This is a genomic window from Yinghuangia aomiensis (assembly GCF_039542225.1).
Lineage (GTDB): Bacteria > Actinomycetota > Actinomycetes > Streptomycetales > Streptomycetaceae > Yinghuangia > Yinghuangia aomiensis.
Map to the genome: position 1 here is coordinate 57,392 of NZ_BAABHS010000004.1, position 54,902 is coordinate 112,293.

At 72.0% G+C, this 54,902-nt stretch carries 56 protein-coding genes (1 of these 56 cut by a window edge); 23 read left to right on the forward strand and 33 right to left on the reverse strand.

Annotation, left to right across the window (positions count from 1 at the left end):
- The first annotated feature begins 77 nt into the window (after positions 1 to 77).
- The gene (locus ABEA93_RS06565) at positions 78 to 1,361 is read left to right on the forward strand and encodes an MFS transporter (protein WP_345674612.1); all 1,284 of its coding nucleotides are present in this window, start codon (positions 78 to 80) and stop codon (positions 1,359 to 1,361) included.
- Positions 1,362 to 1,407: 46 nt separating this feature from the next.
- Entirely contained in the window at positions 1,408 to 1,809 is a 402-nt protein-coding gene (locus ABEA93_RS06570) for a nuclear transport factor 2 family protein (RefSeq protein ID WP_345674344.1), read from the forward strand.
- A 47-nt stretch (positions 1,810 to 1,856) separates the two neighbouring features.
- Here the strand turns inward: ABEA93_RS06570 and ABEA93_RS06575 are convergent, their stop codons facing one another.
- Positions 1,857 to 2,126 (reverse strand): DUF1876 domain-containing protein, encoded by a 270-nt coding sequence (locus ABEA93_RS06575; RefSeq protein ID WP_345674345.1) that lies wholly within the window; start codon positions 2,124 to 2,126, stop codon positions 1,857 to 1,859.
- A gap of 73 nt (positions 2,127 to 2,199) precedes the next feature.
- On the reverse strand, positions 2,200 to 2,967 hold the full coding sequence (locus tag ABEA93_RS06580; RefSeq protein WP_345674346.1) for a GntR family transcriptional regulator: 768 nt from the start codon (positions 2,965 to 2,967) through the stop codon (positions 2,200 to 2,202).
- Positions 2,968 to 3,092: 125 nt separating this feature from the next.
- On the opposite strand from ABEA93_RS06580, the gene ABEA93_RS06585 reads away from it, so the two are divergent.
- The 4 genes from ABEA93_RS06585 (at position 3,093) to ABEA93_RS06600 (ending at position 6,458) form a co-directional block, all read left to right on the forward strand.
- Complete coding sequence (locus ABEA93_RS06585; RefSeq protein WP_345674347.1) at positions 3,093 to 3,476, forward strand: ATP-binding protein; 384 nt, start codon at positions 3,093 to 3,095, stop codon at positions 3,474 to 3,476.
- Between the two features lie 87 nt (positions 3,477 to 3,563).
- Positions 3,564 to 4,541, forward strand: coding sequence for an LLM class flavin-dependent oxidoreductase (locus ABEA93_RS06590; protein ID WP_345674348.1), 978 nt, complete (start codon positions 3,564 to 3,566; stop codon positions 4,539 to 4,541).
- Complete coding sequence (locus ABEA93_RS06595) at positions 4,538 to 5,359, forward strand: SDR family NAD(P)-dependent oxidoreductase (protein WP_345674349.1); 822 nt, start codon at positions 4,538 to 4,540, stop codon at positions 5,357 to 5,359. Before ABEA93_RS06590 ends, ABEA93_RS06595 begins: the two co-directional genes overlap by 4 nt.
- Positions 5,360 to 5,732: 373 nt before the next feature.
- A complete protein-coding gene (locus ABEA93_RS06600; protein ID WP_345674350.1) occupies positions 5,733 to 6,458 on the forward strand; it encodes a hypothetical protein in 726 nt (241 codons plus the stop codon).
- On the opposite strand, the gene ABEA93_RS06605 is transcribed toward ABEA93_RS06600, so the two are convergent.
- From ABEA93_RS06605 to ABEA93_RS06620, 4 genes are all read right to left on the reverse strand, one after another.
- Positions 6,374 to 7,651 carry an amidohydrolase family protein gene (locus ABEA93_RS06605; RefSeq protein ID WP_345674351.1) on the reverse strand — a complete coding sequence of 426 codons (1,278 nt, stop codon included), beginning with the start codon at positions 7,649 to 7,651 and terminating at the stop codon, positions 6,374 to 6,376. The two genes, ABEA93_RS06600 and ABEA93_RS06605, sit on opposite strands and share 85 nt — an antisense overlap.
- A gap of 40 nt (positions 7,652 to 7,691) precedes the next feature.
- Positions 7,692 to 9,008, reverse strand: coding sequence for an amidohydrolase family protein (locus ABEA93_RS06610; protein WP_345674352.1), 1,317 nt, complete (start codon positions 9,006 to 9,008; stop codon positions 7,692 to 7,694).
- An 8-nt stretch (positions 9,009 to 9,016) separates the two neighbouring features.
- Entirely contained in the window at positions 9,017 to 9,907 is an 891-nt protein-coding gene (locus ABEA93_RS06615; protein ID WP_345674353.1) for an SDR family NAD(P)-dependent oxidoreductase, read from the reverse strand.
- A 65-nt stretch (positions 9,908 to 9,972) separates the two neighbouring features.
- Positions 9,973 to 10,776, reverse strand: a complete 804-nt coding sequence (locus tag ABEA93_RS06620) for an acetoacetate decarboxylase family protein (protein WP_345674354.1) — start codon at positions 10,774 to 10,776, stop codon at positions 9,973 to 9,975.
- 292 nt (positions 10,777 to 11,068) lie between these two features.
- Here ABEA93_RS06620 and ABEA93_RS06625 point away from each other — a divergent pair, with 292 nt between their 5' ends.
- Positions 11,069 to 11,728 (forward strand): TetR/AcrR family transcriptional regulator, encoded by a 660-nt coding sequence (locus ABEA93_RS06625; protein WP_345674355.1) that lies wholly within the window; start codon positions 11,069 to 11,071, stop codon positions 11,726 to 11,728.
- 6 nt (positions 11,729 to 11,734) lie between these two features.
- Here the strand turns inward: ABEA93_RS06625 and ABEA93_RS06630 are convergent, their stop codons facing one another.
- Both ABEA93_RS06630 and ABEA93_RS06635 read right to left on the reverse strand, forming a co-directional pair.
- On the reverse strand, positions 11,735 to 12,694 hold the full coding sequence (locus tag ABEA93_RS06630; RefSeq protein ID WP_345674356.1) for a hypothetical protein: 960 nt from the start codon (positions 12,692 to 12,694) through the stop codon (positions 11,735 to 11,737).
- On the reverse strand, positions 12,694 to 13,215 hold the full coding sequence (locus ABEA93_RS06635; protein WP_345674357.1) for an RNA polymerase sigma factor: 522 nt from the start codon (positions 13,213 to 13,215) through the stop codon (positions 12,694 to 12,696). The genes ABEA93_RS06630 and ABEA93_RS06635 overlap by 1 nt, the downstream gene beginning before the upstream one ends.
- A 232-nt stretch (positions 13,216 to 13,447) precedes the next feature.
- On the opposite strand from ABEA93_RS06635, the gene ABEA93_RS06640 reads away from it, so the two are divergent.
- The 3 genes from ABEA93_RS06640 to ABEA93_RS06650 all read left to right on the forward strand — a co-directional run bounded on the left by ABEA93_RS06640 (position 13,448) and on the right by ABEA93_RS06650 (position 15,764).
- Entirely contained in the window at positions 13,448 to 13,699 is a 252-nt protein-coding gene (locus ABEA93_RS06640; protein WP_345674358.1) for a hypothetical protein, read from the forward strand.
- 165 nt (positions 13,700 to 13,864) lie between these two features.
- Positions 13,865 to 14,836, forward strand: a complete 972-nt coding sequence (locus ABEA93_RS06645) for a metallophosphoesterase family protein (protein ID WP_345674359.1) — start codon at positions 13,865 to 13,867, stop codon at positions 14,834 to 14,836.
- Between the two features lie 91 nt (positions 14,837 to 14,927).
- Positions 14,928 to 15,764, forward strand: coding sequence for an SURF1 family cytochrome oxidase biogenesis protein (locus tag ABEA93_RS06650; RefSeq protein WP_345674360.1), 837 nt, complete (start codon positions 14,928 to 14,930; stop codon positions 15,762 to 15,764).
- A 63-nt stretch (positions 15,765 to 15,827) separates the two neighbouring features.
- On the opposite strand, the gene ABEA93_RS06655 is transcribed toward ABEA93_RS06650, so the two are convergent.
- A complete protein-coding gene (locus ABEA93_RS06655) occupies positions 15,828 to 16,589 on the reverse strand; it encodes an SIR2 family NAD-dependent protein deacylase (protein ID WP_345674361.1) in 762 nt (253 codons plus the stop codon).
- 92 nt (positions 16,590 to 16,681) lie between these two features.
- Here ABEA93_RS06655 and ABEA93_RS06660 point away from each other — a divergent pair, with 92 nt between their 5' ends.
- Both ABEA93_RS06660 and ABEA93_RS06665 read left to right on the forward strand, forming a co-directional pair.
- Positions 16,682 to 17,764 carry a Zn-dependent alcohol dehydrogenase gene (locus ABEA93_RS06660; protein ID WP_345674362.1) on the forward strand — a complete coding sequence of 361 codons (1,083 nt, stop codon included), beginning with the start codon at positions 16,682 to 16,684 and terminating at the stop codon, positions 17,762 to 17,764.
- Positions 17,765 to 17,884: 120 nt separating this feature from the next.
- Complete coding sequence (locus ABEA93_RS06665) at positions 17,885 to 18,664, forward strand: SDR family oxidoreductase (protein ID WP_345674363.1); 780 nt, start codon at positions 17,885 to 17,887, stop codon at positions 18,662 to 18,664.
- A gap of 85 nt (positions 18,665 to 18,749) precedes the next feature.
- On the opposite strand, the gene ABEA93_RS06670 is transcribed toward ABEA93_RS06665, so the two are convergent.
- The 6 genes from ABEA93_RS06670 to ABEA93_RS06695 form a co-directional block, all read right to left on the reverse strand.
- A complete protein-coding gene (locus ABEA93_RS06670) occupies positions 18,750 to 19,394 on the reverse strand; it encodes an Asp23/Gls24 family envelope stress response protein (RefSeq protein ID WP_345674364.1) in 645 nt (214 codons plus the stop codon).
- Positions 19,395 to 19,403: 9 nt separating this feature from the next.
- Positions 19,404 to 20,012, reverse strand: a complete 609-nt coding sequence (locus tag ABEA93_RS06675; protein ID WP_345674365.1) for a DUF6286 domain-containing protein — start codon at positions 20,010 to 20,012, stop codon at positions 19,404 to 19,406.
- Positions 20,013 to 20,061: 49 nt separating this feature from the next.
- Positions 20,062 to 20,436, reverse strand: coding sequence for an Asp23/Gls24 family envelope stress response protein (locus tag ABEA93_RS06680; protein WP_345674366.1), 375 nt, complete (start codon positions 20,434 to 20,436; stop codon positions 20,062 to 20,064).
- Positions 20,436 to 20,618 carry a DUF2273 domain-containing protein gene (locus tag ABEA93_RS06685; protein WP_281467965.1) on the reverse strand — a complete coding sequence of 61 codons (183 nt, stop codon included), beginning with the start codon at positions 20,616 to 20,618 and terminating at the stop codon, positions 20,436 to 20,438. Before ABEA93_RS06685 ends, ABEA93_RS06680 begins: the two co-directional genes overlap by 1 nt.
- Before the next feature lie 94 nt (positions 20,619 to 20,712).
- Entirely contained in the window at positions 20,713 to 21,024 is a 312-nt protein-coding gene (locus ABEA93_RS06690; protein WP_345674367.1) for a hypothetical protein, read from the reverse strand.
- 27 nt (positions 21,025 to 21,051) lie between these two features.
- Positions 21,052 to 21,534: an Asp23/Gls24 family envelope stress response protein gene (locus ABEA93_RS06695; RefSeq protein WP_425584849.1), complete on the reverse strand. Its 483-nt coding sequence runs from the start codon at positions 21,532 to 21,534 to the stop codon at positions 21,052 to 21,054.
- 158 nt (positions 21,535 to 21,692) lie between these two features.
- On the opposite strand from ABEA93_RS06695, the gene ABEA93_RS06700 reads away from it, so the two are divergent.
- Positions 21,693 to 22,262: an Asp23/Gls24 family envelope stress response protein gene (locus ABEA93_RS06700; protein ID WP_345674368.1), complete on the forward strand. Its 570-nt coding sequence runs from the start codon at positions 21,693 to 21,695 to the stop codon at positions 22,260 to 22,262.
- 99 nt (positions 22,263 to 22,361) lie between these two features.
- Here ABEA93_RS06700 and ABEA93_RS06705 read toward each other — a convergent pair whose 3' ends face one another.
- The 4 genes from ABEA93_RS06705 to abc-f form a co-directional block, all read right to left on the reverse strand.
- Positions 22,362 to 24,311, reverse strand: coding sequence for an ABC transporter ATP-binding protein (locus ABEA93_RS06705; protein WP_345674369.1), 1,950 nt, complete (start codon positions 24,309 to 24,311; stop codon positions 22,362 to 22,364).
- A gap of 404 nt (positions 24,312 to 24,715) precedes the next feature.
- A complete protein-coding gene (locus tag ABEA93_RS06710) occupies positions 24,716 to 25,486 on the reverse strand; it encodes an enoyl-CoA hydratase/isomerase family protein (RefSeq protein ID WP_345674370.1) in 771 nt (256 codons plus the stop codon).
- Between the two features lie 382 nt (positions 25,487 to 25,868).
- On the reverse strand, positions 25,869 to 26,093 hold the full coding sequence (locus tag ABEA93_RS06715; protein ID WP_345674371.1) for a helix-turn-helix domain-containing protein: 225 nt from the start codon (positions 26,091 to 26,093) through the stop codon (positions 25,869 to 25,871).
- Positions 26,094 to 26,412: 319 nt separating this feature from the next.
- Entirely contained in the window at positions 26,413 to 28,011 is a 1,599-nt protein-coding gene (gene abc-f / locus ABEA93_RS06720; protein WP_345674372.1) for a ribosomal protection-like ABC-F family protein, read from the reverse strand.
- Between the two features lie 271 nt (positions 28,012 to 28,282).
- Here abc-f and ypfJ point away from each other — a divergent pair, with 271 nt between their 5' ends.
- The gene (gene ypfJ, locus ABEA93_RS06725; protein WP_345674373.1) at positions 28,283 to 29,212 is read left to right on the forward strand and encodes a KPN_02809 family neutral zinc metallopeptidase; all 930 of its coding nucleotides are present in this window, start codon (positions 28,283 to 28,285) and stop codon (positions 29,210 to 29,212) included.
- Between the two features lie 56 nt (positions 29,213 to 29,268).
- On the opposite strand, the gene ABEA93_RS06730 is transcribed toward ypfJ, so the two are convergent.
- A complete protein-coding gene (locus ABEA93_RS06730) occupies positions 29,269 to 29,943 on the reverse strand; it encodes an ATP-binding protein (RefSeq protein ID WP_345674374.1) in 675 nt (224 codons plus the stop codon).
- 332 nt (positions 29,944 to 30,275) lie between these two features.
- Between ABEA93_RS06730 and ABEA93_RS06735 the strand changes: the two genes are divergently transcribed.
- From ABEA93_RS06735 to ABEA93_RS06745, 3 genes are all read left to right on the forward strand, one after another.
- Positions 30,276 to 30,551 carry a DUF6191 domain-containing protein gene (locus tag ABEA93_RS06735; RefSeq protein WP_345674375.1) on the forward strand — a complete coding sequence of 92 codons (276 nt, stop codon included), beginning with the start codon at positions 30,276 to 30,278 and terminating at the stop codon, positions 30,549 to 30,551.
- 207 nt (positions 30,552 to 30,758) lie between these two features.
- On the forward strand, positions 30,759 to 33,983 hold the full coding sequence (locus ABEA93_RS06740; protein WP_345674376.1) for a hypothetical protein: 3,225 nt from the start codon (positions 30,759 to 30,761) through the stop codon (positions 33,981 to 33,983).
- A 163-nt stretch (positions 33,984 to 34,146) separates the two neighbouring features.
- Entirely contained in the window at positions 34,147 to 34,746 is a 600-nt protein-coding gene (locus ABEA93_RS06745; protein ID WP_345674377.1) for a DUF2889 domain-containing protein, read from the forward strand.
- A gap of 119 nt (positions 34,747 to 34,865) precedes the next feature.
- Here the strand turns inward: ABEA93_RS06745 and ABEA93_RS06750 are convergent, their stop codons facing one another.
- The 7 genes from ABEA93_RS06750 to tkt all read right to left on the reverse strand — a co-directional run bounded on the left by ABEA93_RS06750 (position 34,866) and on the right by tkt (position 45,299).
- The gene (locus ABEA93_RS06750) at positions 34,866 to 36,314 is read right to left on the reverse strand and encodes an amidase (protein WP_345674378.1); all 1,449 of its coding nucleotides are present in this window, start codon (positions 36,312 to 36,314) and stop codon (positions 34,866 to 34,868) included.
- Positions 36,315 to 36,558: 244 nt separating this feature from the next.
- Positions 36,559 to 37,359, reverse strand: a complete 801-nt coding sequence (gene pgl, locus ABEA93_RS06755) for a 6-phosphogluconolactonase (RefSeq protein WP_345674379.1) — start codon at positions 37,357 to 37,359, stop codon at positions 36,559 to 36,561.
- Positions 37,356 to 38,627 (reverse strand): glucose-6-phosphate dehydrogenase assembly protein OpcA, encoded by a 1,272-nt coding sequence (opcA, locus tag ABEA93_RS06760; protein ID WP_345674380.1) that lies wholly within the window; start codon positions 38,625 to 38,627, stop codon positions 37,356 to 37,358. Before opcA ends, pgl begins: the two co-directional genes overlap by 4 nt.
- The gene (zwf, locus tag ABEA93_RS06765; protein ID WP_345674381.1) at positions 38,624 to 40,189 is read right to left on the reverse strand and encodes a glucose-6-phosphate dehydrogenase; all 1,566 of its coding nucleotides are present in this window, start codon (positions 40,187 to 40,189) and stop codon (positions 38,624 to 38,626) included. Before zwf ends, opcA begins: the two co-directional genes overlap by 4 nt.
- Positions 40,186 to 41,865: a glucose-6-phosphate isomerase gene (locus ABEA93_RS06770; protein ID WP_345674382.1), complete on the reverse strand. Its 1,680-nt coding sequence runs from the start codon at positions 41,863 to 41,865 to the stop codon at positions 40,186 to 40,188. The genes zwf and ABEA93_RS06770 overlap by 4 nt, the downstream gene beginning before the upstream one ends.
- Positions 41,866 to 42,060: 195 nt before the next feature.
- On the reverse strand, positions 42,061 to 43,170 hold the full coding sequence (gene tal / locus ABEA93_RS06775) for a transaldolase (RefSeq protein WP_345674383.1): 1,110 nt from the start codon (positions 43,168 to 43,170) through the stop codon (positions 42,061 to 42,063).
- Between the two features lie 38 nt (positions 43,171 to 43,208).
- Positions 43,209 to 45,299 (reverse strand): transketolase, encoded by a 2,091-nt coding sequence (tkt, locus tag ABEA93_RS06780; protein WP_345674384.1) that lies wholly within the window; start codon positions 45,297 to 45,299, stop codon positions 43,209 to 43,211.
- Between the two features lie 263 nt (positions 45,300 to 45,562).
- On the opposite strand from tkt, the gene ABEA93_RS06785 reads away from it, so the two are divergent.
- The gene (locus ABEA93_RS06785; RefSeq protein WP_345674385.1) at positions 45,563 to 46,507 is read left to right on the forward strand and encodes a heme o synthase; all 945 of its coding nucleotides are present in this window, start codon (positions 45,563 to 45,565) and stop codon (positions 46,505 to 46,507) included.
- Between the two features lie 253 nt (positions 46,508 to 46,760).
- Positions 46,761 to 47,126, forward strand: coding sequence for a hypothetical protein (locus ABEA93_RS06790; RefSeq protein ID WP_345674386.1), 366 nt, complete (start codon positions 46,761 to 46,763; stop codon positions 47,124 to 47,126).
- 65 nt (positions 47,127 to 47,191) lie between these two features.
- Here ABEA93_RS06790 and ABEA93_RS06795 read toward each other — a convergent pair whose 3' ends face one another.
- The 4 genes from ABEA93_RS06795 to ABEA93_RS06810 form a co-directional block, all read right to left on the reverse strand.
- Positions 47,192 to 47,812 carry a helix-turn-helix domain-containing protein gene (locus ABEA93_RS06795; RefSeq protein ID WP_345674387.1) on the reverse strand — a complete coding sequence of 207 codons (621 nt, stop codon included), beginning with the start codon at positions 47,810 to 47,812 and terminating at the stop codon, positions 47,192 to 47,194.
- A 100-nt stretch (positions 47,813 to 47,912) separates the two neighbouring features.
- Positions 47,913 to 48,869: a COX15/CtaA family protein gene (locus ABEA93_RS06800; RefSeq protein ID WP_345674388.1), complete on the reverse strand. Its 957-nt coding sequence runs from the start codon at positions 48,867 to 48,869 to the stop codon at positions 47,913 to 47,915.
- 79 nt (positions 48,870 to 48,948) lie between these two features.
- A complete protein-coding gene (locus tag ABEA93_RS06805) occupies positions 48,949 to 49,677 on the reverse strand; it encodes an ABC transporter permease (RefSeq protein WP_345674614.1) in 729 nt (242 codons plus the stop codon).
- Between the two features lie 98 nt (positions 49,678 to 49,775).
- The gene (locus ABEA93_RS06810; RefSeq protein WP_345674389.1) at positions 49,776 to 50,708 is read right to left on the reverse strand and encodes an ABC transporter ATP-binding protein; all 933 of its coding nucleotides are present in this window, start codon (positions 50,706 to 50,708) and stop codon (positions 49,776 to 49,778) included.
- Positions 50,709 to 51,466: 758 nt separating this feature from the next.
- Here ABEA93_RS06810 and ABEA93_RS06815 point away from each other — a divergent pair.
- Complete coding sequence (locus tag ABEA93_RS06815; RefSeq protein ID WP_345674390.1) at positions 51,467 to 52,210, forward strand: SH3 domain-containing protein; 744 nt, start codon at positions 51,467 to 51,469, stop codon at positions 52,208 to 52,210.
- Here ABEA93_RS06815 and ABEA93_RS06820 read toward each other — a convergent pair.
- Together ABEA93_RS06820 and ABEA93_RS06825 are read right to left on the reverse strand one after the other, a co-directional pair.
- Positions 52,185 to 52,694 carry a hypothetical protein gene (locus ABEA93_RS06820; RefSeq protein WP_345674391.1) on the reverse strand — a complete coding sequence of 170 codons (510 nt, stop codon included), beginning with the start codon at positions 52,692 to 52,694 and terminating at the stop codon, positions 52,185 to 52,187. The two genes, ABEA93_RS06815 and ABEA93_RS06820, sit on opposite strands and share 26 nt — an antisense overlap.
- A gap of 31 nt (positions 52,695 to 52,725) precedes the next feature.
- A complete protein-coding gene (locus ABEA93_RS06825) occupies positions 52,726 to 53,193 on the reverse strand; it encodes a hypothetical protein (RefSeq protein ID WP_345674392.1) in 468 nt (155 codons plus the stop codon).
- A 149-nt stretch (positions 53,194 to 53,342) separates the two neighbouring features.
- Here ABEA93_RS06825 and ABEA93_RS06830 point away from each other — a divergent pair, with 149 nt between their 5' ends.
- From ABEA93_RS06830 to sufB, 3 genes are all read left to right on the forward strand, one after another.
- Positions 53,343 to 53,654, forward strand: a complete 312-nt coding sequence (locus ABEA93_RS06830) for a hypothetical protein (protein ID WP_345674393.1) — start codon at positions 53,343 to 53,345, stop codon at positions 53,652 to 53,654.
- A gap of 70 nt (positions 53,655 to 53,724) precedes the next feature.
- Positions 53,725 to 54,444, forward strand: a complete 720-nt coding sequence (locus tag ABEA93_RS06835) for a helix-turn-helix transcriptional regulator (protein ID WP_345674394.1) — start codon at positions 53,725 to 53,727, stop codon at positions 54,442 to 54,444.
- Positions 54,441 to 54,902, forward strand: partial view of a Fe-S cluster assembly protein SufB gene (gene sufB / locus ABEA93_RS06840; RefSeq protein ID WP_345674395.1) — the 5' end (the start) only. It continues 951 nt past the right edge of the window; 462 of the gene's 1,413 nt are visible here — the first part of the coding sequence; the start codon lies at positions 54,441 to 54,443; its stop codon lies beyond the right edge, outside the window. The genes ABEA93_RS06835 and sufB overlap by 4 nt, the downstream gene beginning before the upstream one ends.

The following is a 54,902-nucleotide window of genomic DNA, read 5'->3' on the forward strand; positions in this document are numbered from 1 at the left end:
TTCAAGCCATCCGACTCGTTGTTCCATGAGTGACCGAATCGACAAATACGCACGATGACGGTGAGCACCCCGTCTCGATGCTGCGGATCGCCGCGGCATCCTTCTCCGGCACCGCCATCGAGTTCTACGACTTCTTCGTCTACGGCACCGCCGCGGCACTCGTGCTCGGGCCGCTGTTCTTCCCGTCCTTCTCCCCCGTGGCCGGCACCCTGGCCGCGTTCGCGACCTACGCGGTCGGGTTCGTGGCGCGCCCGCTGGGCTCGGTGCTTTTCGGCCACGTAGGCGACCGGTTCGGCAGGCGCCCGGTACTCATGCTGTCGTTGCTCATGACCGGCCTGGCGACGGTGCTGGTCGGGGCCCTGCCGACGTACCGGCAGATCGGCGTGGCCGCGCCGATCCTCCTGGTGACGCTGCGGTTCTTCCAAGGCCTGGGCGTCGGCGGCGAATGGGGCGGCGCCGTCCTCCTGGCCGCAGAACACGCCCCCGCCAAACGCCGCGGCCTGTGGGCCAGCTTCCCGCAGACCGGACCGGCCGTCGGATTCCTCCTCGCCAACGGCGTCATGCTCGCCCTGTCGGCAACCCTGACGGACGACCAATTCGCCTCCTGGGGCTGGCGAATCCCCTTCTGGGCATCCGCGCTCCTGGTCGCGGCAGGGCTGATCCTGCGCACGTCCGTGCACGAGACCCCGGCCTTCCGGGAGTTGACGGAGACCCGCGAAACCGCCCGAGTCCCCCTCGCCGAAGTCTTCCGCGACCACTGGCGCACCGTCCTCCTCACCGCAGGAGCACTGGCCGTCGGTTACGCGGTCTTCTACACCATCACGACCTGGGCCCTCCACCACGGCACCCACGAACTGGGCGTCGGACGCACGACCATGCTGCTCTGCATCATGATCGCCGTCGCCATCAAGGGCGTCTCGACCCCGGTCATCGCCATCCTCGGCGACCGCTACGGCCGCAAGCCCCTATGCGTCGCGGGCAGCACCGCCATGCTCCTGTGGGCCTTCCCCCTGGTCGCCCTCCTGCAGACCGGCAAGCCCGCCTACATGACGCTCGCCTTCACCATGGCCCTGCTCGCCTTCATCACCATGTTCGCCGTGCTCGGCGCCTACCTGCCGGAACTGTACGAACCCCGGATCCGCTGCACCGGCGCATCCACCGCCTACAACCTCGGCGGCGTCCTGGGCGGCGCCCTGACCCCCATCGTGGCCACCGAACTCACCCGCGGCGACCGCACCCCCTGGGGCGTAGCCGGCTACCTGGCGATTCTCGGCTGCATCAGCACCGCCTGCTTCCTCGCCCTCCCGGAAACCAGGCCGGTCACCGTCACGGCAGACCATCCCGCCAAGGCCCTGGCCTGAACCCGTTCCCCTTGCACTCTCCGGCGCGGGTCTCCACCATCCCGCCATGAGCAACGACAAGGAATCCCGCAACATCGCCACGCTGCGCGCCGCCCTTGCCGCAGTCGGTGACGTGGACGCACAGATGGCGCACTACGCCGACGACGCCGTCTTCGAGTTCCCCTACGCAAGCCCGCCCGGCCGCATCGCGGGCAAGCAGGTCATCGCCGAGTACCTCTCCGGCGCCCTGGCGATCTTCCGCATGAAACTCACGGTCACCGAGGTCTACCCGACCACCGACCCCGACACCGTCATCGCCGAGTTCCGCAGCGAAGGCACCGTCACCACCACGGGCAAGTCCTACGAGAACACCTACATCACCGTGATGCGCTTCCGCGACGGCCTGATCGTCTCCCAAAAGGAGTTCTACAACCCCAACGCCGCCGTCGAGGCCCTCAAGGCCGACTGACACAGGCCACCCGCCGGCCCCACGACCGGCGGGTGGCAGATGCACCGTCACACAGACCTGAGCCACCGGATGCTCGACCCCGGCCCAAGCTCCGCCTCGGCCTTGGTCACCAGCTGCATCGCGATGTCGTTCAGCGCCCGCGCACCCGCGACTTCCTCACCCACCCGAAGCTGCGGCGCGTCCGAGTGATGACGACGGCACTGACCGTGCCCGCGCACCTCGGTTCCGTCCGGAAGCCGGACGAGCGCCGCAGCCATCGTCCGGTCCCCGTCCTCCCGGAATTCCATTTCGACGTGCCAACCGACCAGCGTCTGCATGGGGTCCCACCTCCTGCCGGATCGCCGTCCCCATCCCTCCAGCCTGCGCCCACCCCACGAATGCGGCCACTGCTCAGCGAGAGCCGACGGGGAACTCGTAGACGACCTGGTAGCGCTCGGCCGGGATGACGATGTCGGCCGTCTCGACCGGACGCTCGGCGGTCCAGTACGTACGCTCGATCGCAATGACAGGGAGTCCCACCGCGATCCCGAGGCGTGTCGCCTCGACGGTGAGCGCGGGCCGCGACCCGACGGCTTCCACGACGCGGACAATCTCGTGTCCGATCGACCGCATCCGGTCCACCACACCACTCCCGGCCAGCGGACCGTCTTCCGGTGCGAGCACGGGAGTGCCTCCGGTGACCGCCATCGGCTCCCACGACGTGGACAGCATCACCGGCTTCCCATCGGCCGTGAACGTGTAGTCAGTCCGCACACAGGGCTCCCCCACAGCGATCTCCAGCCTGAGCGCGACACTCTCCGGCACCGGCACCCGAAACTCCGAAGCCGACTGCCAGCCGGGCTCCTTGCCCTGCGCCCGAGTCTCGGCGGCGAACGGCGATCCACCCCGCGCATCGCGGTACCACGCCCGAACCAGCCGCTGCATAACGGCGGTGTCGCGGACGTAGGTGCCGGACCCGGGCCGCCCCTCGATGAGGCCTTCCGCGGTCAGCACACGCATCGCCTGCAGGCTGATGTTCGTCGAAACGCCGTACTCGGCGGCCAGTTGTGCTCGCGACGGCACCTTGGACCCCGGTGGCAGCTCCCCGCCGAGGATCCGGCGCCGCAGGTCGTCGGCGACGCGGACGTACGCGGGCGGCTCACCGAACACGGGTGCCATGAAACCCCCTTCGGGTCGACTCCGACGCAAGCAGCTTGACGAGCTGTCTAGTCAGCTTGCAAGCTGTGTACATAGCATCACCCTACGCATTCGATCGATCATCACCAGCAACATCGGGGGCAAGCATGGACGAAGCCGCCACCCTGCCGGGCACACCGCCGATGGTCGCAGCAGCCCGCGCCTACGTGGCCGCCCTCCTGGCGGACACACCGCGCGCGGACGACGCGACGCTGATCACCTCCGAACTCGCCACCAACGCCGTCGCGCACACCCCCAGCGGCACCGAAGGCGAGTTCACCGTGCGCGTGGAAAGCAAATTCGCAGACGGCTGGTGCCGCATCAGCGTCGAGGATCAGGGCACGATCGGCTGGTCGCGCGCCGCGGTCGGCGACGAAGACGCGGAAAGCGGCCGGGGTTTGGCAATCGTGGCGGCATTGGCCGACCGATCCGGCCACCGCCGCAGCCCGCAGGGGACAGTCGCGTGGGCAGAACTGATCTGGACGTCCTAGCACATTTTCCGGGCCTGTTCATCGATCAATGACCGCAGTACGCTCCGCGAAATCGGTTCATGATCACGGGGGTGAGGGGACGCTGCCTTGACCTCGACGCTCTCCGTTCCGTTCGCCGACGGATCCGTCTCCATGCGGTTGTATCCGCACAACGAGCTGGACGCCCAGGGCATCGCCCACCAACTCTGCGCACAAGCCGCGCTTGCCGCCGACTCCGGTTTCGACGGAGTCATGGTCAGCGAGCACCACGGCGGCTTCGCGGGCTACCTGCCCAATCCCCTGCAGACCGCAGGCTGGATGCTCGAGCACATGGCCACCGGCTGGGCCGCGGCGTGCCCCCTCCTCCTCCCCCTCCGCCCCGTGGCGATGCTGGCCGAGGAAGTCGCCTGGCTCGCCACCCGGCACCCCGGACGCGTAGGCCTCGGCGTCGCCCCCGGCGCCCTGGAACTCGACTTCCGTGTCATGGGCCTCACCAAAGACGACGCCATGCCGCGCTTCCGCGAAGGCCTCCCCGTCCTGGCCGCCATGCTCCGCGGCGAAGACCTGGGCGACCTGGCCGGCGACCGCGCCTTGGCCGCCCGCAAGACCGACCCCATCCCCCTGGTCAGCACCGCGATGAGCCCCCCGGCAGTCCGCCGAGCCGCCAAGTCCGGCGTAGGCATCCTCTACGACGGCGCGTCCAACCCCGACCGCCTCCGCCGGCTCACCGACGAGTACCTCGACGCCGGCGGCACCGGCCCCCGCATCATGATCCGCCGCGTCTGGCTCGGCGAACCCCCGCGCGCCGCCTTCGAGCAGCAGCGCGACGTCTACGCCTCCTACACCCCCGCCGCCGCACAACGGCACTGGCGCGACACCGGTTTCGTCGTCCACGACGACCCGCAGTCCCTCGCCGAGGAACTCGCCGAAACCATGACGACCACCGGCGCGTCCTGCCTCAACCTGCGGATCCACGTCCCCGGCGTGGACCCCGACGCGGCACAGGACCAAATCCGCAACCTGGGCACGGACGTGCTCCCGCGCCTCCGCACCCTCCTCACCACCCCAAACGGAGCCACCACGTGATCACCGACCGACTGCGACTCGACGGCCGCACCGTGATCGTCTCCGGCGCAGGCGGCGGCGGTATCGGCACATCCTGCGCCGCCGCCCTCGCCGAGGCCGGCGCCACCATCGTCGCCGTCGACCGGGACGCCCAGCGCCTCGCCGACCTCCCCGACACGTACGTCAAGGTCGAAGCCGACATCTTCACCGCGGAAGGCGTCCAGTCCGTCGTGGACGCCGCCCCCGCCCCGCTCCACGGCCTGGTCAACGTCGTCGGCGGCTCACTCCCCCCGCACTGGGCCCCCGCCCTCGACTACGCCCGCGACCAGTGGGATTCCTCCCTCGACCTCAACCTGCACCACGTGATGTTCCTGTCCCAGGCGGTGGCCAGGAAGCTCGTGGAACAGAACACCGGCGGCTCCATCACCACGATCGCCTCCACCGGCGGCGTCGTCGCCGCCCCCTTCCACGTCGCCTACGGCACCGCCAAGGCCGCGGTCCTGGGACTCACCCGCACCCTCGCCCTCGAATGGGGCCAGTACGGCATCCGCGTCAACGCCGTGGCCGCCGGCTCCATCACCACCCCCCGGGCCACCAAGACCGTGCAGGATCCCGCCCTGAGCAAGCGAGGCGTCCCCCTGGGCCGCCGCGGCACACCCGACGACATCGCCGCCGCCGTCCTCTTCCTCATCTCGGACCTGTCCGCCTACACCACAGGCGCCGTCCTCCCCGTGGAAGGCGGCGCGCTCCAACGCATCGCCCTCTTCGACGACGACAACGTCCCGGTCCACGTCACGAACCCCGACATCCTCGGACGGATCAAGGGAAGCAACGCCTAATAACTTTCCACAAAGCGATTCTCAAAACCGCGACGCCTTGCCGCACCCCACCGCAACGCAGCCGGGCAGAAACGAACGGTCACTGGGCATCCACTCCCCCACGGCCCGCCCACAGCTGCGAACCGGCGCCGAAGGACCGTTGTCAAATCCCCCCACCGCACCGCCCCGTATGCGGGCAACTCACCAAAACGAGCGGGGATTTGACAACGGTCCTTCGGCGCCCACAATGACCAAAAGGGTGGGCCGCGGGCATTCGCCCCTCAGGCCCCCAACCCCCTCGCTTTCGACCCCACGGGCCCCCACACGCCAACCGCGGCGCGCGTGGTGGTGTGATGACCCCGGACGAACAGACACACGACGAGGGCGAGATGCGATGCAAGAACATCGGCAACGCATCGGCCTCTGGATAGCCGCCGGAATAGGCCTCCTCACCCTGGCCGCAGCCGCCGCCCTCGCCGCCTCGATGCTCGCCCCGAGCCGCCCCAAGGGTCCCTGCACAGCGGCCTACGCCCGCGACGGAGGCCTGGCCGCCAAGGTCCGCGACGCACTTGCCCGCACCGGCCTGGCCCCCATGCCCCTGCGCGACATCACACCCTTCGCCTGGGACACCGTCTACGTCGTCCCCTGGCGCCGGATAGCCGACACGGAATCGGCCCCCGCCAACGCTCCCGAAGCACTCACCAAAGCCCTCGGCTGCCGCCCCGAACTCCCCGACCGAACCGACGCCGACCTGGGCTCCGTCCTCTTCTTCACCCGCAACGGCCAGGTCATCCACACCCTTGAGGTCTGGTACAACCTCACCGCCCCCGACCAGAACCCGAACCAAAACCCGGACCAGAACCAGGGCCAGCGCCAAGACCAGCGCCAAGAAACGCCGAAGGCCTGGTCGTCGTCCACAACGACAACCAGGCCCCTCGACGACCCCTCATGCGTCCGCTGCCTGGTCCTCACCGACCCACGACCACGCAAACGCTACGACAGCGGAATCAGCCAGGACATCCGACGCCGTCAGACCTACGGCTTCACTCCCGCAATCCCCACAAACGCCGGACACTTGTCCGCCCCCGCCGGAATGTCCTCCACCGCCAACGGCTTGTAGACATCCGCCACCCGCGGCCCCACCCGAGCCGCGATCGGCGCCAGGAACTCCAGGTCGAACCCGTACAACGCCGCCGCGTTGCCCCCCACCATCGCCGCGACCTCGACGGGATCGATCCCGTTGTAGGTCAGCTGCAGAGCCTCCCGGCTGAACGGCGAACTGGCCTCCTTGTGCGGGTAGTCGCTCCCCCACATGACCCGGTCCACCCCGACCTGGTACCGCAACGCCGCCTCCGCGGGGCGCTGGAAACTCGCCCCCACATGGCACTGCCGCGCCCAGTACTCGCTCGGCTTCAGGTCCATCGACGAGACGAGGTCGTGGCCCCACTCGTACTCCTGCGACCCGACCGCCTTGCTCATCCGGCCCCAGTAGTAGTCGAGCCGCCGGCACTCCTCCGGAATCCACGCCGTGCCCTGCTCCGTGAACACGAACTGCAGGTCCGGATGCCGGTCCATGGTCCCCGACACGATCAGGTGGGTGAACGCCCGATGCGCCCACCACGACACCTCCGTCAGGAACACCACCTTGTCCAGAGCGGTGTCCCCGACCGGCGGAGCCGCCGACCCGGTGTGGTGGTTCACCGGTACGCCGAGCTCCTCGCATACCCGCCACAGCGGCTCGTAGTGCGCGTACTGCCACAACGGCACCAGCCCCGACCCGGGCGGCGTCCCCGGCAGCAGCACACCCCCCGTCAGGCCCGCGGAGTGAGCCCACCGGATCTCCTCGACCGCCGCGTCCAGATCGTGCAGCATGATCTGCACGATCCCGGCCCGCCGCCCCGGAGTCCGCGCACAGAAGTCCGCCATCCACCGGTTGTGCGCCTTCAGCCCCTCCCACCGCAGCGAGAGATCCCCCGCGTTGGCCGCCGGCGGCTGGTCCGTCAGCGAAGGCTTCGGGAAGAACGGCGGCACGGTGTTGGGGTAGATGACCTCCGCCACGACGCCGTCGGCTTCCAGATCCGCAAGCCGCCGGTCCGAATCCCAGTTGCGCTTCCCGGCGTCGCCGAGCAAGTCCGGGTACGGCACCACGTAATCCGCCACCCACGCATCGAACCGCTCGTGCAGCGCGGCAGGCAGATAGGACCGGTACTCGTGGATCTCCCCGCCGCCATGGCAGTCGGCGGAGACGACCGTGTACCGCTCGGGACCGTCGTAACCGGGCACGCCGGACGGCGCCGTGCCAGAGTCAGTCATCGAACTCAGACCTCCAGGGCTTCCGCGTCAGTCATGGAAATCAGACCTCCAAGGCTTCCGCATTCGGGTTGATCGCGGCGCCCGTGTCGTGCCCGGTCAACCAGTGGCGGCCGATCTCCTTGGCCGCGGCCCACTTGGTGTCCAGATCACGCAGAGCGCCATCGGGTCCGGTCTGCCCCAGCGTCTCCGGCGTCACACCGATCCGGGCCGCGTGCGGCGCGAGGACGTCCAGGTCGAAACCGAAGACCCCGGCCACCGCCTCACCCAGCATCACGCGCGCCTCCGGCACCGGAACGTCGCCGAACGTCTTCTGCAGGATCGGCAGCGTCTCCGGCCAGGTGCCCTCCGGATGCGGGAAGTCGTTGCCCCAGCAGATGTTGCCGACGCCGATCTCGTACCGCATGCCGATCTCGCGGCGCTTGGTGTTGGACGCCCCGATGAAGCAGTTCCGGTCGAAGTACTCGCTCGGCAGCAGCTTGATCTCCTCGAACCCGGCGAGCTTCGCCGCGCCGCGCGAGCCGAGCAGCAGCCGGTCCATGAACCACAGCAGGTTGCCGACCCACCAGCAGCCCGCCTCGGTCACGCCGAACTTCAGGCGCGGGAACCGCTCGAAGACACCCGACCACAGCAGGAACCACAGCGGGCGCGCCGGCCACCACGTCACCTCGGTGACGTAGATGCCGAGGTGGTTGCCGTACGCCTCCCGGTCCGCCGGACCCGAGTGGGTCACGATCGGCAGTTCGAGTTCCTCGCACAGCGCCCACACCGGGTCGTACTTGCGGTCGTGGTAAGGCGTCTGGTTCATCCACATCGCCGGGATCATCACCGCGCCGAGGCCGTCGGCCTTGATCCGGCGGATCTCCGCGAGCACGTCCGGCATGTCCGCGGTGATCGGGATCAGCGCAACGCCACGCCGCCGCTCCGGCGAGGTCTTGCACAGGTCCGCGAGCCACCGGTTGTGCGCCTGCGCGCCCGCCAGACCCAGCTCCGGGTCCATGTCCCCGGACAACCCCAGCCCCGCGCCGAACGGCACGCAGGTGCGCGATTCGACGGCGTCCGCGTCCGGGAAGATGATCTCGCCGGTGACGCCGTCCTTGTCGAGTTCGAGGTCGCGCCGGTCGACTTCCCAGCCGCTGCGCAGGACTTCCTCGTTGGTCTCGAACCAGTTCGCGGCGAAGTCCTCGTTGCGCACGCCCAGATCGGTGATCGCCTTGAGCTGCGCCTCACGCTCGGCGAGGAACCGGTCGAACGCCGCGTGGTGCTTGGCCGCGAGGTAGTCGCGGTACAGCTCGGTGGGCAGCCCGGCATGGGTGTCGGACGAGATGATGATGTACGGGTCGAGTCCTTCGTTGGCCATGTCCGCTCTCACTTGTCCAGGATGAACGTCTCGAGGTACCCCGGATTCGACCGCGCGAGCATGCTCTGCGACCGCGCGGTGATCTGGTCGTCGCTGTGCTCGCTCGGCGGCAGGATCCAGAAGGCGTTGGCCCGGATCCCCTCGACGACGTTCGCCGCGACCGACTCGACCGGCGTGAACTCGATCTCCTGCCCGGCCTCGCGCATCGCCTTCTCCCACGCGTCGAGCGTGTTGTACGGCGTCTTGCGCGGCGTGGACTTGGCGAACCGCTCGGGCCGGTTGCGGTACGACTCCCACAGCCCGGTGCGCAGCATCTTCGGCCCGGGGAACAGCACCGAGGCACCCAACTTGGCCTGCACCTGGTGGAGTTGGGCGTAGAGCGCCTCGGTCATGGTGACCACCGCGGCCTTGGTGGTGGCGTACACCGAGGCGTTGGGCAACGGCGCGATGCCGCCGTCGCCGGACGAGGTGTTGACGATGTGGCCTTCGGTGTCCTGCGCGAGCATGCGCGGCAGGAACGCCTGGATGCCGTTGAACACGCCGAAGACGTTGACGGCGAAGCACCAGTCCCAGTCCTTGGGGTCGTGCTCCCACATCTTGCCTTCGGAGCCGGACCCGATGCCGGCGTTGTTGCACAGCACGTGCACTTCGCCGTAGCGGTCGAACGCGGCGTCGGCCATGGCGAACACCGACTCGCGCACGGACACGTCGGTGACCTGCCCGAAGACGTCCCCGCCCTGCTCGGCGAGCCGCGCGACGGCCTTGTCGAGGGCGCCCTGTTCGATGTCGGACAGGACGACCTTCATGCCTTCCGCGACGAAGCGTTCGGCCATCGCGAACCCGATGCCGCTCGCGGCACCCGTGACGACCGCGACCTTGCCCGTGAAGTCGTTCAGCATGTACGTGGATTCCCTCTGTCGGTGCGGGCTGTTCCTGCGCGCTGCAGGTTCGGGCTCAGGCGGGCTCAGGCGGGGTCGCCGGGCGCGGGCGGCTCGTCGGAGATCTGCGCGACGTCGTCGTACCGCTGGTGGATGTACGGCAGCACCAGGTCGGCCTTGACGTGCTCGGCCACGAACCCCTGCTGGTCGCTGGTGCGTTCGCCCAGCGTGATGGACACCAGCTTGCGCACCGGGAGGTCGGCGACCGGGTCGAAGTCCGAGTCGCGGAGGATCACTTCACCGTCGATGCGGAACGCGGAACGGTGCTTCTCGTTGCGCGTCACGTGCACCAGCATCGGGTCCGCGTCGAAGCCGTCGCCGCCGACCGCGGGCAGGAACTTGTAGTAGAAGCTGAGCGTCTGCCGCGGGTCGGGCAGGGGGAGTTCCTCGGCGACCCGGCCGCGGATCTCGACGTACGTGACGCCCAGCCGCGTCACCTTCGCCACGACGTCGTCGCCGTCGCGGTCCACGGTCACCTCGGCGATCTTCTTGGGCTCGCCGAACACCTCGCGCCCGCCGATCACCGCACGCTCGGTGGTCATCGGCATGGTGAGCGTGTAGTCGCCTTCGACGTCGCCGTGCTTGGCACGCACCGCGATGGCACCCGCGCCGAGCGGGTAGCCGTTGATGTCGCACGCGGAGATGTTGGCCCGCACGAGCGGCCGGTCGGCGGGCACCAGCGGCGGCGGCAGCACGGCCGCGATCACCTCGGGGTCGGTCTCCCACAGGGCGACCACGCCGGTCGACCAGATCTCGGGCAGGACACTGCGGTCCTTGGCGGTCTTGCTCAGGGTCTCCGGGGAGCGCGCGCCGTACCGGACTCGTGCCACGAACCTCACCTCTTCTTCCGGGATACCGGGATGTGTCGGTGGTGCGGTGGTGCGGGTGGTTCTGGGTCGTGCGGGATGGAGCGGGCCGGCCGGGCCGGCAGGCCGTGCCGGGCAGTGCGGGGCAGTGCGGGGCAGTGCCGCGTCTCGCGGTCCGGCGGTCTTGCTGCGCGGCCGGCGAAAACTCTGTAACACTGTTACACCCCGATGGCGGCGAGGTAAAGAGGCGGCACTGTGCAGACCCGCCCGACGCCCGGCGGCCAACCGGGCCGTCCGGACCGCGAGAATGGAAGCGATGGAACAGTCCCGAGCCACCTCGAAGCCCGCCGCCGCACCCGGCGCGCCGCGCGTCACGCGCGACGCGGTGCTCGACACCGCCATGCGCCTGGTCAGGGAGTCCGGCACGGAGGGCTTGAGCATGCGCAAGCTCGCCGCCGAGCTGGGCGTGGCGGTCACGTCGATCTACTGGCACGTGGGCAACCGCGACGCGCTCGTCGACGAGCTGGTCGACCGCGTCCTGCGGGACATGGGAACGATCCGGGCGGCCGGGTCCACCCCGGCCGACCGGATCGTCTCGGTCGCCCTGGCGAGCCGCCGGATGATCCTGGACCGCCCGCACCTGATCGGGCTGGTCCGGGAACGCGGACTCGACGCCCTGCTCATGCTGCCCGCCCGGCGGGCACTGGTCCGCGAGTTCGCCGCGGCCGGCCTGCACGGGGCCCGGGCCGCGCTCGCGGTACAGGCCGTGCAGTTCCAGGTGGCCGGATTCATCATGCTGGAACGCGCGCTGACCGGCCACGAGCAGGAGCAGGCGGCGGTGCAGGCGTGGCTGTCCGAGGTCGCCGAGGGCGGCGACCCGGAGCTGGCCGCGGGCTTGAACGTGAACGCCGACCCGGACGAGCTGTTCGAGGTGGCGGTCCGGGGACTGGTGGAGTCGCTGGTACGGGAGGTCTGACCCGGGTTACGGCCGCGCGGATCCGGTCGGCGGGACCTCGTCGGCCAACTGGTGGACGGGTTGGCCGGGCACCGCGCGAACGGCGATACCGGTGCCGGTGAAGCCGTGCGCCGGGTCGTCGAAGTACGCCTGCGCGGCGGAGGGGTCGTCGACCCCGACCGTCAGCTCGGAGCATTCGATGTTGGCCGACCCCGAGAACATCCGGAACGGGAGTCCCGAAGCCGTCATCGGCAGCCGCTGCATTTCGGCCTCGCAGGCCGTCTTGCTCCGCGCGCCCTGCGCAAACTCGACCATGCGGTCGTCCAGAGTCGGCAGCTTCGCGCGCATGTCTGCCAGAAACTCGCCCTGCCGCGCCATATCGGTGATGTAGACCCGGACCACGCTGCGCTCGGGCAGGAACCAGATGTTGGTGAAGATGTCCGCGCGAATCCCCCAGCCGACGGCGCTCGCGGCGTCCTCGGTGGCGTAGAGCGCGGGCGGCACCGGCGGCCCACCGGAGGCACCGGGGGGCAGCGAGGCCCACGGGGTCCCGGTCACGTATTTCGGCGGGGTCGAGACGGTCGCTTGAGGCGGCGTCGGGACGGCCGTCGTCGTCGGCCACCCCCGCGGCACGAAGTGCGACGGGGGTGGCGACGCCACCGCCACGGCTCCACTCGCCGTCGTCGTCCGGGTCGTGGAGCCGTCGCCCAGCAATGCCGCCCCCGCCCCGATCCCCGCGACCGCCAACGCCCCGAGCGCGACGACCGTCCCCGTCCGCCGACCGCGCAGCCGCCGGGCCTCCGCGAGGATCTCCCGCCGGTCCGGCTCGCGCAGCGGTGCCGCGCGGCCGGCCTCCACCGCGAGCGCCGCACTCAGCAGCGGCTCCGGCGGCGCCTCCGCGACGCCCCCTGTTTCCCCGGCTTCCCTGGCCTCCCTGACCTCCCTGGCCTCCGCCGCTTCCTCGTACCGGTCGTCGATCCCGCCCATCACACCTCTCCCTTCAGGTCGGCGGGCTCCCGCTCCGGAGTGGCCCACGTACGGGCCAACGTCCGCCGCGCGTCGTGCAGTTGGCTCTTCACCGTGCCCGGTCCGACATCGAGCAGTTCGGCGACCTCGGCCACCGGCAAGTCCTCGTAGTAGTGCAGGACCACACACGCACGCTGCCGCGGCGGCAGCCCGGCCAGCGCGTCCGCGAGCGACAGGCGTTCGACCACCGCGACCGCACCGTCCGCGGCCTCGCCGCGCGACGCGACCCGCGGCACGAGCCGCCACCACCGGGTCCGCCGCCGCCCCGCGTCGACGGCCAGGTTGACCACGATGCGCCGCACGTACCGCTCCAGTTCGCGCGGATCCCCCGGCACCACCCGGCGGGCCAAGGCCCGGGTCAGCGCCTCCTGCACCAGATCGTCGGCGGTGTCGTCGTCACCGCTCATCAAGTACGCGTACCGCTTCAGCGCCTGCCCTCTGGCCGCGACCAGCGCGTCCAGCGCCTGCCCTCGGTCCCCCATCCACCCGCCCGCCCCCGGTCCTCGCAGCCGGGGGTGCGTCCCCGGACCGCCTGTCGCCCATCGAAACGAACACCGCCCTCACCCGGTTGGGTCCGCCGCAAAAACCGGGCCCTCACTCCAACAGGCCACCCGATTTGCCGGGAAAGTCCGCCCGATCGATCGTGGTCGCGTATGTCTCTGCACCGCAGAGCCCCTCACCACCCTCGTCACCAACCCCGGCAAGGAGCACCCCATGGCCCGCTGCGAGGTCTGCGGCAACGACTACTACGCCAGCTTCGAGGTCCGCGCCGGAGACGCGGTGCACGTGTTCGACAGCTTCGAGTGCGCCATCACCCGCATGGCGCCGATCTGCGAGCACTGCCGCTGCCGCATCATCGGCCACGGCGTCGAAGCCGACGGCCGCTACTTCTGCTGCGCGCACTGCGCGAAGGCGGAGGGCGCCGCGGGCGTCCGCGACAACGTGTCGGTGGCCTCTTCCATGTGAAGCGTCCATGTGAAGCGTCCATGCGACGCGTCCGTGTGACGCGTTCCATGTGACACCGTCCCGCACGGCAGACCCGTCGGCCGGGCCCCGCACCCGCGGTTGGCCCGGCCGACGCGCGTCCAAGTGGTCTGGTGATCCGCTCCGTCGACCCCGGAGGATCAAGGCATGACGCCGCACCGCCGCGACCCCGCGCAGCTCCCCGTCGGCCTGGTCCTCGACGTGCCGGAGGCGCCCGCGCCGTACAGCGGTCCCGGCGTCCCGCCCGACGCCGACCGGTTCACGTTCGCGCTGATCTCCGACCGCACCGGCGACGCCCGCCCGGGCGTCTTCGAACGCGGGATCGCGGCGCTCAACATCCTCAACCCGGTGTTCGCCGTCCAGGTCGGCGACCTCGTCGAGGGCTACACCGACGACCCCGCCGTGCTCGACCGCGAATGGGCCGAGATCGACGCGATGCTCGCGCCGCTGCGGACGCCGCTGTTCCACGTCCCCGGGAACCACGACGTCGCCAACGACGCCATGCGCGCCCGCTGGCTCGCCCGCTACGGCCGCCTGTACTACCACTTCCGCTACCGCGGCGTGCTGTTCCTGCTGCTCAACACCCAGGACCCGGAGATCCCGCCGTCGCCCGAGGTCGCCGCCCGCCTCGACGCGCGTCTGGCCGCGGCCGGCGACGACGAGGAACTGCGCCGCGAAGCCTTCTTCGCGGAACTCGACTGGGAAGGCGTGCCGCGGGCCGCCGCGCTGTCCGACGAGCAGCTCGCCTACGCCGAAGCCGTCCTCGCCGAACACGCCGACGCCCGGCACACCGTCGTCGTCATGCACATGCCGCTGTGGCAGGGCTCCCACGACGGACGCGCCGACGGCACCGGGCATCCCGCCTACCTGCGGCTGCGTGCCGCGCTCGGCGACCGGCCGCACACGATGTTCTCCGGGCACGTGCACAACTACCGCGCGACCGAGGCGGACGGGAACCGCTACATCCGCCTCGGCCCGACCGGCGGCTGCTGGGTGTACGGCGACGGCGACCCCGGCAACGTCGACCACGTCACCCTGGTGACGATCGACCGCGACGGCCCGCACATCGCCAACCTCGCCCTCGACGGCATCCGCGGCGCGGACGGCACGCCGGTCTGACCGCGCCGGCCGTACCGACACCCGCCGACACCCGCCGCGACCCCGACCCGGGGGGGCTTGACGCCGGAGCGGCGGAGTACCGTCTTACCCCGTGTACCGCTTCCTGCTGACGCCGCGCTGGATCGCCCTCAACCTGCTGGTGATCCTGCTCATCCCGGTGATGATCAAGCTGGGTTTCTGGCAGTACCACCGGTACGAGGGCAAGGTCGAGCGCAACGACAGACTCAGCGCGAACCGCGACCACGCGCCCGTCCCGCTGACCGACCTGTTCGCGGTCGACCGCGACCTGCCGAGCGCCGACCAGTGGCGGCAGGCGACCGCGACCGGCGTGTACGACACGACGCACGAAGTCCTGGTCCGTCAGCGCACCAACGACAACGTCATCGGGTTCTACGTGGTCACCCCGCTGGTGCTGCCGGACAACACCGCGCTGCTGGTGAACCGTGGCTGGGTGCGCAGCACCGACGACGCGGCGGCCCGGCCGGACGTCCCGCCGGCCCCGTCCGGCCAGGTCACCGTGGTGGTGCGGGCCCGCCCGACGGAGACGTACAAGCGCAGCGGCATCCACGACCGCGACGGCCTCCCGGCCGGGCAGGTCATGAGGATCGAGTCGGCCAAGCTGGGCGAGCAGATGCCCGGCTACCGGGTGTACGGCGGCTACGGCCAACTCGTCGACGAGACCCCCAAGCCCGCGAAGCAGGCGACGCTGCTGGGCACGCCGGACCCCGAGGACATCGGCCTCAACCTGGCCTACGCCGTGCAGTGGTGGCTGTTCGTCGTCGGCATGCTCTTCATGTGGTACAAGATCGTCCGCCGCGAGGCCGCCGAGCTGGAAGCCGAACTGGCCACTCTGGACGCGGACGATGCCGGGGGCGCCGCCGCGGCCGAACCGAAGGCGGAGACGGCCCCGGTCGCGCAAGGCAGCTGAACAACACGCACGCCGGTGCGGAGCGGGTCCGCACCGGCGTGCGCAGGCCCCGCGCGGGCCAGGTCAGGCCTCCCGCGCCGTCAGCCCCTCGACGAGCTGCGGCAGCACCTCGCCGATCGGTTCGCGCAGCACCGCGTCCGCGACCGCGTCGTACGGTGTCTCGTCCGCGTTGACCACGACCAGCTTCGCGCCCGACTCGCGTGCCACCCGGCACAGCGAGGCCGCGGGCTCCACTTGGAGCGACGTGCCGACCGCGAGGAACACGTCGCACACCTGCGCGGCGATCGCGGCGCGTTCCAGCGTCCGCCGTTCCAGGGCCTGCCCGAACATGACCGTGGCGGTCTTCTGGATGCCGCCGCAGGCCTCGCAGCGCGGGTCGTCGTCGCCCGCCGCGATGCGGACCAGGTTCTCCTCCAGCGTGGTCCGGTGGCCGCACTCGGTGCAGACGACGCGGAACATCGTGCCGTGCAGCTCGATGACCTTGGACTCGCTGTTGCCGGCGCGCACGTGCAGGCCGTCGACGTTCTGCGTGATCAGGCCGAGCAGCCGCCCGGAGCGCTCCAGGTCGACGAGCGCGCGGTGCCCGGCGTTGGGCTGCGCGAGACGGGCCGGGTTGTCCCGGCGCAGCAGCCAGGAGCGGCGGCGGATGTCCGGGTCGGCCATGTAGTAGTCGTAGCGGACGAGCTTCTCGGCATCCGGATCCTTGGTCCACACGCCCTGCGGTCCCCGGTAGTCGGGGATTCCCGAGTCGGTGGAGATTCCGGCGCCGGTGAGCACCGTGATGGAATCAGAGGCCAGGATCAACTCCCGGACGGCGGCGTTCATGCCAACGAGCGTAGCCACCGGCCGGATCTGACGGCATGTCATTAACCCGGCGCGTCCGGTAGCCCGGCCGGGCGGGAAGAGCTGGAGGGGTCATGGTGCGTGCTGCCGTACTGCACGGGGTCGGCGAGGCGATCCGGGTCGAGGAGATCGAGCTGCCCGCGCCCGGGCCGGGGCAGGTCCGGGTCAGGATCGCCGCGGCCGGGGTCTGCCACTCGGATCTGTCGCTGGCGGACGGAACGCTCGACCAGGCGTTCCCGGTGGTGCTCGGCCACGAGGGCTCGGGGACCGTCGCCGCCGTCGGCGAGGGCGTCACCCACGTGTCGCCCGGCGACCCGGTGCTGCTGATCTGGGCGCCGCCGTGCGGGGCGTGCTGGTTCTGCGAGCACGGCGAGCCGCACTTGTGCGCGAAGGCGATGGACGCGTCGCGGGTGCCGTACGCCCGTCTGGGCGACGGCACCGAGGTGCTGCCCGGCCTGGGCACCGCGGCGTTCGCCGAGGAGACGGTCGTGCCGGCCGCGGGCGTCGTCCCGCTGCCGCCCGGCGCCGCGCTGGAGGAGGCCGCGCTGCTCGGCTGCGCGGTGACCACCGGCACCGGCGCCGTGTGGAACACCGCGCAGGTGCCCCCGGGCGCGTCGGTCGCGGTGATCGGCCTCGGCGGTGTCGGGCTGTCCGCGGTGCAGGGCGCGCGGGTCGCGGGCGCGACGGTGATCGTCGCGGTCGACCCGGACGAGGGCAAGCGCAAGCTGGCGGTGGAGATGGGCGCGACGGACGCCCTGGAGCCGGGCGCCGACCTGGGCAAGCGGGTGCGGGCGCTGACCGGCGGCCGGGGCGTGGATCACGCGTTCGAGTGTGTCGGGCGGTCGGCGACGATCCGGGCCGCGTGGGGGCTGACCCGGCGCGGCGGCATGACGACGGTGGTCGGTGTGGGCGGCAAGGACGACAAGGTCGAGTTCAGCGCGTTGGAGCTGTTCCACTTCGCGCGAACGCTGACCGGCTGCGTCTACGGCTCCACCGATCCGGCCCGCGACGTCCCGCGCCTGGTCGCGTACGTGCGCGACGGCCGCGTCGACCTGGGCGCGCTGGTGACCGCGCGGATCGGACTCGACGGCATCGACGAGGCGTTCGCCGCGATGCGCCGCGGCCAGGGCGCCCGGTCGCTGGTGATCCCCGGCTGACCTCGGGCCGGTCCCGGGCTGGTCCGGCGTTGCCCGCCGGGCCGATCCCGGGTCGGCCGCAGCGGACTTCACTGGCCCGGCCGAGTGACGCGGACTGTCCGGTTGCGCGAAAATGTCCGCATGGATCTTGGACTTCGCGATCGTGTGTACCTCGTCACCGGGGCGACCCGCGGCCTCGGGTTCGCGGCGGCGCGGGCGCTCGTCGACGACGGCGCCCGCGTGGTCGTGACCGGCCGCACCGAAGAACGGGCCGGAAAGGCGGCCGCGGAGCTGGGCGGCCTCCCGCACGCGCTCGGCGTGGCCGCCGACAACGCCGACTCGGGCACCGCCGAGCGCCTGACGGCCGCCGCGGTGAGCCGCTTCGGGCGGCTGGACGGCGTGCTGATCAGCGTCGGCGGCCCGCCCGCCGGCCCGGTCATGCGGATGGAAGACGACCAGTGGCGCGACGCGTTCGAGTCCGTCTTCCTCGGTGCGGTGCGGCTCGCGCGGGCCGCCGCCAACGCGATGGGCGACCGCAGCGGCGACGACGAGGAAGGCGTCATCGGGTTCGTGCTGTCCACGTCCGTGGTCAGCCCGATCGGCGGCCTCGCCATCTCCAACGGGCTGCGGCCGGGCCTGGCGATGACCGCGAAGACGCTCGCCGACGAACTCGGGCCGCGCGGCATCCGGGTGGTCGGCCTGCTGCCCGCCCGCATCGACACCGACCGGGTCCGGGAACTCGACGCGCTGTCCGGCGACGCCGCGAAGGCCCGCGCCGGGCACGAGGCGGGCATCCCGCTCGGCCGCTACGGCACGTCCGAGGAGTTCGGCAAGGTCGCCGCGTTCCTGCTGTCGCCCGCCGCGTCGTACCTGACCGGTGTGATGGTGCCGGTGGACGGCGGCGCGCTCCGGGCGCTCTGACCCGGGCACCCGCCACGACGACGGCGGGCCCGGAGGCCGGCTCTCCGCCGGTCTCCGGGCCCGCCGCGCATGTCCCGTCCGGACGCTATTCGAGCTTGCGGCGCGGGAGCCCGCGCGCTGTGCGCAGTTCCACCACGACCGGCAGCCGGTCGAGTTCCACCGCGCCGCGGCCGTGCTCGACGACCTCGGTGCGGATCGCTTCGAGAACCGCGCGCGGTTCCGCGCCGGCCTCGGTGCGCACCGCGACCTTGAGCCGCGGCCCCTGCCGCCGCCGGACCAGGCGCGCCTGCGCGTTCTCCACGTCCGGAACCTGCTCGATGTCGTCGGCGATCGCGTCGGCCAGCGCATAGCCGTTCACCGTGATGGTGTCGGCCTCGTCGCCGACCAGGCCGAAGCCGGTGCCGAGGCCCGACGGGCCTTCACCGTGGCCGTCCGAGGTGTCCGCGACCCGGATCACCCGCACCGGGCGCCGCCGGAACTGCGCGAAGAACCACCACAGGCACACCACGGCGACGAACGCCGGAACGCCGAATGCGACCCACCACCACCAGCCGTGGTCGGTCAGCCGTTCGGTCTGGCTCGGCGTGATGAGCGCCTTGTGCCGGTTGCGCAGCAGGCTGTCGAGCTGGTCCCGCAGCCAGCCCCGCGACCGGGCGACCGTGTACAGACCCCCGAGCAGCAGGCCCAGGCCGACGATCGTCAGCAGGACCCGGTTCACCACACGACGCATGGCGTCCCGTCACCTCCCACTGGCCGGCTGGAGCCGCACGTCGATGCGCGGCACCCGGACCATCAGCAGCGCGTCGGCGCGCTCGCGGAGCGCGGCCTCCAGCTCTTCGAGCAGTTCGTCGGGGTCCCGGAAGTGGTAGTCGACGCGCATCACCGCTTTGCGCCGCGACATCCGGACCCGCGCGTCCAGCACCCCGGTCGACCGCAGCGCGGTGTGCCGGAGCAGGTTCGCCGCGGTACGCCGGGTCATGAACGCGGTCATCTCGCTGCCGACCGGGAAGAGCGGCAGCAGGTGGCGCTTGCCGGGCGTCCAGGCGAGCAGCAGCAGCCACGTGCCGAGGACCGCGGCGACGGTGCCGCCGACCCACACCCAGCGGTCCGTCCACTGGTGCGTCTGCACCCAGTCGAGGACGTCGTAGGACCAGTCGGACGTGCGTTCCAGCTTCGCCGCGATGCCGAAGAACAGCAGCACGCCCGCGACCCCGCCCACACCGAGCGCGGTCACCATCGAGGTGAACCCGCGCGTCGACCAGGCCCGCCGCGGCTTGCGGTAGCCGGCCTCGGCCGGCTCCTCCGCCTCCGGTCCGGGCTTGTCCAAGGGCGCGTCCAGAACGCTCACACGGGCCGCCTTCCGCCGGCGGTCCGCGCGGATGCCGCACGGCACGGGTTCACTGGACGCGCCTCCTGCCCTTGCCCGCCCGGGTCAGCCGCCCGACCACCACGTCGATCCGCACGACCGGCATGCCGGTCAGGCGTTCGACGTCGGATCGGACCCGGTGCCGCACGGTGCCGGCGACATCGGTCACCCGCCCGGGGTAGGGGATGTCGAGATCCAGCCGCACCGTGGCATGGTCGTTCCGTAGTTTCACGCCCGCTTTGGGGGCGCGCAGTTTCGTGTCCGGCGCGGCTTCCCCGGCGGCTTCGCGGGCTGCGTGCGCCGCGATTTTCTCCACCACGCGCTCGCCGATGCGCAGCGAGCCGCGCTCGGCGGGCTCGGCGGGCGGGTCGAGGTACGACGGCCCGTCGACGCGCGAATGCCCCATCAGCGGCGCCGGCCGCGCGACGAGAACAGTTCGCTCAGGTCCAGATCGCCGTCGAAGTACCGCCCGGCCAAGAAGCCCACCGCGCCCAAGGCGGCGACCAGGAGGAACGCCCCGAAGCCGCCGATCGCGGCGGCCAAACCGAGGGCCATGCCGACCAGCAGGCCTACGACCGGTGTGCTCATGACTACCTATCTCCCTCGCGGTACCGGCAAGACATATTCAGACACCCTTGCACGACGGTGTCACCGTCATATCGCATGTCGCCCGCGCGTCCGGTCACCGAACACGCGGATTCTGCTTGCGCCGGTAGCGGTCCACGATGGACCGCCAGACCTGCGACGGCAACGATCCGCGCCGGTAGGCGGTCACTTCGGACACCGGTGGCGGTCCGGTCCGGCGCCGGCCGGGCCCCTGCTCCCCGTCGGAAAGCAGGGCCCGGTACCGGTCGAGGCCGGCCACGAACTCGTCCGGGTCGCCACCCCGGTCCGGGTGCCGGGCTTTGACGAACTCCCGGTATTCGCGCAACAGTTCGCGGCGCACCCGGTCGTCCGGGTCGCCGTGAGCCGTGTCGACGGGATCAATCGTCATCGCCGGGCCCCGTCCTGGGTCGTGGTGCTACTGCAGCTGGCGCTCGTTGTCGTCTTCGTAGGAAATGTGGATGTCGTCGACGGCGATGTTCACCTCGACGACCTCCAGGGCCGTCATGCGCTCCACCGACGTGATGACGTTCTCCCGCACCGCCGCGGCGAGTTCCGCGATCGGGACACCGTATTCGACGACGATGGCGAGATCCACGGCACACTGCTTCTCGCCGACCTCGACATTGACGCCCTGCGCGACGTTGGGCTTGCCGCCCGGGACCCGCTGGCGCACGGCGGCGAAGGCACGTGCGGCACCACTGCCGAGCGCGTACACGCCCGAGATGTCACGCGCCGCGATACCGGCGATCTTGGCGACGACACCGTCGGCGATGGAGGTCCGGCCTCGGTCGGACTGCAGCCGCACCACCTCGGTCGACCGCCCCTGTCCCGGAATGCGTTCTGCCCCCTCTTGCTCCACAGCCTGCGAACCGGCCTTCTGCGTCGACGTGTCCGCCACTGACGCACTTCCCTTCGCCATAGGATTTTCCCCCAGGTGTCCGATCCACCCATGCCCGATGAGCGGGTCGTGACACCTGTACCAAGGTTATGAGCACTTCCCTGTCGCGACCGGGATCGAACCCGCCTTGTCGCCCGGAGCGCAAAAGGCGGACTCGAATGAACACACGCGACGACGAGACCGTACCCCCGGGGAGTGAACTCCCGCCGACACTTCCCACCGCGGCGGAACTCCTCGCGGCAACGGGCGGACCAAGCCGCGTCACCCGGCCGAAAGACGCGGCCGGCAAAGGCGCTGCGCGGAGCCGTGGCGGGCGCAAGCCCGCGAGCGCGGCAGAGCCCGCCACGGCGGCGCCCGCGTCGGCGGCGGAGCCGGGCGCGAAGTCGGCCGAACGGCCCACCGCCGCCCCCCGGCACCGGCTCACCGAAGCCGTCGAAGCCCTCGGCCTGACCGAATCCCCGCAGGCGGCAGCCCTGCGGGCCGCCGCGGACGCGGAACCGGGCGTCCGCAGCCGCAGTTGCCTCATCCGCGAGGGTGACGACGGCAAAACCACGGTGATGATGTCCATCGCGGTCTCCTACGGCCACGTCCTCCCGGAAACCGCCGAACGGGTACGCGCCCGGGTGAAGAAGGCCGTCCCGAAAATCCTGAAGCTGCGCATTCGGGATGTCCGCATCGACGTACGCATCGTCTGGCTGGACGAGCCGGGCGCGGGAGAGGCCGGGTAGCCGCCGATCGCCGACGGAGACCGACGGCGGCGCCGACCTACTGCCCCTCGGCGACACCGGGGCGGGCAGCACGACCGTCCCCGCGGTGCTCGTCGGTCCTCAGCCCGCCAGCGCCGCCTCGGCCTCACCTGCGTCCTCGGTCGTCCCGACCGGGTGCGGTGCGGGAGCGCTCGGCGCGGGGGCGGCCGGGTCGCGGAATTGGCGGTGGTACAGGTCGGCGTAGGTGCCGCCGCGGGCGAGGAGGTCCTCGTGGCGGCCGCGTTCGACGATGCGGCCGCCGTCCACCACCAGGATCTGGTCGGCGTCCCGCACGGTCGACAGGCGGTGCGCGATGACCAGCGCCGTCCGGCCCCGCAGGGCGTTCGCCAGCGCGGCCTGCACCGCGGCCTCCGACTCGGAGTCGAGGTGTGCGGTGGCCTCGTCCAGCACCACCACGCTCGGCGCCTTCAGCAGCAGCCGGGCGATCGCCAGCCGCTGCTTCTCGCCTCCGGACAGCCGGTGGCCGCGCTCGCCCACCACCGTGTCGAGCCCGTCCGGCAGCCCCGCGACCAGGTCGCCGATGTTCGCCGCGCGCAGCGCCGCCCACAGGTCGTCGTCGGCCGCGCCGGGCCGCGCGTACAGCAGGTTGCCGCGGATCGTGTCGTGGAACATGTGCGAGTCCTGCGTGACCACGCCGACCGTGTCGCGCAGCGACGCCAGGGTGACGTCGCGGACGTCGTGCCCGCCGATCCGCACCGCGCCGCCGGTCGCGTCGTACAGGCGTCCCAGCAGGCTGGTGATCGTCGTCTTGCCCGCTCCCGACGGCCCGACCAGGGCGATCATCTGCCCCGGTTCGGCGGTGAACGACACGTCGTGCAGGACCTCGCCGCTGCGCGCCCGGTCCAGGACCGCGACCGATTCCAGCGACGCGAGGGAGACCTCGTCGGCGGTCGGGTAGCGGAACGCGACGTGGTCGAACTCGACACGGGCGGCGTCGGCGGGGAGCGTCCCGGCGTCCGGCTTGTCGGCGACCATCGGCACCAGGTCGAGCACCTCGAAGACGCGTTCGAAGCTGACCAGGGCGGTCATCACGTCGACGCGGACGTTGGCGAGCGCGGTGAGCGGCCCGTACAGGCGGCCGAGCAGCACGGTCAGCGCGACCAGGGTGCCGACGGTCAGCTTGCCGTCGACGGCCAGATGCCCGCCGATCAGGTACACGAGCGCGGTCGCGAGCGCGGCGACGAGGGTGAGTGCGGTGGCGAAGACCCGGTTGACCAGCGCGATCCGCACCCCGATGTCGCGGACCCGGCCGACCTTGGCGGCGAACAGGGCGTCCTCCTCCTCGGGCCGCCCGAAGATCTTGGCGAGCATCGCGCCGGAGACGTTGAAGCGCTCGGTCATGACGGCGGACATGTCCGCGTTGAGCTGCATCTGCTCGCGGGTGAGGGCCTGGAGGCGGCGGCCGATCCACTTCGCCGGGAGGATGAACAGCGGCAGCAGTACCAGCGAGATCAGGGTGATCTGCCAGGCGAGATAGAACATCGTCCCGGCGACCAGCACGAGGCTGACCAGGTTGGAGACGGTGCCGGCGAGCGTCGAGGTGAAGGCGCGCTGCGCGGCGAGGACGTCGTTGTTGAGGCGGGAGATGAGCGCGCCGGTCTGCGTGCGGGTGAAGAACGCGATGGGCATGCGCTGGACGTGCGCGAAGACCTGCGTGCGGAGGGCGTAGATCGATCCCTCGCCGATCTGCGCGGAGTACCAGCGCTCCACGAGCCCGACGCCCGCGGCCACCACGGCCAGCCCGGCGACCACCAGCGCGAGGGTGGTGACCAGTCCGGGGTTGTGCCCGAGCACGCCGTCGTCGACGATCCGCTGGGCGAGCAGCGGGGGCACCACGGTCAGCACCGCGTCGACGACGACCAGCGCGAGGTAGGCGGAGATCTGCCCGGCGAAGGGGCGGGCGAACGCGCCGACCCGGCGCACCGTCCCGGGCGCAAGCTTCTGCTTGGCCACCGAACCGTCACGCGAGAACGAACGCGGGGATACCCCCAGAGAGCCACCGGGCAGCATGCGTGGTCATTACCTTTCGCCGGGTCACGGGAATCCGCCGAACCGGACCCGACCCCGCGCCCGCCCGACCACCGTCCGAACCTGACACCAGGTCAGCCCCACCACGGCATGCAGCCCAACACCGCCACCCCCGAAATCCTTCCGCGCCGACGGACGCGGGCCCGGGGCTGACCGGTGAAGCGAGCGCGGGTCCGCGGCGGACGCGACACGGCGCGGGGGTCGGCCTGGCCGGAGCGCCGAGGCAGGTGCACGACACGAGCGCGAGGAATGCCGCGCAGCGCGAGCGGCGCGGGTCGACGCCGCGCCTCGGCCCCGCTCGCCGCGTCGGGCACCGCGCACCGGGACTGCGGCGACGGCCCGCGGCACCCATCGCGGTCCGACCCCGTCGCGACTCCCCTTCGCCCCTACTCCCCCGCCCCCAGCAAGTCCTTCAACCTCCGCGTCTGGGCCTCTCGTTCGGCCGCGCGCTGTTCGTCGTAGGAGCGGGTGGTGGCGCCCGCCAGGAGTGCCTTCGTTTCGACGACCGCGTTGCGGGGGGCCGCCGTCAGCGCGTTCGCCAGCGCCAAGGCGGCGGTGTCGAGGTCGGCGCGGGGGACGACGCTCGTGGCGATGCCCAGCGCGGCGGCCTCGGCGGCGCCGATCCGGCGGCCGGTGAGGCAGATCTCCAGCGCCCGGGCGTGGCCGACCAGGTCGACGAGCGGCTTGGTGCCGGCCAGGTCCGGCACCAGCCCGAGCTGGGTTTCCAGCATGGCGAACTGCACGTCGTCCGCGCACACCCGCAGGTCGCAGGCGAGCGCGAGCTGGAACCCGGCCCCCACCGCGTGGCCCTGCACCGCCGCGATGGAGACCAGGTCCGGGCGGCGCCACCACGTGAACGCCTCCTGGAACACGGCGATGGCCGCGTCCACGTCGGCGTCGTCGCGCTCCGCCAGGTCGGTGAGCGCGGGCTCGCCGGGCACTCCTCCGCCGCCGGGGAACAGGCGGCGGTCGAGTCCCGCCGAGAACGAGGTGCCCTCGGCCCGGAGCAGCACCACGCGGACGTCGCCGGGCAACGAGCGCCCGATCCCGGCAAGATCCCGCCACGTCGCGGGCGTCTGCGCGTTGCGCCGGTCCGGATTGTCCAGGGTCACCACAGCGAGTTGCCCCGTCGTTTCCAGACGGACGTACTCCGACATGCTCTGCCTCCACACGTGTGGTGCCTGGTCCGGGCCGGGGGAGGCGGTCCGGGGGCGCCGGTCCGGCCACCCGTCCACAACCGTACGAGGTCGGGCAGCGGCACCTGCGAGGCGGGTACCGACTGGTAACTTACGAGCCGTCGGCCGTGCTGTGCGGTACGGGAATCCCGTACCGCGACACAACAGAACGCCGGGCCGTACCACCGTCGTCGGGCGTACGGCTAGGCGCCGGAACGGGAAGACCGCGCGGAAGTGCAGGTACGCGCGGTCCGGTGCTATGTGGTGCGATGTTGTGCGGTGCGATGGTGCGGTGCGGTCTCGTGCCGGGGTGCCGTGGTGCTGTGGCGCCGATCGGCCCGGGCGGTGCGGGGGTTCGGACGGGTCAGGAAGACGCCGTCCTGGCCTTGCCGCGCGTGGCCCCGCCCCTTCCGCGCAGTGCCACCCCGGATTCGCTCAGCATCCGGTGCACGAAGCCGTAGGAACGGCCCGTCTCCTCCGCGAGTGCGCGGATGCTGGCGCCCGAGTCGTACTTTTTCTTCAGGTCCGCCGCGAGCTTTTCGCGCGCGGCGCCGGTCACCCGGCTGCCCTTCTTCAGAGTCTCGGCCACACGTGCCTCCTCATGGGAAGTGCGCTCTGGGTTCCCATGATCACCCCTGGGACGCGGCAAGGCCAGCGATTCCGCACAGCCCGTCGACCCGGACGGAGCCGCTGTTCAGGCGGTTGGCGGCCAAGATCCACGGTCCGGAACCCCCGCTTCCGCGGGGAATTCCTTGACCGTGTCCGCTGTTACACGGCAAAGCCGCTGGTCACCTATATGGTTCGCGACCTTGCGCAGCGTGGTTGATCGGGCGGTTGGGCGTGCCCGGCGATCAAGCGGAACCCGTGCTTCCCTTTGTGAGAATTTGGTGTGGGAATCCCGGCGCGCGTCAGGCCAGGGCGACGAGATCCGCGTAATCCGCGTTCCACAGGTCCTCGACGCCGTCCGGCAGCAGGATGATCCGCTCCGGCTGCAGCGCCTCGACCGCGCCCTCGTCGTGGGTGACGAGCACGACGGCGCCTTCGTAGGACCGCAGCGCGCCCAGCACCTCTTCGCGGCTCGCCGGGTCGAGGTTGTTGGTCGGCTCGTCGAGCAGCAGGACGTTGGCCGCCGACACCACGAGGGTGGCGAGCGCGAGGCGGGTCTTCTCGCCGCCGGACAGCACGGCCGCGGGCTTGTCGACGTCGTCGCCGGAGAACAGGAACGAGCCGAGCACCTTGCGGACTTCGACGAGGTCCATGTCCGGCGCCGACGAACGCATGTTCTCCAGCACGGTGCGCTCCGGGTCGAGCGTCTCGTGCTCCTGCGCGTAGTAGCCGAGCTTGAGGCCGTGGCCCGGCTCGACGCGGCCGGTGTCGGGCGTCTCGACGCCGGCGAGCAGCCGCAGCAGCGTGGTCTTGCCGGCGCCGTTGAGGCCGAGGATGACGACGCGCGAGCCCTTGTCGATGGCCAGGTCGACGTCGGTGAAGATCTCCAGCGACCCGTACGACTTGGACAGCTCCTGCGCCATCAGCGGCGTCTTGCCGCACGGCGCGGGCTGCGGGAAGCGCAGCTTGGCGACCTTGTCGGACTTGCGCACGGCCTCCAGGCCGGACAGCAGCTTCTCGGCGCGGCGCGCCATGTTCTGCGCGGCGACGGTCTTGGTGGCCTTCGCGCGCATCTTGTCGGCCTGCGACATGAGCGTCGCGGCCTTCTTCTCGGCGTTGTCGCGCTCGCGCTTGCGGCGGCGCTCGTCGGTCTCGCGCTGCTGGAGGTAGGCCTTCCAGCCGACGTTGTAGACGTCGATGGCGGTGCGGTTCGCATCCAGGTGGAAGACCTTGTTGACGCACGCCTCGACGAGGTTCACGTCGTGGCTGATGACGATGAAGCCGCCCTTGTACGTCTTGAGGAAGTCGCGCAACCACACGATCGAGTCGGCGTCGAGGTGGTTCGTCGGCTCGTCGAGGAGCAGCGTGTCGGCGTCCGAGAACAGGATGCGGGCGAGTTCCACGCGGCGGCGCTGGCCGCCGGACAGGGTGCGCAGCGGCTGGGCGAGGATCCGGTCGGGCAGGCCGAGGCTGGCCGCGATGGTCGCGGCTTCCGCCTCGGCGGCGTAGCCGCCCTTGGTGAGGAACTCGGTCTCCAGCCGCGCGTAGCGGCGCATCGCCTTGTCGCGGGCTTCGCCGGTGGCGGACGACATGGTCTGCTCGGCGGCGCGCATGCCGCTGATCGCGGCGTCGAGGCCGCGCGCGGACAGGATGCGGTCGGTGGCCAGCACCTCGAGGTCGCCGGTGCGCGGGTCCTGCGGCAGGTAGCCGACCTCGCCGGAGCGGGTGATCGTGCCGCCGGCCGGCTGGGTCTCCCCGGCGAGGGTCTTGGTGAGGGTGGTCTTGCCGGCGCCGTTGCGCCCGACAAGGCCGATGCGGTCGCCGGCGGCGACCCGGAAGCTGGCGGATTCGATGAGGATGCGGGCGCCCGCGCGCAGTTCGACGCCGGTGGCAGTGATCATCTGGGGGTCGTGACTCCTGGTTGGGCCGAGTGCTGGTCGGCATCCGGGGGGTGGGGGCGGTGGGAAGGCGGCTGGCCTATCCCCGTGGGCACACCCCGCGGTCACGCAGGGGATTGGAAGTCTCGACCATACGCAGCAGTCTAACGGGAGCGTGTCGTCGCCTATTCCCGCGTACCGCGGCGCGAGATGATCACCCGAGTTGCGCCTTTGCGGCGCTTTTTCCAGATTCTCCGGAATTTCCGCATCACGGCTCTTCGGCGGGTGGTCGGCCATGCAGTTCAACGACGACGAGAACCTCGACACCTCGCAGATCGAGGACGGCCGCGGCGCGCGCGGCCAAGGCGGGCGGGGCGGGAGCGTGCTCGGCGGTCTCGGCGGGCCCGGCCTGAAGATCGGCGGCGGCGCGGGGATCCTCGTGCTGGTCGTGGCGCTGATCTTCGGCATCAGCCCGGACCATCTGGGGCTGACCTTCGGCGGCGGCTCGTCGGGCGGCGCGCCCGCCGACAACCGGGCGCTCGCCGACTCGTGCAAGTCCGGGCGGGACGCGAACGCCCGCGACGACTGCCGGATCGTCGCGGTGGTCAACAGTGCCCAGGCGTACTGGCCGACGGCGCTCGCGGCCCGCAACTCCCGCTACACGAATGCCCCGACGCGGTTCTTCACGGGCTCCGTGACCACCGCGTGCGGCGGCGCGACGTCGGCGGTGGGGCCGTTCTACTGCCCGGCCGACAAGAAGGTCTACATCGATCTCGGCTTCTTCTCCGACCTGCGCACCAAGTTCGGCGCCCAGGGCGGCCCGTTCGCGGAGGCGTACGTCATCGCGCACGAGTACGGCCACCACATCCAGAACCTCACCGGCCAGATGGCCAGGGTCGGCAACGACCGGCAGGGCCCGCAGAGCGGTGCGGTGCGGCTCGAACTCCAGGCCGACTGCTACGCCGGCGTGTGGGCGAGGAACGCTACGCGCACGCCCGCGAACGGCGGGCAGCCGCTGATCACGCAGCTGACCGACCGGGACGTCGCCGACGGCCTCGACGCGGCCGCGGCCGTCGGCGACGACCGGATCCAGCAGGAGTTCCAGGGCCGGGTGAACCCCGAGTCGTGGACGCACGGTTCCGCCGCGCAGCGGCAGCAGTGGTTCACCACCGGCTACCGCAGCGGGGACATGGCGGCCTGCGACACGTTCTCCGGACGGATCTGACGCGACGATCCGACGGCGCACGGACGGCCGGCCGGGTGATCCGGGTCACCGCCCGGTCATAACGGGGCGACGGCGACGTCGCACCACACCTCCTTGCCGCCCGGCACCACCCGCGAGCCCCACGCCTCGGCGAGGGTCTCCACCAGGAAAAGCCCCCGCCCGTGCTCCTCGGCCGCGGACACCGGGGTGCGCGGGCGCGGCAGCACCGGGCCCGCGTCGGTGACCGCGATGCGCAGCGCCCGGTCCGCGCGCCGGAGTTCGAGCGTCACGGTGCCCGAGTGCGGCGAGTGCAGCACCGCGTTGGTGACGAGTTCGGAGACGAGCAGCTCCAACGTGTCGAGCGGATCCGCCCCGACGGAGCCGCGGACGCAGCCGCGCAGCGCGTGCCGGGCGCGCGGCACCGCGTCCACCGAGGCGGGCAGGTGCAGGCGCAGCACGACGTCGGGCGACGTACGGCCCCCCGGCACAATCCCGCCGCCGACTCCGGAGGTCGGCGGCGGTGGGGTGGCCGCGGTCGCCGCGGCGAGGCCGGGCTGCTGCTGGACAGGTATGTGCGCGGCGGGACCGGCCGCGCCGTTCGGCGTTTCGGTGTGCGGGTCGGTCGGCAGGTCGACCCGGTGATGCGCGGGGACCGGAACAGGGCCGTGGATCGGTGACGTCGGTGTTGCCGGTGATACCGGTGATGCGGACCTGGACTCCCCGTGCTGCCGCAGTGGTGCGGTCTCGCCCACAACTCCCCCTGAGTCGCCGGATGGTGCGCTGGTCGTGCGGCCGGCAGCGCCGCCCGGCCCGGGTCGGTGGACCCGGATCGCCCGCGCCGGCACGTGTCGGCGGTTTTGTCGACGCGGTGTCGGCGACGATGCCCCTGATAGTGAGATCGACTTGCGGGACGCCGTCGAAACCTGGTTGGCCGGACAAGACCCGGAACGGGGTGCCGCGGCAGGGGCGTACGGCAGCGTCGGGGGGCCGGGGGTGTGCGCCCGGCGCGTTGCGGGAGCGCGGGCGCGTACCGTGGTCGGGTGGGCACGCGTACGGCGGAAGGCGGACCGTGATGTTCGGCGGCATGGGCCTGTTCGAGGAACTCTTCAGCCCGGGTGCCAAGCACCGGGACGACGAGCGGAACCGCCTGACCGTGGCCCGCGACGACGACCAGGAGAACGGCGGCCCCGGGCCGATCGACTTCAAGCGCGGCGTCGTGGTGATACGGGTACCGGCCAAGCCGTCCGCCGCGGCGGACTCCGCGGACGCGGCGGCCGACCCGGACGGCGGCGAAGCCGGGGAGGATGCCGGGGATTCCGCCGGAACGATCACCGGCGGGAGCGGTCCCCCGGGGGTGTGACCAGCGCAACCGCGGCCGGGTCGGGACGCGTACAGACAGCCGGGCGAGGGGCCCGCACGGGAACCAACCGGGGGGCCGCGACGTCCCGCATCCCGGGTGGGGCGTACCGTGCCACCGCCCTGTGCCGATCGCCCGGCGGGCGCTACCGTCGGCACCACAAGGGGCAGAACAGCGGCGAGAGTAGCGTCCGCGACACGGAGGAACCGCATGCAGCCACGGCTCGAGGCGACCTTGGCCGACTTCGTCCCGGCCTTGCGCTTCCTATCGCCCGACCGCGTGAACCGGCATCTCGGCCACCCGGATCTGCCGCCCGCGTGGTGGACCAGCGTGCCCGTGTCCCGTGCCGTCGACGCGATCGGCGCCGCCGAACTGCCGACCCGCCTCGCCGACCTGTCCTATGCGGAACTGCGCCACATGCGGCTCGGCGACCTCCTGCCGGCCGCATGGGTCGCGCGCAACGAGTTCAAGCTGTCCCAGTGGCCGGACGGCGCCCGCACCGACGTGCTGGTGCGCACCCCGGACTGGGCGGACCTGCTGACCGCCACCGTGCAGGAGATCGGCGACTGGACGCAGATCGGCACGTCCACGGTGCGCCCGGTGATCACCCAGCTCTTCGCCGAGGTGCTCGGGCTGCTGCCCGCCGACGAGCGCACCGGAGTGGGGATCCCGGCGGTGCGGACGGAGGACGCCGCCCCGGCACGCGAGAACGCGCGACCGGACGCGCGGGATGAGGCGCCCGCGGCCTTCGCGGCCGAGGCCGCCCCCGACGACGCGGCACACGAGGCCGCGGACGACGAGGACGCCCCGAAGAAGCCGCGCGGCGTGCGGATGGGCAAGCGCGGCGGGGCGCCGGTCGTGGACTTCCTCGTCGACGGCCCGGACCCGTCGGCGCATGCCGACGCGGACACCGAGGACACCGACGAGGGGGCCGCGGACGACGATTCCGGTCTCGAACCGGTCAGCGACCTGCTCGATGCGATCGAAGACGAACTCCGTCCGGTGACCATGCCTCCGCCGCCGACCGGCGACCTGGCCGCGGTGGTGCGCTGGCTCGCCGAAGAGGCCCCCGACGTGCCGCTGATGTCGGAACTGGCGCGCGTCACGCTCGAGACCACCGCGGTCGTCGGTGCGGACTCGGCGCCGCCGGAGGTCCGCGCCGCGCTCCAGGTGCTGATGGGCCTGGTGCCCGAAACGCTGCTGCCGGAGGGGCTGGACTTCTCCGACGACGCGCTGGAGGTGCCCGGGACGGATCTCGAAGATCCGTACGACGCCCCGGAGATGACGGTCATGCTGAGCGCGGCGGCACGTCCCGCGGTGCGGCCCGACCGGGAGGCCGACGACAAGGCCGGCAGCACTTCCGACGCCGCTTCCGACCGCGCTTCGGACCGTGCTTCGGACCGCGCCCGCGACGGCGGTCCGGTCGACGATGTGCCCGGCCCGCAGGACGAGGCCGCGTCCGCAACGCCGTTCCTCGGTGCCGACGACATGACCGTGTTCGCGATGCCGGCCGCCCGGCCGGTCCCCCCGCTTCCGGTCGACGAGGACGACGCGGACGACGAGGACGGGAACGAGGATCCGGCCGCGTGGTCGCCGTCGTCCGACGCTCCCGCGTCCGACGACGCTGCCGCGCAGGCCCCGGCGCCCGCCGCGGAAGCGGACGAGGACGCCGTCCCCGACCCCGTGGACGCGTTCGGCGAGGTGCCGCCCGTCACCCGCGAGGACATGCCCGCCATGCCGCGGCGCGCCCCGGAACCGGCGCCCGCCGACCCGGACGTCGAGGCAGTCGACGCGTTCGGCGAGGTGCCGCCGATGACGCGCGACGACGTACCGATCCTCGGCAAGTCCCGCGTTCCGGCGGCCGCCGCCGAGCCGACCGTGTTCGTGCCCGCCGCCAACGCCGCGGAGGCGCCGGAGTCCTCGGTCCCCGAGGCCGCGCTGCCGACCGCGCCCGTGGCGCGTCCGAAGCTCCGCAAGCGGAAGCCGACCCCGACGGTCGAGGAGGCGGAGGCCGCGGCCGCCGCGGCCGACTCGGCGTCCTACCCGCCGCGGCCCAGTGCCCCGCCGCCGATCCCGCCGATGCCGTCCACGCCGCCGCCCGGCTCCGTGTCGCCGCACGCGGTGCCGCCCCACTCGGTACCGGCGGAGTCCGTGCCGGTCGACGAGGCCGAGACGGTGGACGCCGACCCGGACGACACGAGCGTGCCCGCGCCCGGCAACATCGTCATGGTGCTGGCCGCGTGGTTCGCGGGCCGCGAGCCGCGCTGGCGCACCCTCGCCCGGGACCGCATGTTCACCGATTCGCCGCGCGACCTGGATTCGCTGGCCGCCGAGTTCGGCAAGAGCCCGGCCGAGGTCGAGGCCCTGGAGACCGCGCTGCGGCGGCACCTGGAGGGGCAGCTCGCGCAGCCGGGCGGCGGCAAGGTCCGCGCGCACCTGCGGCAGGTGCAGGACGACTTGGGCCCGGTGGCGACCGTCGCGGAACTCCGCGACGCGGACAGCCGGCACACCGCGACGGTGCCCGGGCTGAACGTCCAGCTGTGGCAGGTCGTGCGGGGTCTGCTCGACCTGCACACCACCGCGGACGGCTGGGTGGTGGCCGGGGCGCCGGGCGAACTCGCGTCGCGTACCTCGGAGATCGTCGGCGGAGCGTGCGAACGCGCCGGGGCGGCCGGGGTGCCGCTGAGCCAGGTCGACGCGCAGCTGCGCGGACTCGGCATCCGCTCGAAGGTGCAGGAACCGTGGATCGCCCGGCTGGACGGCTTCCGGGTCGCCGACGGGGTGGTGCGGCTCTGGCATCCCGCCGAAGCGGCTCCGGCGGCGTCTTCCACGCCCGAACCGGGGTACGACCCGGATGCCGAGGCGACGGTCGAGGTGCCCTCGGCCGCCGAGCCGCCGGCCGCGGCGCACGACGCGTCGCCCGCCGACTCCGCCCGCTGCTTCCGGGACGAACGCGGCCTGTGGTGGTACCGCGTCGACGTCGACACGGCGCTGCTGGACGGCGAGCACCTGCCGCTGCCCGCCGCGTTCGTGACCGCGCTGGGACTGCGGCCGGGCGGCAGCGTCCGCCTGCACCACGCGGCGGGTCCGGCGGCGCTGCGCTGGGAGGACCACCCGTACTGCGTGTCCCTGCGCACCGTCCTGACGGGCATCGGCGCGGAAGCCGGCGACATGGTGTTCATCGGCTCGGTCAGCCAGGGCCGCCTGGAGACCCGCCTCCTCGACGGCGACGGCAAGCTCCGCCTCCCCCGCTGGGCCCGCGCCCTCCGCCACACCGGCGTCGACCCGGTCCCCGACCAGGTCAACCTGCCCGCCCTGCTCGGCGCCCGCCTGGGACTCCCCGAAGGCTGCGACCTGAAGGACGTCCTGAAGCGCCTCCAGGAACGCGGCGACACCGACGTCCTGGAACTCCTGGGCGTAGCCCCGTCCCACTGACGGCGAACGCGGGCGAAGGCCCGGCAGCCACCCGGTCACGGGTCGGCCGCCGGGCCTTCGCCCGCTTCTCCCCCACCCCGCGTGCCGGATAGTTGTATGAGTCAGGCAAAATTCCGCACCGAGACCGCGCCACCCCCCGGGAGGGGCGCAGGAAAGGGGCGACATGGCCGAGCGAGTTCCGCTGCCCGTGCACCGGCGCATGCTGACGTTCGACGCGTTCGAGGAAGGCGACGGCATCCTCGTCACCGCGGCGCTGCGGGACGAGCGGCCGTGGCAGACCGACGCGCGGGCCGTGCTGCACCACATGCAGCTCGACGTACGGGTCCGCAAGGCCGACATGGTGATCGTCGGTGCCACGGCCGACATGCTGAGCTTCCCGCACGTGGAATGCCCGCTGATCGCGCCGAAGTTCGAGGAGCTGGTCGGTCTGCGGATCGGCTCCGGGTTCAACACCAAGCTGCAGGAGAAGTTCCGCGGCGTGTCCGGCTGCTCGCACCTGTTCGAGCTGTCGCGGGCGCTGGGCTCCGCGGTGTTCCAGAGCATGATGTCGAGCAACATGCGGGCGCGGCTGGCGGAGTTCCCCGAGCCCGCCGATCCGCCGGTGATGCCCACGCGCGAGCAGGTCTCGCGGATGGTCGCGCCGATCCGCAACACGTGCCACATCTGGTCCGACGGCGGCGTCGCGGAGTCGAAGATCCTGCACGGGGTGGACTTGAACCATGGCCCGTACCCGGTCCCCGCCCTGGACGCCGGCTCGGCCTGACGCCCCGCACCCGGCAGACGAGCCCGCGAAATCGGCGGCGCCCCGGCGGGTCCGAGGGAACCAGTCTCGGACCCGCCAGGGCGCCTACGGGACGGCTCGGGCCGGTGAGCCGCCCCGGGTCAGAGCGCGGGCCGCCGCCCGGCGGTGTAGGCCCACGGACGCACCGCTTCCAGCGCGGCGCCCACCCGGAACACCATCTCGTCGTCGTACGTCTTGCCGACGATCTGCACGCCCGTCGGCACGCCGTTCGACGCGAAGCCCGACGGCACCGCGAGCACCGGCACGCGGCTGCAGATGTTGAACGGCAGCGTCAGCGCCATGTCCAGGTACCAGTCGAGTTCCACCCCGTCGACGACGACCTTGGTCTCGGTGTAGTCGTCGTCCGCGCGCAGCGCCGGAATCGCCGTGGTCGGGCAGATCATCGCGTCGAAGCGCTCCAGCAGCGCGCCGAGTTCCGCGTAGATCCTGGCCTCGATGTGCAGGCCGTCCAGGAAGCTGAGGTCGCCGCCGGTGGTCTTCTCGACGAACGTGCGGATGTAGTTGTTGACCAGGTCGGGCGACTCCTCGACGGCCTTTGCGGCGTCCGGGCCCATGATGCCGCCGAAGTGCGCGAGGGCGGCCTGGCGGATCATGTCGAGCGTCCAGCCGATCTCGACCTCTTCGACGATCGCGCCCGCGCCGCGCAGCGCGTCCGCGACGGCGCGCGTGTTCGCCTCGACCTCGGGGTCGAGCGGGTAGCCGCCGAGGTTGACGCAGAGCGCGATGCGCAGGCCTTCGGCGCCCGCGGCGCCCTGGAAGGTCTCCGGCAGGTAGAGCTTCGGGCGGAGCGACACGACGTCGCCCGGCCACGGGCCGGCGATGGTGTTCTCCAGGAGCGCGCAGTCGGCGACCGTGCGGGCCATCGGGCCGTCGTGGCAGAAGTGGTCGAGGTTCCACGGCGCGATGGCCGGCACGCGGCCGTACGGCGGCTTGAAGCCGACGATGCCGTTGAACGACGACGGGATGCGGATCGAGCCGCCGATGTCGGATCCGGTGGCCAGCGGCGCGTAGCCGGCCGCCAGTGCGGCGCCCGAGCCGCCGGACGAGCCGCCGCAGGAGTACTCCGGGTTCCACGGGTTGCGCGTGATGCCCCACAGCTTGGACTGGGTGAACGCGGCGGCGCAGAACTCCGGCGTGGTGGTGCGGATGTGGATGATGCCGCCCGCCTCGGCCACCCGCTGCAGCACCGGGTGGGTGAAGTCGGCGATCTCGTCCTTCAGCAGCAGCGAGCCGTCGGTGATCGAGCGGCCTTCCATCGGCTGCTCTTCCTTCGCCGCGACCGGGAGGCCCTCCAGCGGGCGCAGTTCGCCGCCGCCCTTGCCGAGGTAGCGCTGCTCGGACTCGCGGGCCGCGGCGTAGGCCTCGTCTTCGAGGCGCTCGGTGACCGCGTTGACGACCGGCTCGGCCTCGCGGGTCCGGTCCAGGAGGGCGGTCAGAAGTTCGACGGGGGACAGCTCGCGGCTGCGGAACGCGGCCAGGGCGTCGGTGGCCGAGAGGTACGCAAGCTCGGCCGACACGGCAGAGGACACGGTGACTCCTTGCGGGACAGGGGCAGGGTGAAGAGCCCTGGGTGGTGCGCTGCGGGCCGCGGCGCGGACTCCGTCAAGGGCCAGCCTGACTCTGCGCATCACTGTTGTCAACGGTGTTGATGAAAGCAAATGAAGAAGGGTGGTGTCCACTTGGGGACACCACCCTCCTGCATCTTCCGAACTCTTCCGAACCGTTCCGAGCCCGGCGGCCGCGGCGCGGCTGCCGCCGGGCCGACCCCGGCCGCTAAGGCGACGCGATCCGGTTCAGCCCCGGCGGCAGCTGCGCCGCGGCCGCCCGGTCGAGCAGCCACAGCGTGTTGCGCCGGCCGTACGCGCCCGCCGCCGGGACCTGCACGGCACCGCCGCCGCCCAGCCCCAGCCGCACCGCGCCGGCCTTGTCCGCCCCGGCCGCGAGCAGCCACACGTCCCGGGCGGTGCGGATCGCCGGGAACGTCAGCGTCACCCGGGTCGGCGGCGGCTTCGGAGCGCCGCGCACCCCGACCACCGTCCGCTCCGCCTCGTACACCGCGGGCAGCTCCGGGAACAGCGACGCCACGTGCGTGTCCGGGCCGACGCCGAACATCGCCACGTCGAACGACGGCACGTCCACCCCGCCGCGCTCGCCCGGTGTCTCGGCGCGCGCCGCCCGGGCCAGCTCCTCGGCGTACCGGGCGGCCGCGGCCTCCGGGTCGTTGCCGTCCGGGCCGTCGGACGCCGGCATCGGGTGCACGAACGCCGGGTTCAACGGCAGCTTGTCCAGCAGTTCGGCCCGCGCCTGCGTCTCGTTGCGCTCCGGGTCCCCGCTCGGCACGAACCGCTCGTCGCCCCACCACACGTGCACATGCGCCCAGTCGACCGCGTCCCGCGCCGGGGACTCGGCCAGCTCCCGCATGAGCGCGTTGCCGTTGCGCCCGCCGGTCAGCACGACGTGCGCCACCCCGCGGGCCACCTGCGCGTCCACCAGCCGGGTGATCAGCCGGGCAGCCGCGGCCTGGGCCAGCAGGGTGCCGTCCGCGTGCACGATCACCGCGGGCGGCGCGGTCACGACGAGCCTCCGGTGCGCTTGCGCACGGTGCCGGACGACCGCGGCTTCGCGGTCTTCTTCGCCGCCGAGCCCGCCGAACCGGACGAGCCGGACGAGCCGCCGGAGCCGCGCGCCGGGGTGCGCTTGGCGGGCGCCTTCTTCGCCGTCTCCTTCTTGGCGTGCGGCTGCTCGGCCTCGTCGGCCGACGCGCGGTGCGCCGCCGCGATGGCCCTCTCGCCGGCGTCCGCCGCCGCGTCGGACACCATGTCCGCCGAGTCCGCCATCGTCGACGCGCCCGGTGCGGCGATGACCGCGATGGTCTCCGCCTCCTGCGCGTGCGCGGCGGTCGCCGCCGGGGACGCCACCACCGAGCCGCCCGCCGCCTTGGCCTCGGCCGCCGCGTGCGCGAGCGTCGTCGCGTACACGTCGTCCGGGTCGAGGCGGCGCAGCTCCTCGGCGATCAGCTCGGCCGCGTCGCGCCGCTTGAGCGCGACGTGCCGGTCCGGCTGGCCCGGCGTGGTCAGCGTGGCCAGCACGCCGTCCGGCCGGGTCACCGCGATCTCGCCGCTGCCCGTGACGAGCCGCGTCGCGGTGATGCCCGGGCCCGCGGTCACCACGCGCTCGACGGGGACGCCGAGCCGGTCGGACAGCCACAGCGCGAGGAGTTCCGCGCTCGGGTTGCCCGCCTTGGCCTCCACGGCGGCGCCGGTGATCCGGTCGTACCGCTGGTCGAGGGCGGCGGCGAGCAGGCTGCGCCACGTGGTGGTGCGGGTCCACGCCAGGTCGGTGTCGCCCGGGGTGTAGCCGGACGCGCGGATCTCCAGCCAGTCCGGACGCCGCGGCGCGGCCACCGCGTCGGTGATCCGCCGCTGCGCGAGGATGCCCAGCGGGTCCGCGCTCGGCGTCTCGGGCGCCTTGCCCGGCCACCACACCACCACCGGGGCGTCCGGCAGCAGCAGCGGCAGTACGACGGACTCGGCGTGGTCGGCGAGTTCGCCGTGCAGGCGGAGGACGACGGTCTCGCCCGCGCCCTGGTCGCCCACCCGCACCTCGGCGTCCAGGCGCGGGTGGATGTCCGCGCCCGGGCGGCCGATGACCACCAGGATCCGCGACGGGTGTTCGCGGGCCGCCTCGGTGGCGGCCTTCATGGCGTCGTACTGGGTGCTCTCGTCGGTGACGATGACGAGGGTCAGCACCATGCCCAGGGCCGGCGAGCCGATGGCGTGCCGGGCCGAGACCAGCGCGGCGTTGACGGCACTGGACTTCGTGTCGGTCAGGTCGATCATCATGGCCGGCGCCAGCTCCGTCCGTCGCGTGCGAGCATCTCGTCGGCGCTGCGGGGGCCCCACGTGCCGGAGACGTAGGTGTCGGGCTTCCCGTGCTTGTCCCAGAACTGCTCGATCGGGTCGAGGATCTTCCAGGACGCCTCGACTTCCTCCCACCGCGGGAAGAGCGGCGCGTCGCCGAGGAGCACGTCGAGCAGGAGGCGTTCGTACGCCTCCGGGCTCGACTCGGTGAAGGACTCGCCGTAGGCGAAGTCCATGTTCACGTCCCGGACTTCCATCGCCGTGCCGGGCACCTTCGAGCCGAACCGCACCGTCATGCCCTCGTCCGGCTGGACCCGGATGACGAGCGCGTTCTGCCCCAGCTCCTCGGTGGCCGTCTCGTCGAACGGCAGGTGCGGGGCGCGCTGGAACACCACCGCGATCTCGGTGACGCGGCGGCCGAGGCGCTTTCCGGTGCGCAGGTAGAACGGGACGCCCGCCCAGCGGCGGTTCTCGATCTCCAGCTTGATCGCCGCGTACGTGTCGGTACGCGACGATGCCGAGATGCCGTCTTCCTCCAGGTAGCCGCAGACCGGCTCGCCGCCCTGCCAGCCGCCCGTGTACTGCGCGCGGACGGTGTGCTTGGCCAGGTCGTCCGGCACCTTGATGGAGTTGAGCACCTTGAGCTTCTCGGCGACCAGCGACTCCGCCTCGAACGACAGCGGCTCTTCCATCGCGGTGAGTGCGAGGAGCTGCAGCAGGTGGTTCTGGATGACGTCGCGGGCCGCGCCGATGCCGTCGTAGTAGCCCGCGCGGCCGCCGATGCCGATGTCCTCGGCCATGGTGATCTGCACGTGGTCGACGTACGACCGGTTCCACAGCGGCTCGAACATCGTGTTGGCGAAGCGCAGCGCCAGGATGTTCTGGACGGTCTCCTTGCCCAGGTAGTGGTCGATGCGGAACACCGACGTGGGCGGGAAGACGTCGTCGACGATGTTGTTCAGCTCGACCGCCGTCTTCAGGTCGCGCCCGAACGGCTTCTCGATGACCGCGCGGCGCCACGAGTCGGCGTGCGGCGGATCGGCGAGGCCGTGCTTCTTGAGCTGCGCCACCACCAGCGGGAAGAACTTCGGCGGCACGGACAGGTAGAACGCGTGGTTGCCGTGCGTGCCCTGCTTCTCGTCGAGATCCGCGATCGTCCGACGGAGGTGGTCGAACGCCTCGTCGTCGTCGAAGTCGCCCTGCACGAACCGGAAGCCCTCGGAGAGCTGGCGCCACACTTCCTCGCGGAAGGGGGTCCGGGCGTACTGCTTGACCGCGTCGTAGACGACCTGGCCGAAGTCCTCGTCGGCCCAGTCGCGGCGCGCGAAACCGGTGAGCGCGAAGCCCGGCGGCAGCAGGCCGCGGTTGGCCAGGTCGTAGATCGCCGGCATGAGCTTCTTGCGGCTCAGGTCGCCGGTGACGCCGAAGATCACCAGGCCGGACGGCCCGGCGATACGCGGCAGCCGCCGGTCGCCCGGGTCGCGGAGCGGGTTCGCCGGCCACACCGGGGCCGACTTGGGTGCCGACTTCGGCTTGCCCGTCATGCCGCACCCCCGGCCAAGTCCCGGACGTCCGACAGGAGTTCGGCGAGGCCTTCGGCCGCGTCGAGGAGGTGCAGGCGGAGCACGGGCCGGTCGCGGGAGACCAGGGCGCCCAGGTCGCCGAGCGCCTGCGCGCGCTGCAACTGCGCGAAGCTGTACGGCCGTCCGGGCACCGGCAGGTCCGCCGTCACCGCGCTGGTGATCTGCAGGAACGCCCCGGTCTGCGGGCCGCCCTTGTGGAACTGGCCGGTGGAGTGCAGGAAGCGCGGCGCCCAGCCGAACGTCGCCTGCTTGCCGCCCAGCGCCTTCGCCAGCAGCGGCCGCAGTTCGGGAGCCGTGGTGTCGCCGAACCGGTCGAGGTACGCCATCACGGCCAGGTAGCCGTGCTCCGGCACCGCGGCGAGCAGCTTGGTGAGCGCGGCCTCCACGGTGGACGCGTCGCCGAGGAGCGTGCGGCTTCCGTAGACGGCCATCGCGCCGTCGACGAACGCGGGCTCTTCCTCGGGCAGCGAGCCCTCGTCCTCCAGCGTGGTGAGCAGGCGCCCGGTGTTGTCCTTGGACTCCTGGACGTTGGGCTGGTCGAACGGGTCGATGCCGATGACCCGGCCGGCCACCGCGGTCGCGTACTCCCACAGCAGGAACTGCGCGCCGAGCGGGCCGCTGACGGTGATGTCGCAGACGTCGCAGCCGTGCGTGCCGCCGACGACCGCGGCGCGGACCGCGTCGGACCCGGCGTCGGCGAAGCCCGGCGCGTCGGTGCCCTCGACCACGACGGGCAGGATGCCGCGACCCTGCTTGCCGGTGGACTCGGCGATCAGTTGCTCGGCCCAGTCGCCGAACCCGTGGATGCCGGAGCCGACATCGGCGAGCACCAGCTTGTCGCGGCCCGCGACGGCGGCCGCGCCGAGGACGGCACCGAGCAGCAGGCCCGGGTTGTCCTCGTTGCCGGCCAGCGCCGGGGACAGCGCGGCGGCTTCCTCCAGCAGCTTCGCCACGTCGACGCCGGCGAGCGCGCTGGGCACCAGGCCGAACGCGGTCAGCGCCGAGTAGCGGCCACCGACGCTCGGGTCGGCGAGGACGACGGTGTAGCCGGCGTCGCGCGACGCCTTCTCCAGCGGCGAGCCGGGGTCGGTGACCACGACGATCCGCGCGGCGATCTGCTCGGGCGTCAACCCGGCGTCCTGGAAGGCCTGTTCGAAGGCGCGGCGGTGGCTGTCCGTCTCGATGGTGCCGCCGGACTTGCTGGACACCACCACGACGGTGCGGTCGGTGCGGTCGTGCAGGGCGCGGCGCACCTGGTCGGCGTCCGTCGTGTCCACCACGGTGAGGGGCTTGCCGTAGGTGGCGGTGACGACCTCCGGGGCGAGCGACGAGCCGCCCATGCCGGCCAGCACCACGTGGTCGAGGCCGTCGGCCTTGACCCGGGCGCGCAGGTCGGCAAGTTGGGGCAGCAGGGCCCGGGAGGAGGACGGCAGGTCGACCCAGCCCAGGCGGATGGTCGCCTCGGGTTCGGCGTCGGGGCCCCACAGGGTCGGATCCGACGCGGACAGCCGCGCGGGGACCTTGTCGGTGATCGAGGACGCGATGACGTCGTTCACGGCCGCGGCGCGGATCAGGTCACCGTCGACGGTGACTTCCACGCCGCCGGCGGTCACGCTTACGTCGAATGCGTGTTGCACGGGCGGTCAGCCCTCCTGTTGGTCTGCGGAGTCTGCTGAAATCATGCCCTGATTGCGTGGATTTCCTCGGGCGGCGCCGCATCCGAACGAGTGAGCGTCCGAATGCCGCGCCGCACCGGGTACCTCAAGCGCGGGGTGATGAGGGGTCACCCGCGCGGGTGCGTCCCGGCCGGACGGCCGGGACGCACCGGAACGTCACGGCCGGAGCCGGTCCAGCTCGCCCTGCAGCGACTTGAGCAGGTCGTTCCACGAGGCCTCGAACTTCTCGACGCCTTCGTCCTCAAGCTGCTGCACGACCTCGTCGTACGAGATGCCCAGCCCGGCCAGCCCGGCGAGTTCGGCGCGGGACTGGTCGTACGTCCCGTGCACCGCGTCCCCGGCGATCTGCCCGTGGTCGGCGACCGCGTCGAGCGTGGCCTCCGGCATGGTGTTCACGGTGCCGGTGACGACCAGGTCGTCCACGTACAGCGTGTCCTTGTACGCCGGGTCCTTCACACCGGTCGACGCCCACAGCGGCCGCTGCGGGTTGGCACCCGCCTCGGCCAGCGCCTTCCAGCGGTCCGAGCCGAACACCTCTTCGTAAGCCTCGTACGCCAGACGGGCGTTGGCCAGACCGGCCTTCCCGCGCAGCGCCTTGGCCTCGTCCGAGCCGATCTTGTCCAGGCGCGCGTCGATCTCGGTGTCCACGCGGGACACGAAGAACGACGCGACCGACTCGATCGTCGCCAGGTCGATGCCCGCGGCCTTGGCCTTCTCCAGGCCGGTCAGGTACGCGTCCATGACCTCGCGGTACCGCTCCAGCGAGAAGATCAGCGTGACGTTGACGCTGATGCCCTCGCCGATCACCGTGGAGATCGCGGGCAGGCCCGCCTTCGTCGCCGGGATCTTGATGAACAGGTTGCGCCGGTCCACCAGCCACCACAGCTGGCGGGCCTCCGCGACGGTCGGGTCGGTCTGGTGCGCCAGACGCGGGTCGACCTCGATCGACACGCGGCCGTCGACCTTGTCGCTCTTGATGAACACCGGCTTGAGCACGTCGCATGCGTCGCGCACATCCGCGGTGGTGATCATCCGGATGGCCTCGTCGACCGTCACGCCGCGCACCGCGAGGTCGCGGATCTGCGCCGTGTAGTCGTCCTTGCCGGAGATCGCCTTCTGGAAGATCGCCGGGTTGGTGGTGACCCCGACGATCTCCTTCTCGCGGACCAGGTCCTGCAGATTGCCCGAGTCCAGGCGCGCCCGGCTCAGGTCGTCGAGCCAGATCGCCACACCCTCGGCGGAGAGGCGACGGAGGTTGTCCGTCATATCGTTCGCTCCCTCAGTGACTTGTGGTGACAACCGGCTCAAGCGCCCGCCGCGCGCAGGGATTCCCGCGCGGCGGTCACCACGGCCTCGGCGGTGATGCCGAACTCCGCGAACAGCGTCTTGAAGTCGGCCGACGCACCGAAGTGCTCCAGCGACACGATCTTGCCCGCGTCGCCCACGATCTCGCGCCAGCCCAGCGCGATGCCGGCCTCGACCGACACGCGCGCCTTCACGGCCGGCGGGATGACGTGCTCGCGGTACGCCTGGTCCTGCGCGTTGAACCACTCGACCGACGGCATGGACACGACCCGCGTCGGGATGCCCTCCGCCTCCAGGGTCTCGCGCGCCTGCATGGCGAGCTGCACCTCGGAGCCGGTGCCGATCAGCACGATCTGCGGCAGGCCGCTGGACGCCTCGGCCAGGATGTAGCCGCCGCGGGCGGTGCCCTCGGCGCTGTTGTGCTCGTCGCGCTCGAACGTCGGGACGTCCTGGCGGGTGAGCAGGATGCCGGCCGGGCGGTCGGTGTGCGACAGGATCGTGCGCCACGCGACGGCGACCTCGTTGGCGTCCGCCGGGCGGACCACGTCCAGGCCGGGGATGGCGCGCAGCGCGGCGGCGTGCTCGATCGGCTGGTGGGTCGGACCGTCCTCGCCGAGGCCGATCGAGTCGTGCGTCCACACGTAGGTGACCGGCAGCTTCATGAGCGCGGCCAGGCGGACGGCCGGACGCATGTAGTCGGAGAACACCAGGAAGGTGCCGCCGTACACGCGGGTGCCGCCGTGCAGCGCGATGCCGTTCATGGTCGAGCCCATGGCGTGCTCGCGGATGCCGAAGTGGATCGTGCGGCCGTACGGGTCGGCCGACTTCAGCGGGTTGCCCGCGGGCAGGAACGAGCTGGACTCGTCGATCGTGGTGTTGTTCGACTCGGCCAGGTCGGCGCTGCCGCCCCACAGCTCCGGCACGACCTCGCCGAGCGCCTCCAGCACCTTGCCGGACGCCTTGCGGGTGGCCATCGCCTTGCCGCCCTCGAACGCCGGGATCGCCTTCTCCCAGCCGGTCGGCAGCTGACGCTTGGACACGCGCGCGAACGTCTCGGCGCGGTCCGGGTTCGCCTTCTTCCAGGCGGCGATCCGCTCGTCCCACGCGGCGCGCGCGGCACGGCCGCGGTCCACGACCAGGCGGGCGTGCGCGAGCACGTCGTCGGACACCTCGAAGGTCAGCTCCGGGTCGAAGCCGAGGATCTTCTTGGTCGCCGCGATCTCGTCGGCGCCCAGCGCCGAACCGTGCGACTTGGCGGTGTTCTGCGCGTTCGGGGCGGGCCACGCGATGGTGGTGCGCAGCGCGATCATCGTCGGGCGGCCGGTCTCGGCCTGGCCCGCGCGGAGCGCGGCGTACAGGGCCTCGACGTCGATGTCGCCGTTCGGGAGCGGCTCGACGCGCAGGGTGTGCCACCCGTACGCCTCGTAGCGCTTGAGGACGTCCTCGCTGAACGCCGTCTCGGTGTCGCCCTCGATCGAGATGTGGTTGTCGTCGTACAGCGCGACGAGGTTGCCCAGCTTCTGGTGGCCCGCGAGCGAGCTGGCCTCGGAGGAGATGCCCTCTTCGAGGTCGCCGTCGGAGACGATCGCCCAGATGGTGTGGTCGAACGGCGACGCGCCTTCGGCGGCCTCCGGGTCGAACAGGCCGCGCTCGTAGCGGGCGGCCATGGCCATGCCCACCGCGTTCGCGATGCCCTGGCCCAGCGGGCCGGTGGTGGTCTCGACGCCCGCGGTGTGGCCGTGCTCGGGGTGGCCCGGCGTGCGGCTGCCCCAGGTGCGGAACGACTTGAGGTCGTCGAGGGTGAGGCCGTAGCCCGAGAGGTACAGCTGCGTGTACAGCGTCATGCTGGTGTGGCCCGGCGACAGCACGAAGCGGTCGCGGCCGGCCCAGTCAGGGTCGGTCGGGTCGTGCTTGAGGAGCTTCTGCCAGATCAGGTAGGCAGCGGGGGCGAGGCTCATCGCCGTCCCCGGGTGGCCGTTGCCGACCTTCTGCACGGCATCCATCGCGAGAACACGGGCGGTGTCCACGGCACGCTTGTCGAGGTCGGTCCACTCCAGCGTCACGCTGTCGTTGGTCGGCTTGGTGCTCACCCTTGCTCAGGGCTCCTTCCGGGGGTTTTCCGGTTGATCGCCTCGCACGGGTCGGCTTGCCCGCGGGCGGAAACGGCACATCGACGAGCCTACCGGGGGCGGGCCCGGCTCTCGCGTCGGACGGGGGCGGGAAGCGCGTGCGGTACAGCACGTCGCGCCGGTCGGCGAGGACGCAACGCGCGCGGGTGGCCCCCGCGGCAGGAGGGCCCTGGCGAGGGACTACAGTTCTCTGCTAGTTCATATCCGCTGCTGATGGGGTGTTCGTGACAGCCGTCGAATCCCGACCGGCAGGGCTGGCGGGACCCACCCGCGGCAGCCGTCCGCCGGCCGCCCGGGTCCTCGCGTTCGTGGCTCTGACGAAACCGCGCATCATCGAACTGCTGCTCATCAGCACGATTCCGGTGATGTTCCTGGCCGCGAAGGGCCTGCCCGACCTGGGGCTCGTCCTCGCCGTCTGCTTCGGCGGCTACCTGTCGGCAGGCAGCGCCAACGCGTTCAACATGTACATCGACCGGGACATCGACCGGCTGATGCACCGCACCGAACGCCGCCCGCTGGTCACCGGAATGGTGTCGCCGCGCGAGTGCCTGGTCTTCGCGACCGCACTCGGCATCATCTCCACCGCGTGGTTCTGGATCTTCGCGAACCCGCTGTCGGCCGGCCTGTCCGTGCTGGCGATCTTCTACTACGTCGTGGTCTACACGATGCTGCTGAAGCGCCGCACCCCGCAGAACATCGTGTGGGGCGGCATCGCGGGCTGCATGCAGGTCCTCATCGGCTGGACCGCGGTCACCAACTCGCTGGCGTGGGCGCCGTTCGTGCTCTTCCTGGTGGTGTTCTTCTGGACGCCGCCGCACTACTGGCCGCTGTCCATGAAGTGCGCCGACGACTACGCCGCGGCGAACGTCCCGATGCTGCCGGTCGTCGCGGGCAACAAGGTCGTGGCCCGGCAGATCGTGGTCTACAGCTGGGTCATGGTCGCCACCTCGATGCTGCTGTGGCCCGCCGCGCACACCGGCTGGCTCTACCCGGCCGCCGCCGCCGTCCTCGGCGCCGCGTGGCTGTGGGAGGCCCACGGGCTGCTGCGCCGCGCGAACGCCGAGGCAACCGGCGTCAAGCTCAAGGAAATGCGGCTGTTCCACTGGTCGATCACCTACCTGACGCTGCTGTTCGTCGCCGTGGCCGTCGACCCGCTGATCTTCGGCTGAGCCGACCGCCGCGGTTTTTCGGAATCGGTCCGGAATCGGTCCGGAATCGGTTCGCAAGCACTTCGGTTCGCAAGCACTTCGGAAAGCACGTGGGAAGCATTGCGGAAGCCCCTGCCGTCACGGCGGGGGCTTCTTTCGTTCCCGGCCTCGCCGGTGCCGCTACCCGGCTCCCGGCACCTCACACACGGCCCACCCGACGCGCTGTGACCAGCCCCACGGCGCCGATCTGATGACCCGTCGGTAGCATTCCGGCATGACCGAGACTGCTGAAGGTGCTGCGGCGCCGGCTACCGATGCGAAGACGGAGCGCCAGGTGCGGCGCCTGGCACGGAACATCTCGCGGTTTGCCGGGCGGCACGCGGTCGACGGCAACGCGCAGGCGGATGCCGTGGTGGAGTACGTCGGCCGGGACTCGACGCGGATCGTGCTGGTCGGTGCGGACGGCGAGTGGGGCGACCAGGTCGCCCGCAACCCGCAGATCGCCCAGCGCGCCGTCGAGGCGGCGGGGCTGACGCTGCACGACGAGTTCCCGAACGACGTCGCGCTGCGGGTGAAGACCGGACCGTACGAGTGGAACCGGATGGCGGGGCTGCAGCTGGGGAGCCCGGCCGGGGCCTGACGGCTCGTCGGGCTCGATCCGGGCCCGGACTCGGCGGCGGCCTCGACCGGTCTCGGCGCGGGCGGTCAGCGGCCGTCCGACGCCTCGTCCAGGACGGTGACGCACAGGAAGCGGACCGGGAGGGCGACCAGTTCGGCGGGCCCGTGCGGGCCTTCGCCGTCGAAGTGGAGCGTGTCACCGGGGCGCATCGCGTAGCGGGCGTCGCCGTGGGCGTAGACCATCTCGCCTTCCAGCATGTGGATCAGTTCGATCCCCGGATGGTGGAACAGCGGGAACGCCTCGCTCTCCGCGGTGAGCGTCACGACCAAGGCTTCCTGCCGGGTACGCGGGCCGCGGACCACGCTCAGCAGGCGGTAGTCGTGCCCCATCCGGGTGCCGCGTCGGACGATGCGCGCGCCGCCGCCCGCGGGCGCGTACACCGCTTCGCGGTCCGCCTCGACGCCGCGGAACAGGGCGGTGACGGGGATCGCGAGGCCGTCGGCGATACGTTCCAGCGTCGCCAGGCTGCACGACGTCTGGGCGTTCTCGATCTTCGACAGCATCGCTTTTGACACGCCTACGCGCAGGGCCATGTCGGCGATGGACAGCCCGGCGGCACGGCGGTATTCGCGGACCCGGAGCGCGATGACCTTCTCCAGGCGGCCGGTTCCCCGCCCCGTGGGCGCGTCGGGGGCGATGTCGGTCATGGCCGCACATTAGCCCGTGTGGGCGACGGTTGCTTGCCGGTGCGGCAAAGAGATCGTTGCGGGTTCCGGTCTCGGGTTCCGGTCCCCCGCGCGCCGCGGCTCAGTAACGGGTGGCGGCGACCGGTTCCGCGGCCGGGGCGGGGACCTCGGCGGGCTCGTCGGCGGGCTCGTCGACCTCGCCGCGGGTGCGCAGGCCGAACAGGATGCGCGTGGTGGTCACCACGACCAGGCAGGCGCCCAGCATGTGCAGCGAGACCTGCCACTCAGGCAAACCGTTGAAGTATTGGGTGTAGCCGATGAGGCCCTGCGGGAGCAGCACGCCGAGCAGCCACCACACCCGGTGCTGGGCCGCCGCGGGCGCGTCGGTGACGCGCAGCGCCAGCGCGAGGGCGATCGCCGCGCCGAGCAGCAGGAACGCCAGGTCGGCGTGCAGCCAGGCCATCTGGTCGACGTTGACGTCGAAGCGGCGGGCCTTGTCGTCGCCCGCGTGGGGGCCGGAGCCGGTGACGACGGTGCCGACGACCAGCAGCGCGGCGAGGACGGCGACCGTGCCGGCGCCGAAGAGCCGGATCTCGCGGCGGACCAGCGGCTTGACCGGTCCGTCGCCTTCCCCGGACCGCTCGTACAGCGCGACCGCCGACGCGATCATGAACATCGACAGCAGCAAGTGTGAGGCCACTGCCACCGGATGCAGGTCGGTCAGCACGGTGATGCCGCCGAGGATCGCCTGGCCGACGATCGCGAAGAGCTGGAAGGCCGCGAGGTAGCGGATCTCCTTGCGGACCGGCCGGTGCTTCCAGGCCACGACGATGGCGGCGACCGCGATGGCACCGACCACATAGGCCAGCATGCGGTTGCCGAACTCGACGTAGGTATTCCACGAGCTCGCCCCGTGCGGCGTCCACTGCGTGTCGTTGCAGCGCGGCCAGGTGTCGCAGCCGAGGCCGGACCCGGTGAGCCGCACCAGGCCGCCGGTGATGACGATGCCGACCTGGCCGACCAGGTTGACCAGGAACACCCGGCGTGCGAGGGGGGATACGGCGGAGGGCGAACTCATGGGCAGCATCGTACGTTGTGAACGGTTTCACTAAGTCCACGGGGTGGGGTGCTCCGGGCCGCGGCCCCGGCGGCGCGCCCTACTCCCAGCGGAACCACTTGGCGGCCGCGGCGAGTCCGAGCACCGCCCAGACGGCGAGGATGCCGGCGTCCGCCCAGGGCATCGCGGCACCGTGCTGGAGAACGTCGCGCAGGCCGTCGGACAGGGCGGCGATCGGGGTGAGGTCGAGGACGTTCGCCACCGCGCCGGGGAACTTGTCGAGCGGGACGATCACGCCGCCGCCGACCAGCAGCAGGATGAAGACCAGGTTCGCCGCGGCCAGGGTGGCTTCGGCGCGGAGCGTCCCGGCCATGAGCAGGCCCAGGCCGGAGAACGCGGCGGTGCCGAGGACGAGCAGGAGCAGCACCGCCGCGGGGTTGCCGTGCGGCGACCAGCCGAGCGCGAACGCGATGGCGCCGAGCAGCACGACTTGGAGCAGTTCGACGACGAGCACGCACGCGGTCTTGGCGACCATCAGGCCCCAGCGCGGCAGCGGCGTGGCGCCGAGGCGTTTGAGGACGCCGTAGCGCCGCTCGAAGCCGGTGGCGATGGCCTGGCCGGTGAACGCGGTGGACAGCACCGCGAGGGCGAGCAGGCCGGGGGCGAGGAAGTCGACGCGGTCCTGGCCGGCGGCGAGCTTGCCGACGTCGACGACGTCGACGGTGCTGAAGAGCACCAGGAGCAGCGTCGGGATGACGACGGTCAGGAGGAGCTGCTCGCCGTTGCGCAGCAGCATCTTCGTTTCCAGCGCGGCCTGCGCGGAGATCATGCGGCCGAGCGGGGCGGGGCCGGGGTTCGGGGTGAAGGTACCCGCGGTGCCGTTGCCGTTGCCGTCGCCTTTGCCGCGCGGTGTCGTGGTGGTGGCGGTCACGCCCGCAGCTCCCGTCCGGTCAGTTCGAGGAAGACGTCTTCGAGGGTGCGGCGTTCGACGGTGAGCTTTTCCGGCATGACGCCGTGCTGGGCGCACCAGGCGGTCACCGTGGCGAGGAGCTGGGGGTCGATGTCGCCTTCGACGCGGTAGGAGCCGCGGGCGACTTCGAAGGCTTTGGCGTCGGCGGGGAGCGCGGCGGCCATCGCGGTGAGGTCGAGGCCGGGCGGTCCGGAGAAGCGCAGCGAGTTCTCGGCGCCGTCGCGGCAGAGGGCTTCCGGCGAGCCGGAGGCGATGACGCGGCCGCGGTCGACGATGTGGACCTGGTCGGCGAGGCGTTCGGCTTCGTCCATGAAGTGGGTGGTGAGGACGACGGTGACGCCGTCGGCCCTCAGGTCGGCGACCAGGTCCCAGGTGGCGCGGCGGGCCTGCGGGTCGAGCCCGGCGGTGGGTTCGTCGAGGAAGACCAGCTCGGGGCGGCCGACCACGGCCATGGCGAGGGCGAGGCGCTGCTGCTGGCCGCCGGAGAGGCGGCGGTACGTGGTGCGGCCGCAGCTGCCGAGGCCGAGGCGTTCGATCAGCATGGGGACGTCGAGGGGGTCCGCGTGCAGTTTCGCGACGTGCCGGAGCATCTCGTCGGCGCGGGCCCCGGCGTACACGCCGCCGGACTGGAGCATGACCCCGACGCGCGGCCGCAGCTGCTCGCCTTGCGCGGCCGGGTCGAGCCCGAGGACGCGGACGGTGCCGGAGTCGGCGCGGCGGTAGCCCTCGCAGACCTCGATCGTGGTGGTCTTCCCGGCCCCGTTCGGCCCGAGCACGGCGGTGACGGTCCCGTGCTCGACGACAAGGCCGAGCCCGTCGACGGCGGTCTTGTCGCCGTACGTCTTGACCAGGTCGACGATCTCGACGGCGGCCGACTGGGGGTGGTCCATGGCGGACAAGTGTAGGTAGGGGCGGCGGGGGGTCGGTCACGCGGAGGGGGCTGGGGGGCAGGGGAAGGGTGGGGTTGGCAGCCGACGGGGCTGTCGGCCGGTAGCGGTGGGGGATCGGGGTGGGGGCGACGGAGGCCGAGGGCTGGACGACGGGGGCCGAGGGCTGGAGGCCGGGGGCCGAGGGCTGGAGACCGCGGGTTAGAGGCCGCACGTTAGAGGCCGGGGGCCGAGGGCTGGAGACCGCGGGTTGGAGGCCGGAGGCGGGCGACCCGGAGACCCGGAGGCTTGGAGGCCGGAGGCGGGCGACCCGGAGACCCGGAGGCTTGGAGGACGGAGACGGGCGACCCGGAGGCGGGCGGCTTGGAGGCCGGAGGCGGGCGGCCCGGAGGCGGGCGGCCCGGGGGCGAGGTCGTTGGGGGGCGGGGCGGAGTCGGGGGCGGTGAGGTGCGGGTCGGGGGCGTTCGGTCGGGGTTGGGGGCTGCGGGCGCGGCGGGCACCTGGGGCGGCGGGCAGGGCAGCGATGGGCCTATCGCAGATTCGCTTTGCGCAAAGCTATTTCGTCGATCGCGTACGGCGGCGCCGTTGCCCCCGTCCTCTCCCGCCTTCTCTCGCCCCTCCTGCCCTCCTGCCTACGGTTTTGGTCCGTGTCCGCCTCCGTGCGCCGTCTGTGCGCCTTGGAGTGTCAACTCCGATAGCCGATAATGAAGTTGGTCGAAATCGTCCGGTTTGATGTCGCTGCGGAGCGTCGAGGGGGAACGATGGTGCTGCCGGTCGGCGAGGAGCCTTGGTACGCGCGGATACCCGCGCTCCTCGACCGGTACCGCGACGCACTCAAAGCCCGTCGGCGGCGCGCGGTCCGCAGCGCCGTCCGGGTGGCGGGCTCACGGGCCGCGGCGGTGTTCGCGTTGGCCGTGCTGGTCTTGGCCGCCTGGACCCTGGCCGACGTCACCTTCGGCCGCTCCCCCGGCAGCCGCCGCGCCGACCCGCCCCCCACCGTGCCCCCGACCACCCCGGCCTGGCCCCCGATCGAACCGGCCGGCGTCGTCGCCGCAGGCCCCGTCCCCCAAGAACAACCGGCCCCGCGCGCGAACACCCCGGCTCAGGACTCCTCCGGCCCCGCAGCCTCCGAAGCCCCGGCCCCGCCGCAGAGCACCCCGGGTGCGACCCCCTCCACCCCGCTACCGCGCTCCCCCGCCCCCAGCGCTCCGCCGAAGACCACGGCCACCCCCGACGCCCCCACCCGCCCCACGGCCTACGCCCACCAGTACAACCTCCTGATCCGCAGCGCCCCGACCCAGCGCTCCGGCCTCGTCGCCGCCGTCCCCAACGACACCCCCCTCGGCCTCCTCTGCCACACCACCGGCCCCAGCGTCGTCTCCTTCACCGGCCGCTCCACCACCACGTGGGCCAAAGTCACCGCCCCCACCGGCAAAACCGGCTACGTCTCCGACGGCTGGATCCTCACCCCCGACGACGTCACCGCCCTCGTCCCCGCCTGCTGAGCCCGCGCCGCAGCCGGTCGTACGTGTTCGTCCCCGGCACATATTTCTCGGTGGCCACGAGCCCACGCAGCCGCGCGAGCCTCTCGGCCGTCGGTGGCTCCGGCTCCGCCAAGGCGACGTTCCAGACCAAGTGCTCCAACAGGACGCAGTAGTACTCCGCGCCGTGGCGACTCAGAACCCACGGATGCCGCTTGCGCCAACTCGTCTCGACGACCGCCGACACGATCCGCCAACCGCCGGGGCACGGCGCGAACGTCGCCTCGAAAATGCCGTGGCCGCTCCAACTCCGATAAACGAAGAGCGTGTTCCCCTCGGAGAACGCACACCAGTGGTCTTCCATGGCCTTGGCCGGAGACCCGCCGCGGATACGCGCCCACTGGCCGTCCGACCAGACCCTGTCGGGCACCAACGGCAACGCACGCGGCCTGGCGATCGCCGACAGCCCGCTCACGCCGTGGCGGATGGCCCCCTCGTGATTCGACATGCGCGCAACGTACGACCGCAGCCGCAACGCATCAACGGCCTCCGGACACCGGTCCGACGCGCTCGACGCCGGCCTCGACCCCGCGGGCCCGCAGACGCAGGGCGATCAGGGTCATCTCGCACCACGTACCGCCGAGGCGCCCCGCGGCGAGCGTGTCGGCGAGGCGCCGGGCGGCGGAAAGGTCCGGAGCAACGTCACCCGAAAGCTCCGGGCTGCCGCGCAGCACGCGAAGGATCGCAACGCGTGAGGGCGGCGGCGTCGCCAAGGTGAGGCGTGCACTGCCGTTGGCGGCCACGATCGCGGCGCGGACCCCCTCAGGAGTGGCGGCCGAGCGCAGGCCGCCGTGGACGCAGGACCGGTGGGCACAGGCGTCGCACCAGTGCTCGGCATCCCAGCGCAGCGCCATGCGCTCGACGAACTGGTTCACCCGGCAGTGCGCCTCCGCACCGCATGCGCTGCACCGCCAAACCACCCGAGCGGTCTCCCCCACAAACTCCACGCCCCGCATGGTACGACCGCCCCCGGCACCCTCCCAGGGCAACTGCTAGCGCCACTAACGGCTTTGGATCGTCGGGGGAGGAACCAAGAGTGCAGAAATGGATCCCGTGCGGGATCGTCGGCTGATCGAACCGCAAGGCAACGACGGGCTTGCCACGCAGCCGCCGCCGACCGGCGGCTCGCCCGCAGGCTCCCCTGCCGCCGTGCCCGGCTTGGGTCGACCCCGCCGCCCAGGGCGCGCCGCAGCCGGAAAGCCGGGCGGTGCAGCTCAAGGTCGTCGGCTCGCCACTCGACCGCGGCCTGGAACTGCGGATGATCCGCACTGCCGTCGCCGCCGGCAACCAGGTCCTGGACATCAGCCAGTGCAGCAAGCCGCAGCTCGCCGTCCCACCCGGCCTCGCCGCACCGTGGCCGATCCGGACGACTACTCTCCGCCATCCCCCCAGCTCAGCCCCTCCTTAGGCACCCCTAAGTGACACACCGCACGCAGGGGGGATTAGGTATCCGGCGGCATTAACGCAACAATGGCGTTGTGAAATACGTGCGCGAGGGCGCGGAAGGTCCGGGGCGGTCCGCCGTTCCGGGGTCGAGCGCTGCCGAGAACGACGCGCACGCGGGGACCCGGAACAAGGTCGCCCGGTCGATCCTCGTCCACGGGCCGTCCACCGCCGCGGATCTGGCGGAGCGGCTCGACCTGACCGCGGCGGCGGTGCGGCGTCATCTCGACGCACTGCTGGCCGACGGGGTGATCGAAGCCCGCGAGCAGCGGGTGTACGGTCACCGCGGGCGGGGGCGCCCGGCCAAGGTGTTCGCGCTGACGGACGCCGGCCGCGGGTCTTTTCACCAGGAATACGACGTCCTGGCCGCCGACGCCCTGAACTTCCTCGCGGAGGTCGCGGGCGAGGACGCGGTCATGGCGTTCGCCCGCTCCCGGGTGGCCGCGATCGAGACCAAGTATCTGCCGGTCGTCGAAAGCGCCCCCGAGGGCAAACGGGCCGAGGCGCTGGCCGAGGCGCTGTCCGCCGACGGATATGCCGCGAGTGCGCGGCAGGCTCCCGGCGGAGAGCAGCTCTGCCAGCACCACTGCCCGGTGGCGCATGTCGCCGAGCGGTTCCCGCAGCTGTGCGAGGCCGAGGCCGAGGTGTTCGCGCGCCTCCTCGGAACCCACGTCCAGCGGCTGGCGACGCTCGCCCACGGCGACGGCGTCTGCACCACGCATGTACCGAACGCCATCGGGAGGAACCCCGTATGACCACCGAAGCTCGCCCCGAGCTTGAGGGCCTGGGCACCTACGAGTACGGCTGGGCCGACCCGGACGTCGCCGGCGCATCCGCGCGCCGCGGCCTGTCGGAAGAGGTCGTCCGGGACATCTCGGCGAAGAAGAACGAGCCGGAGTGGATGCTGAAGCTCCGTCTCAAGGGCCTGCGCCTGTTCGACAAGAAGCCGATGCCGACGTGGGGCTCGGACCTTTCGGGCATCGACTTCGACAACATCAAGTACTTCGTGCGGTCGACGGAGAAGCAGGCGGAGTCCTGGGAGGACCTGCCCGAGGACATCAAGAACACGTACGACAAGCTCGGCATCCCCGAGGCGGAGAAGCAGCGCCTGGTCGCCGGCGTCGCCGCGCAGTACGAGTCCGAGGTCGTCTACCACCAGATCCGCGAGGACCTGGAGGAGCAGGGCGTCATCTTCCTGGACACCGACACCGGC

What these genes read in the sequence shown, in the direction of transcription:
- ABEA93_RS06565 (WP_345674612.1), top strand. Translation starts at nt 78, where the DNA reads ATGCTGCGGATCGCCGCGGCATCCTTCTCCGGCACCGCCATCGAGTTC.
- ABEA93_RS06570 (WP_345674344.1), top strand. Translation starts at nt 1,408, where the DNA reads ATGAGCAACGACAAGGAATCCCGCAACATCGCCACGCTGCGCGCCGCC.
- ABEA93_RS06575 (WP_345674345.1), bottom strand. Translation starts at nt 2,126, where the DNA reads ATGCAGACGCTGGTCGGTTGGCACGTCGAAATGGAATTCCGGGAGGAC.
- ABEA93_RS06580 (WP_345674346.1), bottom strand. Translation starts at nt 2,967, where the DNA reads ATGGCACCCGTGTTCGGTGAGCCGCCCGCGTACGTCCGCGTCGCCGAC.
- ABEA93_RS06585 (WP_345674347.1), top strand. Translation starts at nt 3,093, where the DNA reads ATGGACGAAGCCGCCACCCTGCCGGGCACACCGCCGATGGTCGCAGCA.
- ABEA93_RS06600 (WP_345674350.1), top strand. Translation starts at nt 5,733, where the DNA reads ATGCAAGAACATCGGCAACGCATCGGCCTCTGGATAGCCGCCGGAATA.
- ABEA93_RS06605 (WP_345674351.1), bottom strand. Translation starts at nt 7,651, where the DNA reads ATGACTGACTCTGGCACGGCGCCGTCCGGCGTGCCCGGTTACGACGGT.
- ABEA93_RS06610 (WP_345674352.1), bottom strand. Translation starts at nt 9,008, where the DNA reads ATGGCCAACGAAGGACTCGACCCGTACATCATCATCTCGTCCGACACC.
- ABEA93_RS06615 (WP_345674353.1), bottom strand. Translation starts at nt 9,907, where the DNA reads ATGCTGAACGACTTCACGGGCAAGGTCGCGGTCGTCACGGGTGCCGCG.
- ABEA93_RS06625 (WP_345674355.1), top strand. Translation starts at nt 11,069, where the DNA reads ATGGAACAGTCCCGAGCCACCTCGAAGCCCGCCGCCGCACCCGGCGCG.
- ABEA93_RS06630 (WP_345674356.1), bottom strand. Translation starts at nt 12,694, where the DNA reads ATGGGCGGGATCGACGACCGGTACGAGGAAGCGGCGGAGGCCAGGGAG.
- ABEA93_RS06635 (WP_345674357.1), bottom strand. Translation starts at nt 13,215, where the DNA reads ATGGGGGACCGAGGGCAGGCGCTGGACGCGCTGGTCGCGGCCAGAGGG.
- ABEA93_RS06640 (WP_345674358.1), top strand. Translation starts at nt 13,448, where the DNA reads ATGGCCCGCTGCGAGGTCTGCGGCAACGACTACTACGCCAGCTTCGAG.
- ABEA93_RS06645 (WP_345674359.1), top strand. Translation starts at nt 13,865, where the DNA reads ATGACGCCGCACCGCCGCGACCCCGCGCAGCTCCCCGTCGGCCTGGTC.
- ABEA93_RS06655 (WP_345674361.1), bottom strand. Translation starts at nt 16,589, where the DNA reads ATGAACGCCGCCGTCCGGGAGTTGATCCTGGCCTCTGATTCCATCACG.
- ABEA93_RS06660 (WP_345674362.1), top strand. Translation starts at nt 16,682, where the DNA reads ATGGTGCGTGCTGCCGTACTGCACGGGGTCGGCGAGGCGATCCGGGTC.
- ABEA93_RS06665 (WP_345674363.1), top strand. Translation starts at nt 17,885, where the DNA reads ATGGATCTTGGACTTCGCGATCGTGTGTACCTCGTCACCGGGGCGACC.
- ABEA93_RS06670 (WP_345674364.1), bottom strand. Translation starts at nt 19,394, where the DNA reads ATGCGTCGTGTGGTGAACCGGGTCCTGCTGACGATCGTCGGCCTGGGC.
- ABEA93_RS06680 (WP_345674366.1), bottom strand. Translation starts at nt 20,436, where the DNA reads ATGGGGCATTCGCGCGTCGACGGGCCGTCGTACCTCGACCCGCCCGCC.
- ABEA93_RS06685 (WP_281467965.1), bottom strand. Translation starts at nt 20,618, where the DNA reads ATGAGCACACCGGTCGTAGGCCTGCTGGTCGGCATGGCCCTCGGTTTG.
- ABEA93_RS06690 (WP_345674367.1), bottom strand. Translation starts at nt 21,024, where the DNA reads ATGACGATTGATCCCGTCGACACGGCTCACGGCGACCCGGACGACCGG.
- ABEA93_RS06700 (WP_345674368.1), top strand. Translation starts at nt 21,693, where the DNA reads ATGAACACACGCGACGACGAGACCGTACCCCCGGGGAGTGAACTCCCG.
- ABEA93_RS06705 (WP_345674369.1), bottom strand. Translation starts at nt 24,311, where the DNA reads ATGCTGCCCGGTGGCTCTCTGGGGGTATCCCCGCGTTCGTTCTCGCGT.
- ABEA93_RS06710 (WP_345674370.1), bottom strand. Translation starts at nt 25,486, where the DNA reads ATGTCGGAGTACGTCCGTCTGGAAACGACGGGGCAACTCGCTGTGGTG.
- abc-f (WP_345674372.1), bottom strand. Translation starts at nt 28,011, where the DNA reads ATGATCACTGCCACCGGCGTCGAACTGCGCGCGGGCGCCCGCATCCTC.
- ypfJ (WP_345674373.1), top strand. Translation starts at nt 28,283, where the DNA reads ATGCAGTTCAACGACGACGAGAACCTCGACACCTCGCAGATCGAGGAC.
- ABEA93_RS06735 (WP_345674375.1), top strand. Translation starts at nt 30,276, where the DNA reads ATGGGCCTGTTCGAGGAACTCTTCAGCCCGGGTGCCAAGCACCGGGAC.
- ABEA93_RS06740 (WP_345674376.1), top strand. Translation starts at nt 30,759, where the DNA reads ATGCAGCCACGGCTCGAGGCGACCTTGGCCGACTTCGTCCCGGCCTTG.
- ABEA93_RS06745 (WP_345674377.1), top strand. Translation starts at nt 34,147, where the DNA reads ATGGCCGAGCGAGTTCCGCTGCCCGTGCACCGGCGCATGCTGACGTTC.
- opcA (WP_345674380.1), bottom strand. Translation starts at nt 38,627, where the DNA reads ATGATGATCGACCTGACCGACACGAAGTCCAGTGCCGTCAACGCCGCG.
- zwf (WP_345674381.1), bottom strand. Translation starts at nt 40,189, where the DNA reads ATGACGGGCAAGCCGAAGTCGGCACCCAAGTCGGCCCCGGTGTGGCCG.
- tal (WP_345674383.1), bottom strand. Translation starts at nt 43,170, where the DNA reads ATGACGGACAACCTCCGTCGCCTCTCCGCCGAGGGTGTGGCGATCTGG.
- ABEA93_RS06790 (WP_345674386.1), top strand. Translation starts at nt 46,761, where the DNA reads ATGACCGAGACTGCTGAAGGTGCTGCGGCGCCGGCTACCGATGCGAAG.
- ABEA93_RS06795 (WP_345674387.1), bottom strand. Translation starts at nt 47,812, where the DNA reads ATGACCGACATCGCCCCCGACGCGCCCACGGGGCGGGGAACCGGCCGC.
- ABEA93_RS06800 (WP_345674388.1), bottom strand. Translation starts at nt 48,869, where the DNA reads ATGAGTTCGCCCTCCGCCGTATCCCCCCTCGCACGCCGGGTGTTCCTG.
- ABEA93_RS06805 (WP_345674614.1), bottom strand. Translation starts at nt 49,677, where the DNA reads ATGATCTCCGCGCAGGCCGCGCTGGAAACGAAGATGCTGCTGCGCAAC.
- ABEA93_RS06810 (WP_345674389.1), bottom strand. Translation starts at nt 50,708, where the DNA reads ATGGACCACCCCCAGTCGGCCGCCGTCGAGATCGTCGACCTGGTCAAG.
- ABEA93_RS06815 (WP_345674390.1), top strand. Translation starts at nt 51,467, where the DNA reads ATGGTGCTGCCGGTCGGCGAGGAGCCTTGGTACGCGCGGATACCCGCG.
- ABEA93_RS06820 (WP_345674391.1), bottom strand. Translation starts at nt 52,694, where the DNA reads ATGTCGAATCACGAGGGGGCCATCCGCCACGGCGTGAGCGGGCTGTCG.